The 48860-nt window shown below is 61.9% G+C and carries 43 protein-coding genes and 2 tRNA genes (1 of these 45 running past the window's edge); 28 read left to right on the forward strand and 17 right to left on the reverse strand.

The window, feature by feature from the left end:
* From tpiA to SB756_RS23450, 12 genes are all read left to right on the forward strand, one after another.
* On the forward strand, positions 1–449 hold the 3' portion of the coding sequence (tpiA, locus tag SB756_RS23395; protein ID WP_341796822.1) for a triose-phosphate isomerase. Its footprint begins 307 nt before the window's first position; the window shows 449 of its 756 coding nt (coding positions 308–756); its start codon lies off the left edge, out of view; the stop codon is at positions 447–449.
* Between the two features lie 4 nt (positions 450–453).
* On the forward strand, positions 454–852 hold the full coding sequence (gene secG / locus SB756_RS23400; protein ID WP_341796821.1) for a preprotein translocase subunit SecG: 399 nt from the start codon (positions 454–456) through the stop codon (positions 850–852).
* 21 nt (positions 853–873) lie between these two features.
* Positions 874–959 (forward strand) — tRNA-Leu (locus SB756_RS23405).
* A 101-nt stretch (positions 960–1060) separates the two neighbouring features.
* Positions 1061–1137, forward strand: a tRNA-Met gene (locus SB756_RS23410).
* A gap of 130 nt (positions 1138–1267) precedes the next feature.
* Positions 1268–1726, forward strand: a complete 459-nt coding sequence (gene rimP / locus SB756_RS23415) for a ribosome maturation factor RimP (RefSeq protein ID WP_033702568.1) — start codon at positions 1268–1270, stop codon at positions 1724–1726.
* A gap of 59 nt (positions 1727–1785) precedes the next feature.
* Positions 1786–3267 (forward strand): transcription termination factor NusA, encoded by a 1482-nt coding sequence (nusA, locus tag SB756_RS23420; RefSeq protein WP_016489167.1) that lies wholly within the window; start codon positions 1786–1788, stop codon positions 3265–3267.
* A 27-nt stretch (positions 3268–3294) separates the two neighbouring features.
* Entirely contained in the window at positions 3295–5823 is a 2529-nt protein-coding gene (gene infB / locus SB756_RS23425) for a translation initiation factor IF-2 (RefSeq protein ID WP_016501636.1), read from the forward strand.
* Positions 5824–5939: 116 nt separating this feature from the next.
* Positions 5940–6338 (forward strand): 30S ribosome-binding factor RbfA, encoded by a 399-nt coding sequence (gene rbfA / locus SB756_RS23430; RefSeq protein ID WP_016489165.1) that lies wholly within the window; start codon positions 5940–5942, stop codon positions 6336–6338.
* Positions 6339–6341: 3 nt separating this feature from the next.
* The gene (truB, locus tag SB756_RS23435; protein ID WP_016501634.1) at positions 6342–7259 is read left to right on the forward strand and encodes a tRNA pseudouridine(55) synthase TruB; all 918 of its coding nucleotides are present in this window, start codon (positions 6342–6344) and stop codon (positions 7257–7259) included.
* Positions 7260–7406: 147 nt separating this feature from the next.
* Positions 7407–7676 carry a 30S ribosomal protein S15 gene (gene rpsO / locus SB756_RS23440; RefSeq protein WP_012274241.1) on the forward strand — a complete coding sequence of 90 codons (270 nt, stop codon included), beginning with the start codon at positions 7407–7409 and terminating at the stop codon, positions 7674–7676.
* A gap of 249 nt (positions 7677–7925) precedes the next feature.
* Complete coding sequence (gene pnp / locus SB756_RS23445) at positions 7926–10031, forward strand: polyribonucleotide nucleotidyltransferase (RefSeq protein WP_341796820.1); 2106 nt, start codon at positions 7926–7928, stop codon at positions 10029–10031.
* Positions 10032–10293: 262 nt separating this feature from the next.
* Complete coding sequence (locus tag SB756_RS23450; protein WP_063422843.1) at positions 10294–10644, forward strand: BON domain-containing protein; 351 nt, start codon at positions 10294–10296, stop codon at positions 10642–10644.
* Between the two features lie 78 nt (positions 10645–10722).
* On the opposite strand, the gene SB756_RS23455 is transcribed toward SB756_RS23450, so the two are convergent.
* Complete coding sequence (locus SB756_RS23455) at positions 10723–11025, reverse strand: putative quinol monooxygenase (protein ID WP_049277401.1); 303 nt, start codon at positions 11023–11025, stop codon at positions 10723–10725.
* Positions 11026–11085: 60 nt separating this feature from the next.
* Here SB756_RS23455 and SB756_RS23460 point away from each other — a divergent pair, with 60 nt between their 5' ends.
* Positions 11086–11499: a VOC family protein gene (locus tag SB756_RS23460; RefSeq protein WP_010955354.1), complete on the forward strand. Its 414-nt coding sequence runs from the start codon at positions 11086–11088 to the stop codon at positions 11497–11499.
* A 137-nt stretch (positions 11500–11636) separates the two neighbouring features.
* Here the strand turns inward: SB756_RS23460 and SB756_RS23465 are convergent, their stop codons facing one another.
* From SB756_RS23465 to dksA, 13 genes are all read right to left on the reverse strand, one after another.
* Positions 11637–14573, reverse strand: a complete 2937-nt coding sequence (locus SB756_RS23465) for a DUF748 domain-containing protein (protein WP_410912041.1) — start codon at positions 14571–14573, stop codon at positions 11637–11639.
* 78 nt (positions 14574–14651) lie between these two features.
* A complete protein-coding gene (locus SB756_RS23470; RefSeq protein ID WP_410912043.1) occupies positions 14652–15521 on the reverse strand; it encodes an oxygenase MpaB family protein in 870 nt (289 codons plus the stop codon).
* Between the two features lie 42 nt (positions 15522–15563).
* Positions 15564–17498, reverse strand: a complete 1935-nt coding sequence (gene acs / locus SB756_RS23475; protein WP_341796817.1) for an acetate--CoA ligase — start codon at positions 17496–17498, stop codon at positions 15564–15566.
* Positions 17499–17634: 136 nt separating this feature from the next.
* On the reverse strand, positions 17635–19299 hold the full coding sequence (gene pgi, locus SB756_RS23480) for a glucose-6-phosphate isomerase (RefSeq protein WP_410912045.1): 1665 nt from the start codon (positions 19297–19299) through the stop codon (positions 17635–17637).
* Positions 19300–19476: 177 nt separating this feature from the next.
* Positions 19477–20340 carry a pantoate--beta-alanine ligase gene (panC, locus tag SB756_RS23485; protein ID WP_410912047.1) on the reverse strand — a complete coding sequence of 288 codons (864 nt, stop codon included), beginning with the start codon at positions 20338–20340 and terminating at the stop codon, positions 19477–19479.
* Positions 20337–21137 (reverse strand): 3-methyl-2-oxobutanoate hydroxymethyltransferase, encoded by an 801-nt coding sequence (panB, locus tag SB756_RS23490; protein WP_019470466.1) that lies wholly within the window; start codon positions 21135–21137, stop codon positions 20337–20339. Before panB ends, panC begins: the two co-directional genes overlap by 4 nt.
* 262 nt (positions 21138–21399) lie before the next feature.
* Positions 21400–21879, reverse strand: coding sequence for a 2-amino-4-hydroxy-6-hydroxymethyldihydropteridine diphosphokinase (gene folK / locus SB756_RS23495; protein ID WP_341796816.1), 480 nt, complete (start codon positions 21877–21879; stop codon positions 21400–21402).
* Positions 21876–23264 (reverse strand): polynucleotide adenylyltransferase PcnB, encoded by a 1389-nt coding sequence (locus SB756_RS23500; RefSeq protein ID WP_016501622.1) that lies wholly within the window; start codon positions 23262–23264, stop codon positions 21876–21878. Before SB756_RS23500 ends, folK begins: the two co-directional genes overlap by 4 nt.
* Before the next feature lie 799 nt (positions 23265–24063).
* Entirely contained in the window at positions 24064–25506 is a 1443-nt protein-coding gene (locus SB756_RS23505; RefSeq protein ID WP_341796815.1) for a sigma-54-dependent transcriptional regulator, read from the reverse strand.
* A gap of 4 nt (positions 25507–25510) precedes the next feature.
* Positions 25511–28486 carry a sensor histidine kinase gene (locus SB756_RS23510; protein ID WP_169725163.1) on the reverse strand — a complete coding sequence of 992 codons (2976 nt, stop codon included), beginning with the start codon at positions 28484–28486 and terminating at the stop codon, positions 25511–25513.
* Positions 28470–28646: a hypothetical protein gene (locus tag SB756_RS23515; RefSeq protein WP_003250005.1), complete on the reverse strand. Its 177-nt coding sequence runs from the start codon at positions 28644–28646 to the stop codon at positions 28470–28472. Before SB756_RS23515 ends, SB756_RS23510 begins: the two co-directional genes overlap by 17 nt.
* Positions 28647–28889: 243 nt before the next feature.
* Positions 28890–29777, reverse strand: a complete 888-nt coding sequence (gene gluQRS, locus SB756_RS23520; protein ID WP_410912073.1) for a tRNA glutamyl-Q(34) synthetase GluQRS — start codon at positions 29775–29777, stop codon at positions 28890–28892.
* Between the two features lie 63 nt (positions 29778–29840).
* Positions 29841–30287 (reverse strand): RNA polymerase-binding protein DksA, encoded by a 447-nt coding sequence (gene dksA / locus SB756_RS23525; protein ID WP_016501618.1) that lies wholly within the window; start codon positions 30285–30287, stop codon positions 29841–29843.
* A gap of 210 nt (positions 30288–30497) precedes the next feature.
* Here dksA and SB756_RS23530 point away from each other — a divergent pair, with 210 nt between their 5' ends.
* Both SB756_RS23530 and sfsA read left to right on the forward strand, forming a co-directional pair.
* Positions 30498–31670 carry a pyridoxal phosphate-dependent aminotransferase gene (locus tag SB756_RS23530; protein ID WP_410912051.1) on the forward strand — a complete coding sequence of 391 codons (1173 nt, stop codon included), beginning with the start codon at positions 30498–30500 and terminating at the stop codon, positions 31668–31670.
* Positions 31670–32383: a DNA/RNA nuclease SfsA gene (sfsA, locus tag SB756_RS23535; protein WP_410912053.1), complete on the forward strand. Its 714-nt coding sequence runs from the start codon at positions 31670–31672 to the stop codon at positions 32381–32383. The genes SB756_RS23530 and sfsA overlap by 1 nt, the downstream gene beginning before the upstream one ends.
* Here the strand turns inward: sfsA and SB756_RS23540 are convergent.
* Positions 32373–32690, reverse strand: a complete 318-nt coding sequence (locus tag SB756_RS23540; RefSeq protein WP_410912055.1) for a Rieske (2Fe-2S) protein — start codon at positions 32688–32690, stop codon at positions 32373–32375. The genes sfsA and SB756_RS23540 overlap by 11 nt on opposite strands.
* A 148-nt stretch (positions 32691–32838) precedes the next feature.
* Between SB756_RS23540 and SB756_RS23545 the strand changes: the two genes are divergently transcribed.
* The 4 genes from SB756_RS23545 to SB756_RS23560 are packed head-to-tail and all read left to right on the forward strand — an operon-like array spanning position 32839 to position 36421.
* Entirely contained in the window at positions 32839–33723 is an 885-nt protein-coding gene (locus SB756_RS23545; protein ID WP_410912057.1) for a hemin ABC transporter substrate-binding protein, read from the forward strand.
* Positions 33724–33773: 50 nt separating this feature from the next.
* On the forward strand, positions 33774–34757 hold the full coding sequence (locus SB756_RS23550; RefSeq protein WP_162471788.1) for a FecCD family ABC transporter permease: 984 nt from the start codon (positions 33774–33776) through the stop codon (positions 34755–34757).
* Complete coding sequence (locus tag SB756_RS23555; RefSeq protein WP_410912059.1) at positions 34757–35524, forward strand: heme ABC transporter ATP-binding protein; 768 nt, start codon at positions 34757–34759, stop codon at positions 35522–35524. Before SB756_RS23550 ends, SB756_RS23555 begins: the two co-directional genes overlap by 1 nt.
* A 12-nt stretch (positions 35525–35536) precedes the next feature.
* Complete coding sequence (locus SB756_RS23560; protein WP_410912060.1) at positions 35537–36421, forward strand: ChaN family lipoprotein; 885 nt, start codon at positions 35537–35539, stop codon at positions 36419–36421.
* A gap of 208 nt (positions 36422–36629) precedes the next feature.
* On the opposite strand, the gene SB756_RS23565 is transcribed toward SB756_RS23560, so the two are convergent.
* Both SB756_RS23565 and SB756_RS23570 read right to left on the reverse strand, forming a co-directional pair.
* Positions 36630–36908 (reverse strand): TfoX/Sxy family protein, encoded by a 279-nt coding sequence (locus tag SB756_RS23565; protein ID WP_016489141.1) that lies wholly within the window; start codon positions 36906–36908, stop codon positions 36630–36632.
* Positions 36909–37152: 244 nt separating this feature from the next.
* On the reverse strand, positions 37153–38715 hold the full coding sequence (locus SB756_RS23570; RefSeq protein ID WP_410912062.1) for an AAA family ATPase: 1563 nt from the start codon (positions 38713–38715) through the stop codon (positions 37153–37155).
* Positions 38716–38830: 115 nt separating this feature from the next.
* On the opposite strand from SB756_RS23570, the gene mrcB reads away from it, so the two are divergent.
* The 9 genes from mrcB (at position 38831) to msrQ (ending at position 48708) form a co-directional block, all read left to right on the forward strand.
* Positions 38831–41152, forward strand: coding sequence for a penicillin-binding protein 1B (gene mrcB, locus SB756_RS23575; protein WP_016501609.1), 2322 nt, complete (start codon positions 38831–38833; stop codon positions 41150–41152).
* 15 nt (positions 41153–41167) lie between these two features.
* The gene (locus SB756_RS23580) at positions 41168–41971 is read left to right on the forward strand and encodes a tetratricopeptide repeat protein (RefSeq protein ID WP_341796807.1); all 804 of its coding nucleotides are present in this window, start codon (positions 41168–41170) and stop codon (positions 41969–41971) included.
* Positions 41971–42303 carry a YqcC family protein gene (locus SB756_RS23585; protein ID WP_341796806.1) on the forward strand — a complete coding sequence of 111 codons (333 nt, stop codon included), beginning with the start codon at positions 41971–41973 and terminating at the stop codon, positions 42301–42303. The genes SB756_RS23580 and SB756_RS23585 overlap by 1 nt, the downstream gene beginning before the upstream one ends.
* Before the next feature lie 410 nt (positions 42304–42713).
* The gene (locus tag SB756_RS23590) at positions 42714–44438 is read left to right on the forward strand and encodes an acetolactate synthase 3 large subunit (protein WP_341796805.1); all 1725 of its coding nucleotides are present in this window, start codon (positions 42714–42716) and stop codon (positions 44436–44438) included.
* 1 nt (position 44439) lies between these two features.
* On the forward strand, positions 44440–44931 hold the full coding sequence (ilvN, locus tag SB756_RS23595) for an acetolactate synthase small subunit (RefSeq protein ID WP_225790222.1): 492 nt from the start codon (positions 44440–44442) through the stop codon (positions 44929–44931).
* A gap of 54 nt (positions 44932–44985) precedes the next feature.
* Positions 44986–46002 carry a ketol-acid reductoisomerase gene (gene ilvC, locus SB756_RS23600; protein ID WP_410912065.1) on the forward strand — a complete coding sequence of 339 codons (1017 nt, stop codon included), beginning with the start codon at positions 44986–44988 and terminating at the stop codon, positions 46000–46002.
* A 150-nt stretch (positions 46003–46152) separates the two neighbouring features.
* Positions 46153–47004, forward strand: coding sequence for a CDP-diacylglycerol--serine O-phosphatidyltransferase (gene pssA, locus SB756_RS23605; RefSeq protein WP_016501605.1), 852 nt, complete (start codon positions 46153–46155; stop codon positions 47002–47004).
* Between the two features lie 79 nt (positions 47005–47083).
* Positions 47084–48097, forward strand: coding sequence for a protein-methionine-sulfoxide reductase catalytic subunit MsrP (gene msrP, locus SB756_RS23610; RefSeq protein ID WP_410912068.1), 1014 nt, complete (start codon positions 47084–47086; stop codon positions 48095–48097).
* Complete coding sequence (msrQ, locus tag SB756_RS23615) at positions 48097–48708, forward strand: protein-methionine-sulfoxide reductase heme-binding subunit MsrQ (protein WP_410912070.1); 612 nt, start codon at positions 48097–48099, stop codon at positions 48706–48708. Before msrP ends, msrQ begins: the two co-directional genes overlap by 1 nt.
* The last annotated feature ends 152 nt before the right edge of the window (positions 48709–48860 follow it).

The following is a 48860-nucleotide window of genomic DNA, read 5'->3' on the forward strand; positions in this document are numbered from 1 at the left end:
GTGAAACCGACGAAGTGCTCAATCGCAAGTTTGCAGCGGCCCAGGCCAAAGGTTTGAAGCCAGTGCTTTGCATCGGGGAAACCCTTGAAGAGCGCGAGGCAGGCAAAACGCTTGAAGTTGTCGGGCGTCAACTAAGCAGTATCATCGAAGCATTCGGTGTTCAGGCTTTTGCCAATGCAGTAATTGCCTATGAGCCTGTATGGGCCATCGGCACCGGCCTGACGGCCACGCCACAGCAGGCCCAGGATGTGCACGCCGCCATCCGCGGCCAGCTGGCGGCAGAAGATGCTGAAGTAGCTGCGAAGGTGCAGCTGCTCTACGGCGGCAGCGTGAAGGCGGCCAATGCGGCCGAACTGTTCGGCATGCCGGATATCGATGGGGGGCTCATTGGTGGGGCTTCCCTGAACGCAGACGAATTCGGTGCAATTTGTCGCGCCGCAGGAAACTGAACAAATGCTGGAAACAGTCATCGTTGTTTTTCATCTGTTGGCAGCGCTGTCGCTTGTAGTGCTGGTACTGTTGCAACAGGGTAAGGGTGCTGAAGCAGGTGCATCTTTCGGCGCGGGTGCTTCAAATACCGTGTTCGGGAGCCAGGGCTCTGCAACGTTCCTAAGTAAATTCACTGCTATACTCGCTGCCACTTTCTTTTTGACAGCACTTGGGTTAGGATACTTCGCGAAGCAACAAGCTCACCAGCTTAGCCAAGCAGGTCTTCCAGATCCAGCAGTGCTAGAAGTGAAAGAGCAGCAGAAGCCGGCAGTTAATGATGATGTACCGGTGCTCCAACAGCAGAAGAGCGAAACCCCCAATAATACGGGTGATGTACCTCCTCCCGCTCAAGAGCAGAAGTAACGGGTTTCAAGTAGTAGTATTGCCGAGGTGGTGGAATTGGTAGACACGCAACCTTGAGGTGGTTGTGCCCATAGGGTGTAGGGGTTCGAGTCCCCTTCTCGGTACCATATTGAAGCTTGAGAGCCCGCTTTAGCGGGCTTTCTTGTAGGTGAAGGTTTGGATTTGACCCTCAATGGGGTTCGGTCTTATACTTTCGCCCCAGCTTTGTCGCGGGGTGGAGCAGCTTGGTAGCTCGTCGGGCTCATAACCCGAAGGTCGTTGGTTCAAATCCAGCCCCCGCAACCAGCTTCAGCGGAGCCCCTTTTCAGGGGCTTTTTGCTAACCGAACAGTTTTCGGCGTCGTTGTCCAACGGCGCTTTCAGGGATGGGCGCTTCGCCCATTTTTCATTTGCACAGCATGCACGAGGGGGTTCAGGTGTCGAGCAAGCTAGAACAGTTGCAGGCCTTGTTGGCCCCGGTGGTCACGGGGCTGGGCTTCGAATGCTGGGGGATTGAATTCGTCTCCCAAGGCAAGCATTCGGTACTACGTGTCTACATCGACAAGGAAGGCGGGATTCTGGTGGACGACTGCGCAGAAGTCAGCCGTCAGGTCAGCAGCGTTCTCGATGTGGAAGATCCGATCAGCTCTGAATATACCCTAGAGGTTTCTTCTCCTGGCATGGAACGCCCGCTGTTCACGCTTGAACAGTTTGCCTCGCATGCCGGCGAACAAGTGAAGATCAAGCTGCGCTCACCCTTCGAGGGTCGTCGTAACTTCCAGGGCCTTCTCCGCGGTGTGGAGGAGCAGGATGTGGTGGTCCAGGTGGACGATCAAGAGTTCCTGTTGCCGATCGACTCGATCGACAAGGCCAATATTATTCCCAGTTTTGACTGAGACGTGCCGGGCCCGGCGGACTATCCGGGCCCAATGGCTTGCGCAAGGCGAGGCGTACGATGAGCAAAGAAGTACTGCTGGTTGTTGAATCGGTATCCAACGAAAAAGGTGTACCGCCCGGCGTCATTTTCGAAGCGCTGGAAGTGGCCCTGGCCACTGCGACCAAAAAACGTTTTGAAGATGAAGTCGATCTGCGTGTGGAAATCAATCGTCACACCGGTAGCTACGAGACCTTCCGTCGCTGGACCGTGGTCGATGAAGCCGATCTTGATGATCCGGCGATCGAAACCTGGCTGGACAAGATCAAGGACACTCATCCGGAAGCCAAGATTGGTGACGTGATCGAGGAGAAGATCGAGTCCATCGAGTTCGGTCGTATCGCCGCCCAGACCGCCAAGCAGGTCATCGTACAGAAGGTCCGTGAGGCCGAGCGTGCCCAGGTGGTCGATGCTTACCGCGAACGCGTAGGCGAGATCATTTCCGGTACCGTTAAAAAGGTTACCCGCGACAACGTCATCGTTGACCTGGGTAACAACGCCGAGGCCTTGCTGGCCCGCGAAGATATTATTCCGCGCGAAACCTTCCGTGTGGGTGTGCGCCTGCGTGCACTGCTCAAGGAAATTCGCACTGAAAACCGTGGTCCTCAGCTGATCCTGTCGCGCACTGCGCCACAGATGCTGATCGAGCTTTTCCGCATTGAAGTGCCGGAAATTGCCGAGGGCCTCATTGAAGTCATGGCTGCCTCCCGTGATCCGGGTTCGCGAGCCAAGATCGCCGTCCGCTCCAAGGACAAGCGCATCGACCCGCAAGGCGCCTGTATCGGCATGCGTGGTTCGCGCGTCCAAGCTGTATCCGGGGAGTTGGGTGGTGAGCGTGTGGATATCGTCCTGTGGGACGATAACCCGGCGCAGTTCGTCATCAACGCCATGTCGCCGGCTGAAGTCGCGGCGATCATCGTTGATGAAGATGCCCATGCCATGGACATCGCCGTCGCCGAGGATAACCTGGCCCAGGCCATTGGCCGTGGCGGTCAGAACGTTCGTCTTGCCAGTCAGTTGACCGGCTGGACCCTGAACGTGATGACCGAGAAGGACATTCAGGCCAAGCAGCAGGCCGAAACAGGTGACATCCTGCGCAATTTCATCGATGAACTGGAAGTCGACGAGGAGCTGGCCCAAGTGCTGGTCGACGAAGGCTTCACCAGCCTCGAAGAAATTGCCTACGTACCGTTGGAAGAAATGCTCAACATCGATGGCTTTGACGAAGATATCGTCAATGAGCTCCGCGCTCGAGCCAAGGACCGTTTGTTGACCAAGGCCATCGCTACCGAAGAAAAACTGGCAGACGCCCACCCGGCCGAAGACCTGCTCTCTCTTGAGGGTATGGACAAGGACCTGGCGGCTGAACTGGCGGTGCGCGGCGTGGTTAACCGCGAAGACCTGGCCGAGCAGTCGATCGACGATCTGCTCGACATCGACGGCATCGACGAAGAGCGTGCCGGCAAGTTGATCATGGCCGCCCGAGCCCATTGGTTCGAGTAATTAGGCGCGGCCTGAGGAGAGAAGTGCATGACGCAAGTCACGGTGAAAGAACTGGCCCAAGAGGTCGAGGCACCGGTAGAGCGCCTGCTGCAGCAGATGCGTGAGGCAGGTCTGCCGCACACCGACGCCGGTCAGGTAGTGACCGACAATGAGAAGCAGACCCTGCTGACTCATTTGAAAAGCAGCCACAAGAGCAAGGCGGAAGAGCCGCGCAAGATTACCTTGCAGCGCAAAACCACCAGCACCCTGCGTGTCGCCGGTAGCAAAAGCATTAGCGTAGAAGTACGCAAGAAGAAAGTATTCGTGCAGCGCAGCCCGGAAGAAGTCCAGGCTGAGCAGAAGCGTGAAGTGGAAGAGCGCCGCGCGGCTGAAAACGCCGTTCGTGACAAGGTTGATGCCGAAGTCCGCCAGCGCAACGAAGATCAGGCTCGCCGTCAGGCAGCCGACTCTGCTGTAGCCGCTCCTGCGCCTGCCGCCAAGCCAGAGCCGGCACCTGCCGCTGCCCCGGCTCCGGTAGTCGCCGACGCCCCGGCCTCCGAAGACGCTGCAGCCCGTGCTGCCGAGCGCAAGAAGGACGAGACCCGTCGCAACGAAAGCCGTACTCGCGATGACGATCGTCGTCGTGGCGAGGCGCCTCGTGTGTCGATCAAGGTCAAGGTCAAGGAAAAGGAAAAGGCGCCGACTCCGCGTGCTGCTCCGCGTACCACCGACGAAGAGAGCGATGGCGCTCGTCGCGGTCGTGGTGGCAAGGGCAAGCTGAAGAAGCGTAACCAGCATGGCTTCCAGAACCCGACCGGCCCCGTCATCCGTGACGTGACCATCGGCGAGACCATCACGGTCTCCGAACTGGCCAACCAGATGTCCGTCAAGGGCGCTGAAGTTGTCAAGTTCATGTTCAAGATGGGCACCCCGGTTACCATCAACCAGGTACTCGACCAGGAAACCGCTCAGCTGATCGCAGAAGAGCTGGGCCACAAGGTCACCCTGGTCAGCGACAGCGCCCTGGAAGACTCCCTGGCCGAATCGCTGAAATTCGAAGGCCAGTCCGAGTCGCGTGCGCCGGTGGTAACTGTCATGGGCCACGTTGACCATGGTAAGACCTCGCTGCTCGACTACATCCGTCGTGCCAAGGTTGCTGCTGGCGAAGCCGGTGGTATCACCCAGCACATCGGTGCCTACCACGTCGAAACCGACCGCGGCATGGTCACCTTCCTCGACACCCCGGGCCACGCAGCTTTCACTCAGATGCGTGCACGTGGTGCCAAGGCGACCGACATCGTCATCCTGGTGGTGGCGGCGGACGACGGCGTGATGCCGCAAACCCGCGAGGCCGTTCAGCATGCCAAGGCAGCTGGCGTTCCGCTGGTGGTCGCGGTGAACAAGATCGACAAGCCAGGTGCTGACCTCGATCGCATCCGTAACGAACTGTCCGTCGAAGGCGTGACCTCCGAGGAATGGGGTGGTGACACGCCGTTCGTCAAGGTTTCGGCGAAGATGGGTACCGGTGTCGACGAACTGCTCGAAGCCGTCCTGCTGCAGGCCGAGGTTCTCGAACTGACCGCTACGCCGACCGCCCCAGGCCGTGGTGTCGTGGTTGAATCGCGCCTCGACAAGGGCCGTGGTCCGGTTGCTACCATCCTGGTCCAGGACGGTACACTGCGTCAGGGCGACATGGTCCTGTGTGGCTCCAACTATGGCCGTGTTCGCGCCATGCTCGACGAGAACGGCAAGCCTGTGAAGGAAGCTGGCCCGTCGATCCCGGTCGAGATCCTCGGCCTGGATGGCACGCCGGAAGCCGGTGACGAGCTGTCGGTAGTGGCCGACGAGAAGAAAGCCCGCGAAGTTGCCCTGTTCCGTCAAGGCAAGTACCGCGAGGTCAAGCTGGCCCGTGCTCACGCCGGCAAGCTGGAAAACATCTTCGAGAACATGGGCCAGGCCGAGAAGAAAACCCTCAACATCGTTCTCAAGACCGATGTTCGCGGTTCGCTCGAGGCGCTCAACGGTTCGCTCGGCGCTCTGGGCAACGACGAAGTACAGGTCCGTGTGATCGGTGGCGGCGTCGGTGGTATCACCGAGAGCGACGCCAACCTGGCGCTGGCTTCGAATGCAGTACTGTTCGGCTTCAACGTGCGTGCCGATGCCGGCGCGCGCAAGATCGTCGAGCAGGAAGGTCTGGATATGCGTTACTACAACGTGATCTACGACATCATCGAAGACGTCAAAAAGGCCCTGACCGGCATGCTCGGCAGCGATGTTCGCGAGAACATCCTGGGTGTCGCCGAAGTACGTGACGTGTTCCGTTCGCCGAAGTTCGGCGCCATCGCTGGCTGTATGGTCATCGAGGGTACCGTGTACCGTAACCGTCCGATCCGCGTACTGCGCGAAGACGTGGTTATCTTCGAAGGCGAGCTGGAATCGCTGCGTCGCTTCAAGGACGACGCCGCCGAAGTGCGTAACGGCATGGAGTGCGGTATTGGCGTCAAGAGCTACAACGACGTCAAGGTCGGTGACAAGATCGAAGTGTTCGAGAAAGTCCAGGTGGCTCGTACCCTCTAAGGGCGAGCTAGCCGAAAACGCCCGCTACAGGGCGGTTTGCGGCACCTCTTCAGGTAGCGCCCGGTCAGGCATTCGTCTGACCGGGCGTTTGCCGCTTTAAGTTACAGGTAGCAAGAATGGCCAAAGAATACAGCCGTACCCAACGTATCGGCGATCAGATGCAGCGCGAGCTGGCCGAGCTGATCCGTCGCGAAGTCAAGGATCCACGTGTCGGTCTGGTCACCATCACCGCCGTGGACGTCAGCCGTGACCTGGGCCATGCCAAGGTGTTCATCACCGTCATGGGCGAGGAAACGCCAGACGCCGTGAAGCAGTCGTTGAAGGCACTGAACAGTGCTGCCAGCTTCCTGCGTCTGCACCTGGGCCGCTCGATGCAGCTGCGCAGCGTGCCGCAGTTGCACTTCCACTTCGATGAAAGCGTCAGCCGTGGTGTGCACCTGTCGGCGCTGATCGAGCGTGCAGTGGCCGAAGACCGCCTGCACAAGGATACCGACGAGCTGGACACCAAGGAGTAAGCGGTGGCCCAGGTCAAACGTATCCGCCGCAATGTCAGCGGCATCATCCTGCTCGACAAGCCTCTGGGCTTCACGTCCAACGCCGCCCTGCAAAAGGTGCGCTGGCTGCTCAACGCGGAAAAGGCCGGTCACACCGGTAGCCTCGACCCGTTGGCAACCGGCGTGCTGCCGCTGTGCTTCGGCGAGGCGACCAAGTTTTCGCAGTACCTGCTCGATTCCGACAAGGGCTACGAAACCGTCATGCAGATGGGGCAGACTACCAACACCGGCGATGCTGAAGGTGAGGTGCTGCAGACCCGCGAAGTGACCGTTGGTCGTGCCGACATCGAAGCGGTGCTGCCACGTTTTCGTGGCCCGATCAGCCAGATACCGCCGATGTACTCGGCGCTCAAGCGTGACGGCCAGCCGTTGTACAAGCTGGCACGTGCAGGAGAGGTAGTGGAGCGCGAGGCGCGTTCTGTTACTATTAACCGCTTGGAGTTGCTGGAGTGCGAAGGCACTCGTGCACGGTTGACCGTAGGATGCAGCAAAGGCACCTATATCCGCACCCTGGTGGAGGATATCGGCGAGGCCCTTGGTTGCGGTGCCTATGTCGCCGAGCTGCGCAGGACCCAGGCCGGGCCCTTCGCGCTGGCTCAAACGGTCACGCTCGAAGCGCTTGAACAGGCCCATGCCGAAGGCGGTAACGAAGCGCTCGATCGCTTCCTGATGCCCTCGGACAGCGGCCTGCAGGACTGGCCCATGGTGAGCCTGTCCGAGCACAGCGCGTTCTACTGGCTGCATGGTCAGGCGGTACGCGCGCCGGACGCGCCACAATTTGGCATGGTCCGGGTACAGGATCACAATGCGCGTTTCATCGGTATCGGTGAAGTGAGCGAAGACGGGCGTATTGCGCCGCGTCGGCTGATTCGGTCGGAATGACCGAAACCGCGGGGTAAGGCTTTGGCCGAACCCTACGGAATCAAGGGTGGCTGTCAGTAGGCACGGTCACACCTTTTTTATTAATACAGGGATTTGTCCCTGGCCTATTGGACCCCGCTTGCGGGATCCGTTATCAGGAGAAGCCAAATGGCCCTCAGCGTTGAAGAAAAAGCTCAAATCGTTACCGACTTCCAGCAAGCCGCTGGCGACACTGGTAGCCCGGAAGTTCAGGTTGCTCTGCTGACCGCGAACATCAACAAGCTGCAAGGCCACTTCAAGGCCAACGGTAAAGACCACCACTCGCGTCGTGGCCTGATCCGTATGGTAAACCAGCGTCGTAAGCTGCTGGACTACCTGAAGGGTAAAGACACCACTCGTTACAGCGCCCTGATCGGTCGCCTGGGCCTGCGTCGCTAATAGCGGCCTGGTCAGTGGTGTGCATGGCGTGTCTCATGCAGTGGCAGCGCTGCCTGGCAGCGTTGTCTATGGGCACGCCATGCGTATCTCCGAGGTTGGCAGCCTGGTGAAGTGGAGCGGTTTTCCGCTCTTCAACCAGGCTCCCAGCCTCGTGTTGTATCTGGACGGTCAATGGGGCCGATTCCCCGTTCTGCCCACAAATTCGCAAGAAACCAGTTCCCCCAGAGCCACTGAAAAAGGTAGGAAACCGTGAACCCGGTAATCAAGACATTCCAGTTCGGTCAGTCGACCGTTACTCTCGAAACGGGCCGTATTGCCCGTCAGGCAACCGGCGCCGTGCTGGTTACCGTCGACAACGACGTCACCGTGCTGGTGACTGTGGTAGGCGCCAAACAGGCTGATCCAGGCAAGGGTTTCTTCCCGCTGTCGGTTCACTACCAGGAAAAGACCTACGCCGCCGGCAAGATCCCAGGTGGTTTCTTCAAGCGTGAAGGCCGTCCTTCCGAGAAAGAGACCCTGACCTCGCGCCTGATCGACCGTCCGATCCGTCCGCTGTTCCCGGAAGGCTTCATGAACGAAGTGCAGGTCGTCTGCACCGTGGTTTCCACCAGCAAGAAGACCGACCCGGACATCGCTGCGATGATCGGTACCTCGGCTGCCCTGGCCATCTCGGGTATTCCGTTCGAAGGCCCGATCGGCGCCGCCCGCGTTGCCTTCCACGAAAGCACCGGCTACCTGCTGAACCCTACCTACGAGCAACTGGCTGCCTCGAGCCTGGACATGGTCGTTGCCGGTACCTCCGACGCCGTGCTGATGGTTGAATCGGAAGCTCAAGAGCTGACCGAAGACCAGATGCTGGGTGCCGTACTGTTCGCCCACGACGAGTTCCAGGCTGTTATCCAGGCTGTCAAAGAGCTGGCTGCCGAAGCTGGCAAGCCGACCTGGGACTGGAAACCTGCGGTTGCCAACACCGAGCTGTTCAACGCCATCCGCGCCGAGTTCGGCGAAGCGGTTTCGCAGGGTTACACCATCACCGTCAAGGCTGACCGCTATGCGCGCCTGGGCGAGCTGCGTGACCAGGCCATCGCCAAGTTCTCCGGTGAAGAAGGCCAGCCTTCGGCTTCCGAAGTCAAAGAAATCTTCGGCGAAATCGAATACCGCACCGTTCGCGAAAACATCGTCAACGGCAAGCCTCGTATCGACGGCCGCGACACCAAGACCGTTCGTCCGCTGAACATCGAAGTAGGTGTTCTGCCGAAGACCCACGGTTCGGCGCTGTTCACCCGTGGTGAAACCCAGGCTCTGGTCGTTGCGACCCTGGGTACTGCCCGTGACGCCCAGCTGCTGGACACCCTCGAAGGCGAGAAGAAAGACCCCTTCATGCTGCACTACAACTTCCCGCCGTTCTCGGTGGGCGAGTGTGGTCGTATGGGCGGTGCTGGCCGTCGCGAAATCGGCCACGGCCGTCTGGCCCGTCGCTCGGTCCAGGCCATGCTGCCGGCTGCTGACGTGTTCCCGTACACCATCCGCGTGGTTTCGGAAATCACCGAATCCAACGGTTCCAGCTCCATGGCTTCGGTCTGTGGCGCTTCCCTGGCCCTGATGGACGCTGGTGTGCCAATGAAGGCGCCGGTTGCCGGTATCGCCATGGGCCTGGTCAAGGAAGGCGAGAAGTTTGCCGTTCTGACCGACATCCTGGGTGACGAAGACCACTTGGGCGACATGGACTTCAAGGTAGCCGGTACCGCCAAAGGTGTTACCGCGCTGCAGATGGACATCAAGATCAACGGCATCACCGAAGAGATCATGGAAATCGCCCTGGGCCAAGCCCTGGAAGCGCGCCTGAACATCCTCGGCCAGATGAACCAGATCATTGGTCAGTCGCGTACCGAACTGTCGGCCAACGCCCCGACCATGATCGCGATGAAGATCGACACCGACAAGATCCGTGACGTCATCGGTAAAGGCGGCGCCACCATCCGTGCCATCTGTGAAGAGACCAAGGCTTCGATCGATATCGAAGACGACGGCTCGATCAAGATCTTCGGCGAAACCAAGGAAGCGGCAGAGGCTGCCAAGCAGCGCATCCTGGGCATCACCGCAGAGGCCGAAATCGGCAAGATCTACGTGGGTAAGGTTGAGCGTATCGTCGACTTCGGCGCCTTCGTGAACATCCTGCCTGGCAAGGACGGCCTGGTGCACATTTCGATGCTGAGCGATGCTCGCGTCGAAAAAGTCACCGACATCCTGAAAGAAGGCCAGGAAGTTGAAGTGCTGGTACTGGACGTGGACAACCGCGGCCGTATCAAGCTGTCGATCAAAGATGTTGCCGCGGCCAAGGCCTCGGGCGTCTAAGCGACTGCACCGCAACAGAAAAAGGGCCCTTCGGGGCCCTTTTTTCATGGGTGGCGGGAACCTTTTGCGTACTTGCATCTTGCATGCAGGTTTACCGTGCTGATTGCAAAATGCACGATCACGCAAATGATGGCTGTGTGCTAACCAATTGATTTATAAGGGTTAAATAGAAGTCTCAAAGCTGGCACAGCACATGCAACTACCTTCATACCTGCCGCCAGGACACAGGCGCAGACCTTTCGAAAAAACAGGAGTGACCCACATGAAGAAGTTCGCCATTGCTGCCGCTACTGCTACCGCTCTGACCCTGACCATGGCTAACGCGGCATTTGCCCAACAGTCCACCCAGGCCCCCATGACGCTGGCGGCCGGTGAGGTGACCCAAGCCAAGGAAGCTACCTCTGATACCTGGATCACCACTAAGGTCAAAGCTGACCTGATGACCGAGAAAGGCGTGCCAGGCAGCGACATCAAGGTTGAAACCAACAAAGGCGTAGTGTCGCTGTCGTCCGATGTTGCCATTACCGATTCACAGAAAGAGATGGCAGTCGCCATCGCCAAGAAAATCAAAGGCGTTCAGGCCGTGTCGGCTGATGGCCTGAAGTCCGAATAAGGGATGTCCCGTCGGCCATAAGGATTTGGCCACCTCTACCGAAGCCCTGGCCCTGTGCCGGGGCTTTGCTTTTGGCGCTCAGTACACCGGGTTGCGGGCGATTACATCGCTCTCGAAGCATTCCTGCTCCAGGATCAGCGGTTCTACCAGTGGGCGGCTGTCGCGAAAGTGCGCGGTCTGGGTATGGGCTTCATACGCGGCATCGTCGCGGTAGATTTCGTACAGGTAGATCAGCTCCGGGTCGACCCGGTCCTGCGACACATCGAACACCAGGCAGCCGGGCTCGCTGGCAACGGACGCGGCGGCATTGACCTTGATCGCTGCCAGAAACTCCTTCGCACAACCGGGCTTTACACGGGTCTTGATGAACAGGCTATACACAAGTCGCTCCTTTTGTTTTAAATTCGATTATTAATTGTATACAAAAATGGAGCCTCGCCAATGTCTGAATTGCCTGCACGTCCCGGCCGCCTGAATGGCCTGCGCCATATTGCCCTGCTGGTACCCAACCTGGAGGAGTGCGAACGCTTCTACGTCGATGTGCTGGGCATGGAAGTGCTGAACCGCGCCAACGAAGACCTGGTGTACCTCACCTGCGGCAACGACAACCTTTCGCTGGGGCGTGGGGCGGGGGCGGCGAACGGGCTGCAGACACTGGACCACTATGGGTTCATTGTGGACAGCGTGGAGGAGCTGGAGGCCTGGTATCAATACTTCAAGGCCCATGGCGTGACCTTGCTCGACCGGCCGTTCAACCATGGTGACGGGGCGCGCAGCTTCCACTTGCTGGACCCGGCGGGGAACAAGGTGCAGCCGCTGTATCACCCGGCGGTGTCGGGGCAGCGGTTGGTCTAGTAGGCAACCACATCCCCTTGTAGGAGCAGCCTTGTGCTGCGAAGAGGCCGGAACAGGCAGATACCAAATGCTTTGCCAGCTCTGGCCTCTTCGCAGCACAAGGCTGCTCCTACAAGGGTAAGTGTCAGTCTGAACGACTATTCGGCATCCAGGTGCATCGGCGTCACCACCCGGCCATCGCTCTCAGGCTGGCCCAGGCTGGTATCGATGAAATACACCCGGTCATCTTCCAGCTTGCCCTTGTCCACCAGGTAATCCTTGATACTGCTGGCCCGCTCCTGGCCCAGTGTACGCAGCAGGGCGGTGCTTTCGGCCCACGACTTGATCACTGCCTCGCGTAGCTTGGTGGTGCGTTCGTCGCGGGCCAGTTGCTCCCATTCGGCAGGCGGTTGCTGTTTCAGGCGCGTGCGGTAGATGCCTTCCAGCATTGCTGGCTTGTCGCTGTCGTCGACTACCAGCATCGACGCATTGGCCGGCACTTTGTCACCGCGGCGCTGGAGGATCTTGTACCAGGTGGCCTGGTATTCACGCTCCAGGCGCTGCTGGGCGATCAGCGGGCCGTCGCTGGCCTGGGCGCTGGTGCCTTCGATTTCCAGGCGCAGCTCCGGGCGCTCTTTCAGCGCCGACGCCAGCTTGTCCAGTGACGACTGGGCATCGCCGGTGAGTTCGCTGGAGCCCGGGGCGAAGGCCACGTTACCCAAGTCTTCCGAGCCACCGCCGGTAACCAACCCACCAATGAACTTGAACGGCGCCTGTGCCGCGCGCAGCACCAGGTTGCGCAGGGTTTGCCACACAATCGGCATCACGCTGAACTGTGGGTTGTTGAGGTCGCCCGTCACAGGCAGTTCGATCGAGATTTTGCCCTCGGTATCCTTCAGCAGTGCCACCGCCAGGCGGATCGGCAGGTCGACGGCGTCCGGGCTGTCGACTTTTTCGCCCAGCTGCAGCTGCTCCACCACTACCTTGTTCTCGGCCTTGAGCTGGCCGTTGGTAATCAGGTAGTGCAGGTCGAGGTTTAGCCGGCCCTTGCGGATACGGAAACCGGCAAATTTGCCGGAGTAGGGCGTCAACGTGGTCAGCTCGACGCGCTTGAAGCTGGTGGCGATGTCCAAGCTGGCAAGCGGGTTGAACGGGTTGAGGGCACCCTTGATGGTAACCGGTGCGTAGCGGTCGACCTTGCCCTTGATATCGACCTTGGCCGGCAGCGGCTTGCGGTTGTCGATGGTGCCGATCTGGCCGTTTAGCTGCTGGACGGCGGTGGCGAAGTTGGGGGTAAGCGACAGGTCGGCAAAGTTGGCCGAGCCGTCATTGATGTCGATCTGGCCGATGTGGATGCCCAGTGGTTTGTCGCTGCTGGCCGAGGCCGGCTTGGCCTGGCTGCTCGCCGGAGCGCCGGCCGGTTGTGGGATCAGCAGGTCATTGACGTTGGTGGTGCGGTCTTCGTTGATGATGAAACGCGCATAGGGTTGCAGCAGGGTCACCTTGTCGATCGACAGGGCGTCGCCGTGCACGTAGGACAAGCCGTCGACATTCACCTGCTGCCATTTGACGAAGTCGCGGCTCTTGATGGTGTCGAGGGTATGCAACTGGTTGACTTGCGCCTTGCCGGTTACGGTGAAGGCCAGTGGCGCGGTGTTCTTCAGGTCGACCTTGAGGTCGCTGGCGAGCATGCCGCTGCGCAGCTCCAGCAGGATGAACGGGTTGATGTAGGCCTGGGCCACACGCAGGTCAATGTCGCGGGTGCTCACATCCAGCTTGGCCCATATTGGCGCCAGGTTAACCTGGCCGGACGCCTGCAGCTTGCCTTGCCTGCCTACGCCGGTATCGAGCTTGAGCGTGAAGGGCGTCTGGTTGAGGCTGTCGAAACCTTGCAGGTCGGCGTTGAGGGGACCAATGTCCAAGGCTACCGGATCTTTCTGACTGCGATCTGCCAGGTGCACCAGGTAGTTGCGCAGTTGCACATCCTTGAGCAGCACTTGCCAAGGTTTGCCTGGTTCGTTGGCGGCTTTCTCTTCAGCTGTAGGCTCGGCGGCGGCAGGCTCGGCTTTTTCCTTCGGTGTGGCCTTGGCCGGTTGGCTGGCGAACAGCTTCTGCCAGTCGAGCTGGCCGTCTTTTTCCAGCGCCGCCCAGGTTTCCAGTTTTTCGCTGCGGATCTTGCCCACGGTCACCCGTTGCTTGACCAGGTCGATGGAGGTTTCGCTCACTTCCAGGCTGGCCAAGCGCGCCAATGGGCGGCCATCCGGGGCTTTGATGGCGAACGGCGCAATGCGTACGGACACGTTATCCAGCAGCAGTTCGGTCTGTTTGGCGAGGTTGAGCTTGTAATGCGTATCGAGGCTGACCACGCCGTCTTCCAGCACCAGTGGCACGGCATCGCGCACGTAGGGCCAGAACAGCTTCATCTTCGCGTCGGTGACTTTCAGGGTGCCTTCGGAGGCAATCGGCGACAGGCTCAAGGTGCCTTTCCAGTCGACACGGCCACCGTTGGGGCCGTTGGCCACCAGCGTCATGTCGGCATTGTCGTTGGGCAGGGTGCTGAGGTTTTTCAGCTCCAGGTTCATGTTGTCGTAGAGGAACTCGATCGGCTCGCTGGGGCGCAGGTCCTCGAAGTGCAGGTAGCCATCGACTAACTTGATGCTGCCAATGCGCAGTGGGAACGGGTCACTGGGCGGCTCGTCGGGTTTGGCCTCACCGGCGGGCAGCTTGAACAACCGGGTCAGGTTGAGGGTACCGTCCTTGGCGAACAGTACCTCGTTGCGTGGCTTGTCGAGTTCCACCGCTTCCACATGCAGGGCTTTGGTCCACAGGCTGTCGAGCGAGAGGTTGGCGTACAACCGCTCGAAACCGACCTGCTCCTTGCCGGGCTCGCCGATCTGCAGGCCCCACAGCGTCAGTTCGAGGCTGAAGGGGTTGAGTTCGATCCGCTCGAGGTGGGCCGGCACGGTCGCGTACTGGGCCAACTGCTGGTTGGCGATGCGCAGCGCGACACCGGGAAGAACGAGAAAGCCGAGCAGGCTGTAGAGGGCTACGAGGGCCACGATTGCGCCAGCGGCGCGAGTCAATCCTTTGTACATGTGTCGCTTCGTCTGTCTAAGCAGGAGTGCTTGGAGTATGGCACGTTAAATCAGTTCCGCAGGGGCGACCATTTGCCCTCACTCGATGCCCATGCGCCGCTTGGCCCGATGCGCCGAGCCGTCGCGCATTGCCCAGCGCAGCACAGGCGCGGTGCGTTTCAGGCCCAGGCGGATCAGGCGCTGTTGCAAGGGGCTGTGCTGCAGGCCGAGCATGGCCTGGGCCCAGCCGGGCAGCAGGTCGATGCCGGCGTGCAGCATCAGCTTGCCTACTGGTTGTGCCAGGCGGCTGGGGGCAGGGGCGTCGAGCAGGATCTGCATGACTTCATGGCTGCGCGTGTCGCAGTGCAACTGCGGGCGCATGCGTTGCAGGTAGTCTTCGACCTGCCGACACGTACGTGGCACGTCGCGGGCGCCAAGGCGCTCGGCGATCAGGGCGATTTCGTTGTAGTAAGCATCCTGCTCGGCGCGCGGCAGCTGCGGGTTGCGATAACGCAGGTGGGCGGCGAGGAAACTGCTGACCTCCGCCACATGCACCCAGGTCAGCAGGTCCGGGTCGCTGGCGGCATAGGGGCGGCCGTCCGGTGCTGTGCCGGTGACCTGCAGGTGAATGGTGCGCACCTTGTCGATCAGCCACTCGGCATCGCCGGTAGCACCAAAGGTGGTACCGGAAATGAACTGGCTGGTGCGGCGCAGGCGGCCGAGCAGGTCTTCACGGAAATTGGAGTGGTCCCACACGCCGGCCAGGGCCAGCGGGTGCAACAGCTGCAGCATCAGCGCACTGATGCCGCCGACCAGCATGCTCGGGAAGTCGCCATGTACCCGCCAGCTGATGCTGTGCGGGCCGAACAGGCCGGGGTCGCCCTTGGGCGATTCCAGGTCGAGCTGGCCGAGGGCCAGCCCGGTGAGGCTCATGACCTGGGTTTCGATGCGGCGGCGAAGGGCTTCCATGGCGACCTGTGGTTCAGGGCGGCCATGGACAGTGGCCGCCGGTTACTGGTTGAGGCGTTTATCAATCAGGCCCTGTACCACGCTGGGGTCGGCCAGGGTCGAGGTATCGCCCAGGTTCTCCAGCTCGTTGCAGGCGATTTTGCGCAGTATACGCCGCATGATCTTGCCTGAGCGGGTCTTGGGCAATGCCGGCGCCCACTGAATCAGCTCGGGCTTGGCGAAACTGCCGATTTCCTTGCTGACCAGGGCCAGCAGTTCGGCCTTGAGCGCATCGTCCGGGGCCACGCCATTCATGGGCGTGACGAAGGCGTACACGCCCTGGCCCTTCAGGTCGTGCGGGTAGCCGACCACCGCTGCTTCGGCGACGCTGTCATGCAACACCAGCGCGCTTTCCACCTCTGCGGTGCCGATGCGGTGCCCGGACACGTTGATCACATCGTCGATACGCCCGGTGATCCAGTAGTCGCCATCGGCGTCGCGGCGGGCACCGTCGCCGGTGAAGTAGTAGCCGGGCATGGGCTTGAAGTAGGTGTCGACCATGCGCTGGTGGTCGCCATAGACGCTGCGGATCTGACCCGGCCAGCTGGCCTTGATCACCAGCAGGCCGGCGCCGGGGCCTTCGATCAGCTTGCCTTTTTCGTCCAGCAGTACCGGTTGCACGCCGAACATGGGCTGGGTTGCGCAACCGGGCTTGAGTGACTGTGAGCCGGGAAGCGGGGTGAGCATGATGCCGCCGGTTTCGGTCTGCCACCAGGTATCGACGATGGGGCAGCGTTTTTGCCCGACTTCCTCGAAATACCATTCCCAGGCTTCGGGGTTGATCGGCTCGCCGACGCTGCCCAGCAGGCGCAGGCTTTTGCGCGAAGTACCCTGCAATGGCGCCGAGCCCTCGCGCATCAACGCGCGCAGGGCGGTTGGGGCGGTGTAGAAGATGTTCACCTGATGCTTGTCCACCACTTGCCAGAAGCGCGAGGTGTCCGGGTAGTTGGGCACGCCTTCGAACATCAGCGAGATTGCGCCATTGGCCAGCGGGCCATAGACGATGTAGCTGTGGCCGGTGACCCAGCCGACGTCGGCGGTGCACCAGAACACCTCGCCGTCGCGGTAATCGAACACCACCTTGAAGGTCATCGTCGCCTGCAACAGGTACCCGCCGGTGGTGTGCAGCACGCCCTTGGGTTTGCCGGTGCTGCCTGAGGTGTACAGGATGAACAGCGGGTCTTCGGCCTCCATCGGTTCGGGGATGCATTCGTCGCCGGCGTTGTCGGTTGCCTCGTGGTACCAGAGGTCGCGGCCTTCGGCCCAAGTGACATCGCCGCCGGTGCGGCGCACCACGAATACACTGCTGACTGCCGGGCAGCTGGCCAGGGCCTTGTCGACGTTCTGCTTCAGCGGGATGCGCTTGCCCCCCCGCACGCCTTCGTCGGCGGTGATCACCGTGCGGCAGTCGGCGTCGAGTATGCGGTCACGCAGGGCGTCAGGGGAGAAACCGCCGAACACCACCGAGTGGATGGCACCGATGCGGGTGCAGGCGAGCATGGCGAAGGCAGCCTCGGGGATCATCGGCATGTAGATGCATACCCGGTCGCCTTTTTTAACCCCGCGTGCTTTCAGTGCGTTGGCCAGGCGGCAGACCTGACGGTGCAGTTCGCGGTAGGTGATGGTCTTTGCATCTTTCGGGTCGTCGCCTTCCCACAGCAGGGCGGTCTGCTCGCTGCGCTGGGCCAGGTGACGGTCGATGCAGTTGTAGCTGACGTTCAGTTGTGCACCGTCGAACCAGCGGGCTTCGCCGGTGTTCAGGTCGCATTGCTGCACGCTCGACCAGGGCTTGATCCAGTCCAGGCGTTTGGCTTGTTCGGCCCAGAAGGTGTCAGGGTCGTCGACCGACTGGCGGTAGAGGCGGCGGTATTCGTCGGGGGTGAGGGCGGCGGACTTGCTGACGGCCAGGGCCTGGGGGTAATTGTGGATATCGAACATGGCGGGTGGTCCTGCTCTTGTAAGGGGCGATGGACTGCAACGGCTATTCGATAGGACAGTGTAGCTGGGAGCGGTGTTCAACCTGTGCTGACCTCTTCGCGGGTTTACCCGCGAAGAGGCCCGTACAGGCGTTGGATCAACCGCGGTGACGGCCGCGGAAGTAGTTGATCAGGCCTTGGGTAGAGCCGTCTTCGGCGCTGTCTTCCAATGTGCCGACCAGGCGTTGGTAAACACCCTTGCCCAGCTCTTTGCCCAGTTCCACACCCCATTGGTCAAAGGCGTTGATACCCCAGATCACGCTCTGCACGAACACTTTGTGCTCGTACATTGCCACCAGTGCGCCCAAGCGGCGTGGGCTGATGCGCTCCACAACCAAGGTGTTGCTCGGGCGGTTGCCCGGGATCACCTTGTGCGGGGCCAGCTTCGCGATGTCCGCTTCGTTCAGGCCTTTGCTGCGCAATTCGGCCTCGGCTTCTTCACGGGTCTTGCCCTGCATCAGCGCCTGGCTCTGCGACAGGCAGTTGGCGTACAGCCACTGGTGGTGGTCGGCCACCGGGTTGAAGCTCACCACCGGTACGATGAGGTCGGCCGGAATCAGCTGGGTGCCCTGGTGCAATAACTGGTGGTAGGCGTGCTGGCCGTTACAGCCGACCCCGCCCCAGATCACCGGGCCGGTATCGGTTTTCACCGGGGTGCCGTCCTGTAGCACGCTCTTGCCGTTGGACTCCATGTCCAGCTGCTGCAGGTGCTTGGTGATATTGCGCAGGTAGTGGTCGTACGGCAGGATCGCGTGGCTGTTCGCGCCCCAGAAGTTGCCATACCACACGCCCAGCAGGGCCAGCAGCACCGGCATGTTCTTGTCGAACGGCGCGGTCTGGAAGTGCTGGTCCATGGTGTGGGCACCGGACAGCAGTTCCTTGAAGTTGGCTGTGCCGATGGCCAGGGCGATTGGCAGGCCGATGGCCGACCACAGCGAATAGCGCCCACCCACCCAGTCCCACATCGGGAAGATGTTCTCTTCGCGAATACCAAAGGCCACGGCGGCGGCCTTGTTGCTGGAAACCGCGATGAAGTGGCGGTACAGCTCGGCTTCCGAGCCGCCCTGGGCCAGGTACCAGGTGCGCGCGGCCATGGCGTTTTTCAGGGTCTCGAGGGTGTTGAACGACTTCGACGAGACGATGAACAGGGTGGTTTCGGCGCGCAGGTTGGCCGACAGCTCGTGGAACTCGCTGCCGTCGATGTTGGCCAGGTAATGGCAGCGTACGCCACGCTGGGCGTAGGGCAGCAGCGCCTCGGAAACCAGCTCAGGGCCAAGGAACGAGCCACCGATGCCGATGTTGACCACGTCGGTGATGGGCTTTTCGCTGTAGCCGCGCCACAGGCCGTCGTGGATGCGCCCGACCAGTTCGGTGATCTGGTTGAGTACCTTGTGTACTTCCGGCATGACGTTCACGCCGTTGACGCTGAGCTTGTCGCCCACGGGCCGGCGCAGGGCAGTGTGCAGCACCGGGCGGCCTTCAGAGGCGTTGATGATTTCGCCGCTGAACATCGACTTGATGGCGTCCTGCAGGCCCACTTCGTTGGCCAGGTTCACCAGCAGGTCGCGGCTTTGTTCGGTGATCAGGTTTTTCGAGTAGTCGAGGAACAGGCCGCAGCAGCTCAGGGAGAACTGGTCGAAGCGTTGGGCATCGGCGGCGAAGGCTTCGCGCATGCTGAAGCCTTGCATGGCGTCGCGGTGTTGCTGAAGCGCCTGCCAGGCGGGCAGGGCCGTCACATCGTGGGGAGTACGGTAATACGCCATTGCGCGGGGTTCCCTTGGTGCGTGGTGATGCCTTGGACACGGCAGTCATTGCCGGGTTCAGGCTGGCATCATTATAGGCAAAGGCCACGCGCTGGGAATGGGTATGGCAGGGTGATTTTGGGGGCGCCTGTGGGAGCGGGCTTGCCCGCGAATGGGCTGCAAAGCAGCCCCAGGCCGTTACGCGGTCTTCTCTTCCACATGCAGGTAAAGGTTGTCGATCAACCGCGTGTTACCCAAGTACGCCGCCGCAATCACCACCAGGTCCCGATCATCGATCACGGCCGGGCGCAGGCTCACGGCATGGCGCACTTCCAGGTAATCCGGGCGCAACCCCGCAGCACTCAGCTTGGCCTGGCCGTCAGCGACCAGCGCGGCAAAGTCGCGCTGGCCATGGCCAATTGCAGCCGCAATGTGCTGCAACGTACGGTACAGCACCGGCGCGATCGCACGCTGCTCCGGCGTGAGGTAGCCATTGCGCGACGACAGCGCCAGGCCATCTTCGGCGCGCACAGTGGGCTCGCCTATGATCTGAATCGGCATGTTCAGGTCGCGCACCATGGCGCGGATCACCGCCAGCTGCTGGAAGTCCTTTTCACCGAAGACGGCAAGGTCAGGCTGGACCATGTTGAACAGCTTGCTGACTACGGTGGCCACACCTTCGAAATGCCCGGGCCGGCTGGCGCCACACAGGCCTTCGGAAAGGTGGGGCACACTGACGCGGGTTTGCACGCTCATGCCGTCGGGGTACATCTCTTCGGCGCTGGGCGCGAACAGCAGGTTGCAGCCCGCCTGCAGCAGGCGCTCCTGGTCGGCGGCCAGGGTCCGCGGGTACTTGTCGAGGTCTTCGTTGGCGCCGAACTGCAGCGGGTTGACGAAGATGCTGGCCACCACGAAATCGGCGCGCTGCGCAGCCTTGGTCACCAGGGCCGCGTGGCCGCTGTGCAGGTTGCCCATGGTCGGCACGAAGCCGATGCGCTTGCCTTCACCACGAGCGCGGGCGACGGCGGCGCGCAATTCGCGGACGGTCTTGACTGTATTCATGCACTGAACCCGTGTTCGCTACCTGGGAAGCTGACCTGCTTGACCGCCTCGACGTAAGCGACGAGGGCGCTGTGGATATCAGGCTGGCCTTGCATGAAGTTCTTCACGAACTTCGGCACCCGGCCGGTCAGCGACAGGCCGAGCATGTCGTGCAGTACCAGCACCTGGCCATCGGTGGCGCTGCCGGCGCCAATGCCGATCACCGGAATGCCCACGGCATTGGTAATCTCTGCCGCCAGTTCGCTGGGCACGCATTCGAGCAGCAGCATGGCCGCGCCGGCCTGTTCCAGGGCGATGGCGTCGGCGCGCATCTGGCGGGCCTGGGCTTCCTGGCGGCCTTGCACCTTGTAGCCGCCCAGCACGTTGACGGTCTGCGGGGTCAGGCCCATGTGCGCACACACCGGCACGCCGCGCTCAGCCAGCAGACGGATGGTTTCGGCCAGCCATGCGGCGCCTTCGATCTTGACCATGTGGGCGCCAGCCTGCATCAGCGTGGCGCTGTTGGCAAAGGCTTGCTCCGGGGTGGCGTGGGCCATGAACGGCAGGTCGGCAAGGATCAGCGCGCCGTCGTTGCCGCGTTTGACGCTGGCGGTGTGGTAGGCCATGTCCGCCGTGGTGACCGGCAAGGTGCTGTCGTGGCCCTGCAGGACCATCCCCAGCGAGTCGCCAACCAGCAACACTTCGATGCCGGCCTGGCTGGCGGCCTTGGCGAAGGTCGCGTCATAGCAGGTCAGCATTGTGATTTTTTCACCCTTGGCCTTGAGGCCATTGAGGGTGGTAAGGGTTACTTCAGGCATGTCGGAAAATCCTCGTTCAGGCGCTGTAAAAAACGACTGCATTCAACGCGTGTAGTCATCTTCCGGAGCGGCACATCATCGCGCGTGATGTTCGGGCACAGGTCCGTCCGGGCCTAAATACGGGTATGCGGCACTTTGGTGCCACACGGGACGCCTATAGTCGTGAGCGAGGTGTGGGAAGTCAATCACCCTGTTACCGCATTGTTACGATCAGGGTGTTACTGGCGTTACCGCGCCAGTGGGCAAGGCTGGAACGCCCGGTTTACAGGCGCTCAAGGCCGACGAACGGGCAGTCGTCGAGTAATTGCGCAAGGGCGCGGCCATCTGCCAAGTGGAAATCGTCCGGCACCAGTTCGGCCAGTGGATACAGCACGAAAGGCCGGGCATGCATGTGGTAATGCGGCACTTTCAGACGTGGCTCGTCGAGCACCTGGTCACCGAACAGCAGGATGTCCAAGTCCAGCGTGCGCGGGCCCCAGCGGTCCTTGCGCACGCGGCCCTGGCCGTTTTCGATGGCTTGCAGTGCATCGAGCAGCGCCAGTGGCGGCAATGCGGTGTCCAGGGCGGCGACAGCGTTGGTGTAACGCGGTTGACCGGGCAGCAGCGAATCGCTGGTGTACAGGGCCGAAGCCGCCACCAGGCGGGTCTGCTCGACCTGGTCCAGCGCCTGCAAGGCACTGCGCAGTTGCTCGGCAGGCGCGTCCAGGTTGCTGCCCAGGCCGACGTAGGCGCGAGTCTTCACTCGGGCGCCTCGTCGCCACCGCGCTTGCGTTTGCTGGCACTGCGTTTGCGTTTACGCGGGCCGGCACCGGTGCCTTCGTCACGGCTGCCCAGCTCGCGGATCATCTCGCGGCGCTCGCTGTCGTTGGCATCCTGGTAGTCGGTCCACCACTGGCCAAGATCGTCGGTCTCTTCCCCGGCGCTTTCACGCAGCAGCAGGAAGTCGTAACCGGCGCGGAAGCGTGGGTTGTCCAGCAGCAGGTCGGCGCGTTTGCCGCTGCGCCGTGGCAGACGCTCCTGCATGTCCCAGATCTCGCGGATCGGCAGGGTGAAGCGCTTGGGAATGGCGATGCGCGCGCATTGCTCGGCGATCAGGTCGTGTGCCGCGCCGTTCATGGCCGGGATCGGCGGCACGCCCTGGTTCTGCAGGTGCAGTACACGGGCCGGCAGGGCTGGCCACAGCAGCGCAGCGAACAGGAACGCCGGGGTTACCGGTTTGCCCTGCTTCACGCGCAGGTCGGTGTTTTGCAACGCCTGGCTGATCAGTGTGTGGGCGTAGGTCGGGCGCTCGTCCAGGGCGTGCGCACTGGCCGGGAACAATGGCTCGAACAGCTGCAGGTCGACCAGCATTTCGAAGGCGATGGCGCCTTGGCCGGAGAGGAACAGCTTGAGGCATTCCTCGAACAGCCGTGCCGGCGGGATCTCGCGCAGCAGCGGGGCCAGTTCGCGGATCGGCTGAACCGTGTGCTTCTCGATACCGAAGTCCAGCTTGGCGGCGAAACGCACCGCGCGCAGCATGCGCACCGGGTCTTCCTGGTAGCGGTGGGTCGGGTCGCCGATCAGCCGCAGCAGGCGGTTGCGTACATCGTGCACGCCATTGGCGTAATCGAGAATGCGCTCGCTGACCGGATCGTAGTACAGGGCATTGATGGTGAAGTCGCGACGTTGCGCGTCTTCTTCCAGAGTGCCGTACACGTTGTCACGCAGGATGCGGCCACTGGAATTGTGCGACGAACGGTGGCTGTCGCCCTGATCGTCTTCCGAGTGGGGAGCACGGAAGGTGGCAACTTCGATGATCTCACGGCCGAAATGCACGTGAACCAGCTTGAAGCGGCGACCAATGATGCGCGCGTTACGGAACTCGGCACGGACCTGTTCGGGGGTGGCGCTGGTGGCGACGTCGAAGTCCTTCGGCGTGATGCCCAGCATCAGGTCGCGGACACAGCCACCGACCAGGTAAGCCTGGTAGCCGGCGCTCTGCAGGCGTTCCACGATGTTCACCGCGTGACGGCTGAACTGGTGGCGCTGCAGCGAGTGCTGGCTCTTGTTGATCACCTCTGGCGTGGTGCGCCTGTGGTGCGGGCCCGGTACGGGCGGGCGGAAAGACTGGAACAGCTTCTTCAGCATGGGATGCACTGTGTGAAGGAATGTTCGGCCAACAATAGGAGAATGGCCGCATGATGGGCGGGGATTCTAGCATTTACTCGGGGAATGGTGTAGGCGGGTAGCAGGATGGCTGCCAGAAGGGTAGAAACGACAAGGGGAGCCTAAGCTCCCCAAGAAGTCGTTGCGTGCTCTTATTGTTTTTTTTACTGGGCTTTTTGTTTTTGTTGAGTGCCCTGTCCACAAATCTCGAAGCTTGTGGACGACCCCCAATCCAGGGGTTAAGAGCAAACGGATTGCTTTGGCCGCTGATGTCACGTTGATCTATCGATCCAACCAGTTCAGGCGCTGCTTTTTAGTGCAGTTTTTGTTGTTCTCTGCCTGGTCGTGGGGCAAGCCCCAAACACGCATCCTCTCCAAAAGAATCAGTTAGCTGCGCCTCCGCCGTCTTGTTTTTATTGTGCGTGAGCCGTTTCGTCTTGTTCTTATTTTAGGTTGCAGTGCTTGTTATTGTTTTTGTACTAAGCATATAGCAGGTGCCGTGCCAACTTTTCAAAACCCAGTAAAATCAAGGGTTTGAGGGGTTTCGGCGAAATTTTGCGGGCTGAAATCGGGGCGATTTCGTTACCGTACACCTCGGGAACTGTTACGGCGGAAAGGTTGGGTAACAGATTTTTGTGGGAACTGATGTGTTACCTGGGGTGTTTCCGGGCCAGATGTGTTCGCCACACCCCGTTTAGCGCCTGGGAGATCGAGCGCCGCCCGCGCGGTGCTCGATCTCCCAGGCGCCGCACTTGCTGCGGCGAACACTGGGCAGGTTGAGTTACTCGCTGGTAGCGTTGCTCTTGCGCCGTGGAATGCCCAGGCGTTGACGCCGTTCCCACAGGCACTTGCGGCTGACGCCTAGCTTGCGTGCCAGTTCTGTTTCGGTCATGTGGTCCTGGTGCTCGAGCACGAAGTGCTGGAAGTAGTCTTCCAGCGAAAGGTCTTCGGTCGGCTCGTGGCTGGCATTGGCAGCACTGGCCACTACCAGCGCGTTGTTGAGGATCTCGTCCTCCTCCAGGTCGCTCAGCTCGATGTCGATGCCCAGCAGCTCGGCAGAAATTTCTGCGCTCTCGCTGAGGATCACCGCGCGCTCCACGGCGTTTTCCAGCTCACGTACGTTACCCGGCCAGCTGTAATGACGAATGGCCTGCTCGGCTTCGGCCGAGAAATGCAGGTCGTCGCGGCCGATGCGCGCACTCTGGCGGGCGAGGAAGGCGCTGGCGATCTCGTTGACGTCGCTGCCGCGCTCGCGCAGGGCAGGCAGTTTCAGGGCGATCACGTGCAGGCGGTAGTAAAGGTCTTCGCGGAACTGGCCGGCCTTGGCCAGGTTCTTCAGGTCGCGGTGGGTCGCGGCGATCAGGCGCACATCGACCTTTTGCGATTGCACCGAACCCACCCGGCGAATCTCGCCTTCCTGCAGCACGCGCAGCAGGCGGGCCTGGGCTTCCAGCGGCAATTCGCCGATTTCGTCGAGGAACAGTGTGCCGCCGTCGGCGGCTTCTACCAGGCCCGCACGCCCGGCGCTGGCGCCAGTGAAGGCGCCTTTTTCGTGACCGAACAGTTCGGACTCGATCAGTGTCTCGGGGATGGCGGCGCAGTTCACCGAGATCATCGGTGCCTTGGCCCGGCGCGACAGGTTGTGCAGGGCGCGGGCCACCAGCTCTTTACCGGTACCCGACTCGCCCTGGATCAGTACGTTGGAGTCGGTAGGCGCCACCTTGCGGATCTTGCTGTACATGTCCTGCATCGGCGGGCACGAGCCGATGATGCCGATTTCGCCATTGGCCGCAGCCGCGCTGCCTTTGTCGGCCAGTGCGGCCTTGCCATTGGTGGCGCGTGGCTCGGCAGCCGGTGCGGCAGCCGGGGCGTTCTGCCGGTCGCGCAGGATACGCGCCACGGCCTGCAGCATCTCGTCGTGGTCGAAGGGCTTGGCGATGTAGTCCACCGCGCCCATTTTCATCGAGTCCACCGCCGAGCGCAGGCTGGCGTAGCTGGTCATGATCAGCACCGGGGTGCCCTGACCGAGCTTGATCAGCTCGGTGCCGGGTGCGCCTGGCAGGCGCAGGTCGCTGACGATCAGGTCGAAGGTGGCAATGCTGAAGCGTTCCTGGGCTTCCTGCACCGAGCCGGCTTCGCTGACCTGGTACTGGTTCCGCTCGAGCAGGCGACGCAAGGCCGAGCGGATGATGGTTTCGTCTTCGACGATCAGAATGTGCGGCATTGATTCAATTCTCTCGACGGTCTCGAATTTCAGGGGACGTCGCTACGACATGCCGGGGCAGGGTCACGCGGATCCGGGTGCCACGTTGCCGTTCGATATCGGCCGGGCTGTCGATGGTGATTTGCCCATAATGCTCTTCCACGATGGAATAGACCAGAGCGAGCCCTAGTCCGGTTCCCTCGCCCGGGTCCTTGGTGGTGAAGAAGGGTTCAAACAGGCGGTCCATGATGTTCTTCGGTATCCCGCTGCCCTCATCCTCGACGATCAGGTCGACGGTATGTTCGCTGACCTCGCTGCGCACGCGTACGGCGCTGCCGGGCTTTGATGCGTCGCGGGCGTTGGAGAGCAGGTTGATCAGCACCTGGGCCAGGCGCTGCGGGTCCCCTTCGGCCCAGTGATCCGGGTTGCAGAGGTTGAAGAACTGTACTTCGAAATTGCGCCGGTTCAAGGCCAGCAGACCGATGGCGTCCTGCGCGACTTCGGCCAGGCACACCGGTTCTTCGCTGTTCTGGTGGCTGCCGCCGGCATGGGCGAAGCTCATCAACGACTGGACGATGCGCGACACGCGCTTGGTCTGGTCGAGGATCTGGCTGGACAGCTCGATGATTTCGCCATCGCCTTCGCGTTCCTCGCGCAGGTTCTGCGCCAGGCAGGCGATGCCGGTAATCGGGTTGCCGATTTCGTGGGCCACGCCGGCGGCCAGGCGGCCGATGCTGGCCAGGCGCTCGGAGTGCACCAGCTTGTCTTCCAGGGCCTGTGTTTCGGTAAGGTCTTCCACCAGCAGCACAAGGCCGCTGTTACCGGGGGCCAACGGCTCGTCGATGGCGGCCTTGTGCAGGTTCAGCCAGCGCGGCTGCCCGTCCAGTGCCAGGCGCTGCTTGTGCAGGTGCTCGTCGGGCAGGTTGATGAAACCTTGCAGTAGGCCCCGCCACGGTTCGTCGATGGTGAGCAGGCGCGAGCCGACCACGTGCTTGGCGGCGATACCGGTCAGCTCTTCCATGGCCTTGTTCCACATCAGGATTTCCTGGTCCTTGGCCAGCGAGCAGACGCCCATGGGCAGCTCCTGCAGGGTCTGGCGGTGGTAACGGCGCAGGGCATCGAGCTCGGCGGCCAGGCCGGTCAGGCGCGAGTGATAGTCTTCCAGGCGGCTTTCGATGAAGTGGATGTCTTCGGTCACGTAGTTTTCGTTACCGGACTTGTACGGCAGGAATGTTTCGACCATGTCCTGCGCCACGCTCGGCCCCATCAGGCCTGACAGGTTGGCCTCGATGCGGTCGCGCAGGCGGCGCAAGGCGTAGGGGCGACGCTCGTCGAACGGCAGGTAGAGGTCACGCAGGGCCTGTTCCACTTCCTTTTGTGCGGCCTTGGCGCCCAGCGGCTTGGCCAGTTGGGTGGCGAACTCCTGTGGCGAGGCGGCGTGCAGCTCGCGGCGCTGCGGGCGGCGTACGTTGTCCACGGCGCAGGCTTCGGCCGCGCTGACTTCTTCTGTGCTGGCGTTGGTGAACAGCGAGATCAGGGTGAACAGCAAAACGTTGGCCGCCAGCGAGGCAATGGCCGCCATGTGCCAGCTGGTATCGTCCAGCACATAGATCATGTCCAGCAGCGGGATGTAGAAGCCCTGCAGATTGCCCAGCAGCGGCAGCAGCATGGTCACCATCCACACCAGGGTGCCGGCCAGCAGCCCGGCGATGAAGCCGCGGCGGTTGGCGGTGGGCCAGTACAGCACCGACAGCACGCCCGGCAGGAACTGCAGGGTGGCGACGAAGGCGACGATGCCCAGGTTGGCCAGGCTCTGGTGGTTGTTCTGGGTCAGGTAGAACATGAAACCGGCGGTGATGATGGCGACGATCAGCGCGCGGCGGGTCCACTTCAGCCAACGGTAGATATTGCCTTCGGCCGGGGGCTGGTACAGCGGCAGCACCAGGTGGTTGAGGGCCATGCCCGACAGCGCCAGGGTGGTGACGATGATCAGGCCGCTGGCGGCCGACAAACCGCCGACGTAGGCCAGCAGTGCCAATGCTTCGTTGTTGGCGGCAATCCCCAGGCCCAGGGTGAAGTACTCGGGGTTGGTAGTGGCGCCCAGGCGCAGGCCAGCCCACAGCACCAGCGGCACGGCCAGGCTCATCAGCAGCAGGAACAGCGGCAGGCCCCAGCTGGCACTGACCAGCGAGCGCGGGTTGAGGTTTTCGGTGAAGGCCATGTGGTACATGTGCGGCATGACGATGGCCGAGGCGAAGAACACCAGCAGCAGGGTGCGCCATGGGCCTTCCTGCAGCGGGGTGTGCAGCGCGGCCAGGGCGGTCTGGTTCTGCAGTAGCCACACTTCCAGCTCGTGCGGGCCGCCGAATACGCCGTACAGGGCGTAAAGCCCGATACCGCCCAGGGCCAGCAACTTGATCACCGACTCGAAGGCGATGGCAAACACCAGGCCTTCGTGTTTTTCGCGCGTGGCGATGTGCCGCGAGCCGAAGAAGATGGTGAACAGGATGATCAGCGTACAGAAGGCGAAGGCCACCCTGGCCTTGACCGGCTCACCGGTGAGGATGCTGATCGAGTCGGCCACCGCCTGGATCTGCAACGCCAGCAACGGCAGCACGCCGATCAGCATGATGATGGTGGTGAGTGCCCCGGCCCAGGTGCTGCGGAAGCGGAACGCCAGCAGGTCGGCCAGCGATGACAGCTGGTAGGTGCGGGTGATCTTGAGGATCGGGTAGAGCAGCACCGGTGCCAGCAGGAACGCGCCGGACACCCCCAGGTAACAGGCAAGGAAGCCGTAGCCATATTGGTAGGCCAGGCCCACCGAGCCATAGAAGGCCCAGGCACTGGCGTACACGCCCAGCGACAGGGTGTAGGTGAGCGGGTGGCGAATGATCGAACGCGGGATCAACCCCCGCTCACTGATCCAGGCCACGCCAAACAGCACCATGAGGTACCCGGCGCTGATCAGGATCATCTGGGTCAGGCTAAAGCTCATCGGCATCTCGTTGGCTCTGCAGGATGAAGGTGACGACGATCAGGATCAGCCAGAGCAGGTAGGGGCGGTACCAGGCTCCGGTCGGTTCGATCCACCAGTCCATGATGGCCGGGGAGAACAGGTAGATCCCCACGACCAGAAGCAGGACCAAACGATAGATGTACATGCTGGCCTCGATGGTTGGGCGCTGCGGGCTTGGACTTATTATTGGCGCAAATGGCTGGGGGGATGCTAGCGGGAATCCATTGCGTTAGCCAAGGTTTTGAAATTATTGGGCTTTTGTTTTTGAGGGTTGGTTTGCCTGTGCTGGCCCTTTCGCGGGTAAACCCGCTCCCACAGAACGGCACCGCCTTCGAAACCTGTGAGGAACTGTGGGAGCGGGTTTACCCGCGAAAGGGCCGGGCCTGCCTCAGCGCAAATCAGCCTCTGGCACCGTGGTCCGCTGCGCGATTGCCTCCGTCCGCCACTGCTTGCGGGCTATCGCCAACACTTCAGCCGGCGTAGCCAGTAGTAAATCGGGGTCTGTCTCTTGCCCCAGCGCCCGCAATGCCCGTAACAGCAGCGGTGTGGCATGCTCCGCCTGCAAGGGCGGCGAACGGTACGATTTGCCCAGCTTGTGCCCATCTGGCTGCACGATCAGCGGAATATGCAGGTAGCGCGGCTGTGAGAAGCCCAGCAATTCCTGCAGGTACAGCTGGCGGGGGGTGTTGTCCAGCAGGTCGGCGCCACGCACGATGTCGGTCACACGTTGCCAGGCATCGTCCAGCACCACCGCCAGCTGATACGCATACAGCCCGTCGCGGCGCTGGATGACGAAGTCGCCCACCTCACGCCCCAGGTGCTGCTGGTACTCGCCCTGGACCCGGTCGGTAAAGCGGTAGATCAGCTCTGGCACGCGCAAGCGGATCGCCGCACCTTCCCGGGCATGGCCAGCGTTACGGCAAAGGCCTGGGTAGATGCCGTTGTAACCCTCCAGCTGTTTGCGCGAGCAGGTACAGGCATAGGCCAGGCCCATGTTGAACAGGCGGTCGACTACTGCGGCATAGGCATCGTGCCGCTGGCTCTGGAACACCACCTCGCCATCCCATTCCAGCCCGTAACGCTCCAGGGTCTGCAGGATCGCATCACGGGCCCCGGGCATTTCCCGAGGTGGGTCGGTGTCTTCCATGCGCAGCAGCCAGCGGCCGTTGACGGCACGGGCATCGAGCCAGGAGGCGAGGGCGGCGACCAGCGAGCCGAAGTGCAGGAAGCCGCTGGGGGTCGGGGCGAAGCGCCCGATGTAACTGGAGTCGGTCATGGTCAGGCTGGGCATATAAATGAAACGGGGCGCATCAAGCGCCCCGTTCAGGTGGAAGAAAGATCAGCCTTTGCCGACCGTTTTTTCCTTTTTCTCGGCGATTTCCTTGCAGTCGAAGCACAGGTCGGCGGTCGGACGTGCTTCCAGGCGGCGCAGGCCGATTTCGATGCCGCACGATTCGCACCAACCGTAATCTTCGTCCTGGATCTTCTGCAGGGTCTTGTCGATTTTCTTGATCAGCTTGCGCTCGCGATCACGGTTGCGCAGCTCAAGAGCAAATTCTTCTTCCTGGCTGGCACGGTCGGCCGGGTCCGGGAAGTTCGCAGCTTCATCCTTCATGTGGTCTACGGTGCGATCCACACTCTGCATGAGCTCGCCTTTCCAGGCATTGAGAAGCTTGGTGAAGTGCTTCTTCATGGGCTCACCCATGTACTCTTCGCCCTTGGTCTCTTTATAGGGCTCGACACCGTACATGGTTTGACCGGTTTTTTGCTTTTCTACGGTGGACATGAATAGACCGCCTCTCACTCATCTGATCCAATGCGCAGGATGCTCCATCCCCGGCGACCGCCGGCCCTGCGACTGCGAGCCGCCGAACTTACCAGATAGATCGGGGGTGCGCTACCCCGCCCGATCCTGCTTATTGACATCGGCGCGAGCCGTACGTTCGTTGGCGTGCAGAGGTAGAATCTCCAGTTTAGACGCAATTGAGAGAAGGTCATGGCCCACCCCTACAGTGCGCGCAGCCGCGCCATCGAACCCTTCCACGTCATGGCGCTGCTGGCCCGGGCCAACGAGCTGCAGGCGGCCGGGCACGACGTGATCCACCTGGAAATCGGCGAGCCGGACTTCACTACGGCTGCGCCGATCGTGGCTGCCGGCCAGGCGGCACTGGCCGCCGGGCACACCCGCTACACCGCCGCACGCGGCCTGCCGGCACTGCGCGAAGCGATCGCCGGCTTCTATGGTCAGCGTTATGGCTTGAATATCGACCCGCAGCGCATCCTCATTACCCCAGGTGGTTCTGGCGCGCTGCTGCTGGCCAGTAGCCTGCTGGTCGACCCGGGCAAGCACTGGTTGCTGGCCGACCCGGGTTACCCGTGCAATCGCCACTTCCTGCGGCTGGTCGAGGGCGGGGCGCAGCTGGTGCCAGTGGGCCCGGAGGTGAATTACCAGCTGACCGCCGACCTGGTCGGGCGTTACTGGGACAAGGACACCGTCGGTGCACTGGTCGCGTCGCCGGCTAACCCGACCGGTACCGTGCTGGGGCGCGAAGAGTTGGCCAGCCTTGCCGAGGCCACCCATGAGCGACACGGCCACCTGGTGGTGGACGAGATCTACCATGGCCTCACTTATGGCATGGACGCGCCAAGCGTGCTGGAAGTCGACGACTCGGCGTTCGTCCTGAATAGTTTTTCCAAGTATTACGGCATGACCGGTTGGCGCCTTGGCTGGCTGGTAGCCCCACCCGGCGCGGTGGGCGACCTGGAGAAGCTGGCGCAGAACCTTTACATCAGTGCACCGAGCATGGCCCAGCATGCCGCGCTGGCCTGCTTCCAGCCCGAGAGCCTGGCCATTTTCGAAGAACGCCGGGCCGAGTTCGCCCGCCGTCGCGACTATCTGTTGCCCGCCCTGCGCGAATTGGGCTTCCGCATTGCCGTCGAGCCGCAGGGGGCGTTTTACCTGTATGCCGACATCAGCGCCTTTGGCGGTGATGCGTTTGCCTTCTGCCGGCATTTCCTGGAAACCGAGCACGTGGCCTTTACGCCGGGCCTGGACTTCGGCCGCCACCTGGCCGGGCACCATGTGCGCTTTGCCTACACCCAGAGCCTGCCGCGCCTGGAAGAGGCGGTGCAGCGCATTGCCCGTGGCCTGCAGAGCTGGCAAGGCTGATGCAGTTCTATCCCCCACTCGAACAGGGCCGCCTGCTGCGCCGTTACAAGCGCTTTCTGGCGGACATCGAACTGGCCAGCGGCGAACAGCTGACCATTCACTGCCCGAACACCGGCTCGATGCTCAACTGCATGCGTGAAGGCGGGCAGGTGTGGTTCAGCCGCTCCAACGACCCCACGCGCAAACTGCCGGGCACTTGGGAAATCAGCGAAACCCCGCAGGGGCGGCTGGCCTGCGTGAATACCGGGCGTGCCAACGCGCTGGTCGAAGAGGCACTGCGGGCCGGCGTCATCACGGAACTTGCCGGGTTCACCGCGCTCAAGCGCGAAGTGGCGTACGGTGAGGAAAGCAGCCGCATCGACTTTCGCCTGGAGTTCGACGGTGCCCCCGCGTACGTCGAGGTCAAGAGCGTGACCTTGGGCTACCCCGACAGCACAGTTGCAGCCTTCCCCGATGCGGTGACACAGCGCGGTGCCAAGCACCTGCGCGAGCTGGCGAAATTGGCCCGCCAGGGTGTACGGGCGGTGCAGTTGTATTGCGTGAACCTGACGGGCATCGACGCCATACGCCCAGCTGAGGAAATCGACGCAGCCTATGCCCAGGCCCTGCGTGCGGCGGTGGCGGACGGCGTGGAGGTGCTGGCCTACGGCACCCGTCTGGACGCCGAAGGCATTGTTGTTGATCGCCGCCTGCCGGTGCTGGTTACGCCATAAGCCAGATGCCCTGGCTGTCCTCGTGACAGCCCAGGGCCAGCAATTGCTCACCTTCGCAGGGCCCGGCTACGCACTCGCCGCTTTCAATCAAAAATAGCGCGCCATGGTGGGCGCAGTGGATGAGGCTGGCGCTGTCATCAAGAAAGGCATCTTGCGCCCAGTTCAGCGGGATGCCGCGGTGTGGGCAAAGGTTGCGGTAGAGGTACACCTGGCCCTGGCGGCGTACGCCGAACAGTTCGAGGCCGTCTACGCTGAAGGCGCGGCTTTGGCCTTCGGCCAGGGCGTGGGAGGTACAGAGCAAGTGCATGGCGAGGACGACTCATGAAACAGATGATGACTTGACGCGTCAATGCGAATAATTATCAAATTTCCCGCATTCGCTGCGCCTGGCTACCTATGGTGCGCAGTTCTGCCGTCCGCCACAAGGCGCGCGGCTCGCCCTCAGAAGGAACCCGATGATGCGCCGTCCAGTCGCCTTGCTCGCCCTGTGCGCAAGCCTTGTGCTCTCCACCCAGGCCCTGGCGGCCGAGTTGCCGCAACGCTGGGTCAGCGCGGGTGGCGCCCTGAGCGAGTGGATAACGGCACTGGGCGGTGAAGCACGGCTTGTCGGTGTGGACGCCACCAGCCAGCATCCGGCATCGCTGAAATCACTGCCCAGCGTGGGCTACCAGCGGCAGTTGTCGGCTGAAGGCATTCTCAGCCTGCGCCCGGATGTACTGGTGGGCACCGAGGAAATGGGCCCGCCGCCGGTCCTGGCGCAAATCCGCAAGGCCGGTGTGCAGGTGGAGTTGTTCTCCAGCAAGGCCGAACTGGCGGCGGTGGATGCAAACCTCAAGCATCTGGGGCAGTTGCTTGGCGCAGAGCAGCAAGCTTTGGCGTTGGCGGCGGGTTACCACCAGCAAATCGAGGCTGTGCAGGCCAAGGTCAAGCAGGCTCAGGCCGGGCAAAAGGCACCTGGGGTGCTACTGCTGGTCGGCCACGCCGGGGCCAAGCCCCTGATCGCCGGGCAGGGCACTGCGGGTGACTGGCTGCTGGGCCAGGCAGGTGGGCACAACCTGGCAGAACATCAGGGCTACAAGAACTTCTCCAACGAAGCCTTGGCGGCGTTGGACCCGGACGTGATCGTGTTTTCCGACCGGGCGCTGGCCGATGAGCAGGCCTTGCAGGCGCTGTTGAAGGAAAACCCCGCGCTGTCTGCCTCGCGGGCTGTGCGTGAGAAACGCCTGGTGTCACTGGACCCGACGCTGCTGGTGGGCGGGCTTGGCCCACGCCTGCCATCGACCTTGCAGTCGTTGGCAGCCACCTTCTACCCGGCAGCCCAGGCCAGCTTCGCGCAATGAAACAGCGGGTCCAGCCACGTACGTTGTTCATATGTCTGAGCCTGCTGTGCCTGTTGGCGGTCTGGCTGTCGCTGGCCCTGGGGCCGGTCAGCCTGCCGTTGTTCGACACCCTGCGCGCCGGCCTGCGCCTGCTGGGGCTGCCGATTGCGGCTGACGGCCTGCAGCAGGCCGAGATGATCCTGGGCCAGATCCGTCTGCCGCGGACTTTGCTGGGGCTGGCGGTGGGTGCGGTGCTGGCTCTGTCCGGCGTGGCCATGCAGGGGCTGTTCCGCAACCCGCTGGCCGATCCAGGGCTTGTGGGGGTTGCCGCTGGGGCGGCGATGGGGGCCGCGGTCGCCATAGTCGGTGGTGCCTGGTTTGGCGGCATGCCGGAGGCTTTCGCGCCGTATCTGCTGTCGTTCTGCGCTTTTGTCGGGGGGCTTGGCGTAACCGCGTTGGTCTACCGTCTGGGCCGGCGCGATGGCCAGACCAACGTCGCAACCATGCTGCTGGCGGGCGTGGCCATGACTGCGCTGGGCGGCGCGGCCGTTGGGCTGTTCTCTTACCTGGCCGACGACGCCACCCTGCGCACGCTGACGTTCTGGAACCTTGGCAGCCTGAACGGTGCCAGCTACGAACGGCTGTGGCCGTTGCTGCTGGTGGCGGCGGGGGTAGCGGTATGGCTGCCACGCCGGGCCAAGGCGCTGAATGCCCTGTTACTGGGTGAGTCGGAGGCGCGCCACCTGGGCGTTGACGTTGAGCGGCTCAAGCGCGAGCTGGTGTTCTGCACGGCGTTGGGCGTAGGTGCGGCAGTGGCTGCAGCAGGGCTGATCGGTTTCATCGGCCTGGTGGTGCCGCACCTGGTGCGCTTGCTGGCCGGGCCTGATCACCGTGTGGTGCTCCCGGCCTCGTTGCTGGCGGGGGGCGTGCTGATGCTGTTCGCCGACCTGGCGGCGCGGCTACTGCTGGCACCTGCCGAGTTGCCGATTGGTATTGTCACGGCTTTCATCGGTGCGCCGTTCTTTCTGGTCCTGCTGATACGAGGGCGCAGCTGATGTTGCAAGTCGAAGGCCTGCACCTGCGGCGGGGAAGCAATGAGGTGCTGCACGATATCAATCTGCAACTGAGCCCGGGACAGGTGGTGGGCGTGCTAGGCCCCAACGGTGCCGGCAAGAGCAGCCTGCTGGGTGTGCTGTGTGGCGAGCTGGCGCCCGACCGGGGGCGGGTGACGCTGCAGGGCCGGCCCCTCACCGATTGGCCTGGGCAGGAGCGGGCCAGGCGCCTGGCCGTATTGCCACAGGTGTCCAGCCTGGGTTTCTCGTTCCGGGTCGAGGAAGTGGTGGGCATGGGGCGCATGCCCCATGGCACCGGGCAGCGGCGCGATGCGGAAATTGTCGAAGCGGCGTTGCAGGCGGCGGATGCCTGGCACTTGGTGGAGCGCAGTTACCTGGCGTTGTCCGGTGGCGAACGCCAGCGGGTGCACCTGGCCCGCGTGCTGGCGCAGCTGTGGCCAGGCGAGGAGGGGACCACGCTGCTGCTCGACGAGCCGACCTCGATGCTCGACCCACTGCACCAGCACACTACCCTGGAGTCCGTGCGCCGCTTTGCCGACCGCGGCGCCGCGGTGCTGGTGATCCTGCATGACCTGAACCTGGCAGCGCGCTACTGTGACCGTATCCTGTTGCTGGAACAGGGGCGCAGTCATGCCTTGGCCTCGCCTGAAGAGGTGCTGACGCCAGCGGCGTTGAGGGCGGTTTACGGAATCGATGTGCTAGTGCAGGCGCACCCGGAGCGTGGGCATCCACTGATCATCACCCGCTAGGAGGCATTGCCGATGCGTCATCCGCTGCTGTCCGGTTTCTCGCTTTGCCTGATGTTGGCACTGGGTGGCTGCCAGGCCAGCCTGCCGCCGTTGCCCGCTTGGCAGAGCAGTGAGGGGCTTACGCATGCCGAGTTGGGGCACATTATCAACCTTGCCAGCGGCCAGGCGATCAGCCCAGAGCAACTGGTGCAGCGCTTGGCGGGCACCCCTCGGGTGCTGGTGGGCGAAAAACACGACAACCCGGACCACCACGCGCTGCAACTTTGGCTGCTGCGCGCGTTGCAGGGGCAGCGCGTGCAAGGCAGCCTCTTGCTGGAAATGCTGCAGCCCGAGCAGCAAGCGCTGGTCGACAAGGTTCAGGGGCAGCCCCTGCCGGCAGACTTGCCCAAGGCGCTGGCCTGGCAGGAGGGTTGGGACTGGCCACTGTACGGGCCGATAGTGCGTGAGGCCTTGCAGCAGAGAGTGCCACTGCTGGCGGCCAACCTGTCGCCTGGCGAGATGCGCCAAGCCTATCGACAACCCGCCTCGCTGACCGGCGAAAGGTCCAATGCGCCAGCGGTGAAGGCTGCCTTGCTGGAGCAGGTACGCGCCGGGCATTGCGGTATGCTGCCGGAAAACCAGTTGCCAGCGATGCTGGCCGTGCAGCAGCAGCGCGACCGGCGCATGGCCGAGCGTTTACTGTCGGCGCCGCAGCCGGCGCTGCTGTTTGCCGGGGCATATCACGTGCGCAAGGACTTGGGCATACCCTTGCACCTGGCTGATCTGGGGGCGTCGGGGGAGAGCAAGGTATTGCTGCTGGCCGAGGTGGGCGAGCAGGTTGAGCCAGGCGAGGCTGATTACGTGTGGTACACGGCGGCGACGCCGGAGCAGGATTACTGCGCGCAGTTTCGCCAGTAGTGTGCACGGTGGTAAAGCCAAGCCAGGCGGCACAAAAACCACAGGCAAAAAAAGACCCGGCAAAGAGCCGGGTCAATAACCGTGATTAGCCTGATGAGGAGATAATCTGAGAGTCCGAACCAGGGGCTCTTAGGTTATCCAACCAGTCTCGCGACCAGTTGTGATAATCATAACGATTCTCATTTCGTAGTCAATCCCCTTCCCACGATTATTTTGGATTTTTTTGCGTAGGGTTTTTCGCGTCCAGTTGTTGATTGAGCGCTTCTTTGCGTTCAAGTGGCAGATCGTTCCAGTGCATGTCCAGCAGGGCGCCTTCGATGGCGTACAACAGCACCTTGGAAGCGCGGAACCCTCGTGTCTTTACGGCCTGGTATGCACCCACCGCACCCAGGCGACGCAGGTCCGATGCACTGTGGATGCCGGCGGCATGCAGCCACTGCGCAGAGGTCTTGCCAAGGTTCTTCAGGTGCTGCAATTCATCGTTCATCGAGCCTCCTTGCGATGGCTGAACGTGGATTGGAGGATAAATCGCGAGCAGGTCAGAGAGGAGTGTAGCGGGGGTTAAGAAATGCGCGGCCTTTTGCCATCGGGGCGATGAGCTGTCGGGACCTGTGCCGGCCTCTTCGCGGGTGAACCCGCTCCCACAAGGTGCTCTACAACCCTCAAGGTTGGCGTAGTACCTGTGGGAGCGGGTTTACCCGCGAAGGGGCCGGTACAGGAAAGCGGCGAACTTACAGGCCAGGCAAACGCTGGCGAATCTGCTCGATCACCTGGTCCATGCTGCCAGCATCCTGGGTATCGACCCGGGTGCTCTGGACCAGCTCCTGCGCATCCAGGGCTTCACGGCTGGCCTGCTGGGCCATGACCACGTCCAGGGTGGCATCCGAAGGGTCGGCGTTTTCGGCTAGACGCTGCTTCAGCCAGCTGGCGATGACTGCCTCGGGTGCGTGGCAGTCGAGGATCAGGAACGGTACACCGGTCTGGCTGGCAACGTCTGCCGCAGCTTGCCGCTGTTCATGCTTGAGGTAGGTGGCATCCAGCACCACCGGGAAGCCGGCGCGCAAAACGGTTGCTGCAACTTCGTGCAGACGTTGGTATGTGGCAGCACTGGCATCCTGGTCATAAATGCCGGAGGTGAGCTGACCGGCGTTTTCTTGCGGCTGTTCGCCGAACAGGCGCTTGCGCTCGACATCGGAGCGCACACGAATGGCGCCCAAGGCCTCGACCAGACGCATTGCCACGTGGCTCTTGCCCACTGCCGAGACGCCATGGGTAACGGCCAGCAGCCGCGAAGGGATGGCGCTGTAGCTTTCGGCCAGGTTGGCGTAGTTGCGATAGGTGCGCAGGGTGGTGGCCCGCTGCACGCCGTCGGCATTGGCCGGCATGCTGAAGAGCGCGACTTTGGCCCGTACCAGGGCGCGATAGGCTTTGTAGAAGTTGAGCACTTCCAGGCCTTCATAATCGCCGGTCAGCTCCAGATACTGGCTGATGAAGCGTCGTGCCAGGCACTTGAGGCCGCGATCTTCCAGGTCCATGGCCAGGAAGCCGGTGTCGGCCCACACATCGGTCATGCGGAACGGCTCGTTGAACTCGATGCAGTCGAAGATCACCACCTGGCCGTTGATCAGGGTAGCGTTGCCCAAGTGGATGTCACCATGGCACTCGCGGGTGAAGCCATTGGCCTTGCGCGAGGCGAACAGGCCTTGCAGCCGCTCGAAACTGCTGCGGGCCCAAGCCTGCAGGTTGTCCAGTTGCAGCAGATCGGCCTTGTCGCTGAGGAATGGGCGGATCTGCTCGAAGTTCTGCTCGACCGGCGCCATGACGCTTTCAGGCGAGCCGTAGGGCTGCTCGGCCGATACCTTGGGGGTCTGCAGGTGGAACTCGGCGATTTGCCGGGCCATCTGGTCGATGTGCGCGGCATTCAGCTCGCCATTGGCCTGCAGGGTGCTGAGCATCTGCCCCTGGGGGAACTGGCGCATCTTCAGCGCGTATTCGATGGCTTCGCCGTCGCCACCGATCTGCGGCGCTTCGACGCTGCCGGTAACCGGCAATACCTCCAGGTACAGGCCGTCGGTCAGGCGTTGGTTCAGGCGCAACTCTTCATTACAGAAATGCTGGCGCTGGCCCAGTTCGGTGAAGTCGAGAAAGCCGAAGTTCATCGGTTTCTTGATCTTGTAGGCGTACTCGCCGGTGAGTAGCACCCAGGAGATATGTGTCTCGATGAGCTGGAACCCATCCACGGGGTGAGGGTACAGGGCAGGGTTCTGCAGCGCAGTGATAAGGGCTTGGCTCACGGGAAATCCTTCCGGGGGCAGGGAATTCGAATGCGCCATTATGGTCAATGGTGCCGTCCCTGCCTACCGCTGGGCCGTCTGCCCAGCCTTTATAAAGTGCGTATAATCCGCCGCCATGACCCGAACCCGAAATCCCCGTACCCCTCAGAAACGCCCGACCGGCCGCTCTCGCGCCTGGCTGGGCTGGGCTTTGAAGCTCAGCCTGGTAGGCCTGGTGATCGTTGCCGGCTTCGCGGTTTACCTTGACGCTGTTGTGCAGGAGAAGTTCTCCGGCAAGCGCTGGACCATCCCGGCCAAGGTGTATGCCCGGCCGCTGGAGCTCTTTACTGGTCAGAAACTGAGCAAGAACGACTTCCTTACCGAACTCGACGCGCTCGGCTACCGGCGTGAAAGCGCGGCCAATGGCCCGGGTGCAGCGGCCGTCAACGGCAACACCGTCGACCTCAATACCCGTGGCTTCCAGTTCTACGAGGGCATGGAGCCGGCGCAGTTCGTGCGCGTGCGCTTCTCCGGCGATTACGTGGCGGGCCTTTCTGCCGCCAACGGCAAGGCGCTCGACGTGGTGCGGCTGGAGCCGCTGATGATCGGTGGCATCTACCCGAAGAACCTCGAAGACCGCATCCTGATCAAGATCGACCAGGTGCCCAAATACCTGCTCGAAACCCTGGTGGCGACTGAAGACCGCGACTTCTACAGCCACTATGGCGTGTCGCCCAAGTCCATCGCCCGGGCCATGTGGGTCAACACCTCGTCCGGCTCGATGCGCCAGGGCGGCAGTACCCTGACCCAGCAGCTGGTGAAGAACTTCTACCTCAGCAGCGAACGCAGCCTTAGCCGCAAGCTGACCGAGGCGATGATGGCCATGCTGCTTGAGTTGCACTACGACAAGCGCGAGATTCTCGAGGCCTACCTCAACGAGGTGTTTGTCGGTCAGGATGGCCAGCGTGCCGTTCACGGCTTCGGCCTGGCCAGCCAGTTCTTCTTCAGCCAGCCGCTTTCGGAGCTGAAGCTGCATCAGATCGCCTTGCTGGTGGGCATGGTCAAGGGACCGTCCTACTACAACCCGCGGCGATACCCTGACCGCGCTCTGGCCCGCCGCAACCTTGTGCTCGACCTGGTGGCCGAACAGGGCGTCGCCAGCCAGGCGGAAGTCGATGCTGCGAAGAAGATGCCGTTGGGCGTGACCAAGCGCGGCAGCCTGGCCGACAGCTCGTTCCCGGCCTTCCTCGACCTGGTCAAGCGTCAGCTGCGCCAGGACTACCGCGACGAAGACTTGACCGAAGAAGGCCTGCGTATTTTCACCAGCTTCGACCCGATCCTGCAGATGAAGGCCGAAACCTCGATGAGCGAGACCTTCAAGCGCCTGTCGGGGCGCAAAGGTGCTGACGAGGTGGAATCGGCCATGGTCGTGACCAACCCGGAAACCGGTGAGGTACAGGCGCTGATCGGTAGCCGCCAGGCAGGCTTCGCCGGTTTCAACCGGGCCATCGATGCTGTGCGGCCGATCGGCTCGCTGGTCAAGCCGTCGGTGTACCTGACTGCGCTGGAGCAGCCGAGCAAGTACACCCTGACCAGCTGGGTGCAGGACGAGCCATTTTCGGTCAAGGGTGCCGATGGTCAGGTCTGGCGCCCACAAAACTATGACCGTCGACCGCATGGCACCATCTACCTGTACCAGGGGCTTGCCAACTCGTACAACCTGTCGACCGCCAAGCTCGGCCTGGAAGTGGGCGTGCCCAATGTGATCAAGACCATTGGCCGGCTGGGGGTAAATGTCGACTGGCCAGCCTTCCCGGCCATGTTGCTGGGTGCCGGCGGCATGTCACCGATGCAGGTTGCGACCATGTACCAGACCATCGCCAACGGCGGTTTCAACACCCCGATGCGTGGTATCCGCAGTGTGCTGACTGCCGAGGGCGAGCCGCTCAAGCGCTACCCGTTCCAGATCCAGCAAACCTTCGACCCGGGGGCCATCTACCTGGTGCAGAACGCCATGCAGCGGGTCATGCGCGAAGGTACCGGGCGCTCGGTGTACAACACCTTGCCGCGCTCGCTGACCCTGGCGGGCAAGACCGGTACCAGTAACGACTCGCGCGACAGCTGGTTCTCCGGCTTCAGCCAGGACCTGCTGGCCGTGGTGTGGATGGGCCGTGACGATAACGGCAAAACCCCCTTTACTGGTGCCACCGGTGCCCTGCAGGTGTGGACCAGCTTCATGAAGAAGGCCGACCCGCTACCGCTGGACATGCCGCAGCCGGACAACGTGGTGCAGGCCTGGATCGACCCGTACACTGGCCATGGGTCTGATGGCAGCTGTCCGGGAGCGGTGCAGATGCCGTATATTCGCGGGAGTGAACCGCCCGCCGGCGCGACCTGTGGCGGCGAGCAGAATCCTGCAGAATCAGTCATGGACTGGGTCAAAGGCTGGATGAATTAAGCGCAGGCTGCATTGATGAGGTGTGACGTGAACAAGTGGCTGTTTCCTGCCGTGACGGCGTTGGCTGTGCTCCAAGGGTGCTCTAGCGTCCCGCGCGGTAATATTCCGGTGGTCGATTCGAGCACTCGCGTGTCCAACAGCGAGCGCGTGACGGCCAACCGCTCGGCGGGTGGCTATAACACGGGCACCGCGCAAGCGCAGACGTTGCCCGAAGACTCCGGCGTGACCGTGATGATCCCGCAGGGCGCTGGCGCTTCTGGCATCCAGACGTTCCCGGCTGCCAATGGCGCGGCGCCGATCAGCACCTCGCCAATCACGCCGGGCCCGATTACCCCTGGCCCGGTCAGTTCGGCGCCGATGACCACCAACCCCAACCCGATCGCCGACGAGCCGTTCGACATCGCGGCAATGAACAGCACCCCGGCAAGCACCAGCGCGCCAACCGGCATTCCGCGCAGCAGCACCGCTGCCGGTGGTCTGTCGGCCGACGAGCAACTGGACGGCCCGGTGCTGGCACTGCTGACCACCGCGCAGACTCAGCAGGGCAGTGGTGACTTCAACGGCGCTGCTTCGAGCCTGGAGCGTGCACAGCGCATTGCCCCGCGCGAGCCGCAGGTGCTGTATCGCCTGGCTCAGGTGCGCCTGTCGCAAGGTGATGCAGCGCAGGCCGAGCAGTTGGCGCGTCGCGCCCTGACTTACGCCAACGGCCGCCCAAGCCTGCAGGCCGAGCTGTGGAACACCATCGCCCAGGCCCGTGAAAAGCAAGGTGACAGCGCTGGCGCGGCACTGGCCCGGCAGAAGGCGCGGGTCAATTCGTGATGATCGAGCGACGTATTCTGGACATTGCCGACCACCTGCTGCTGATCGAGCGTGAACTGGTGGTGCAAGGGTGGTGGGATGACGAGCCACCCAGCGACGAGGCTCTGGCCAGTACCGTGCCGTTCGCGGTCGATACCCTCAGTTTCGAGCAGTGGCTGCAATGGATCTTCCTGCCGCGGATGAAGATCATCATCGAGCTCGGGCAGCCGTTGCCCAACGCCTCCAGCATCCTGGTCATGGCCGAGACCGTGTTTACCGACCGGCCGGAGCAAAGTCGTGAGCTGCGCCGCCTGTTGGCAGCATTTGACCAATTGATCGCTCCTTCCGCCTGATTTCTTCAGTTTTTCCTTCAAGGGCCGCAGATTGTGGCCCTTTTTTATGGAAATGTTATTTATTCTGCTGCTGAAGCGATTTTTAGTGGTGGCAGGAATTCATCTTGGGGAAAAATTGGCAATAATTTTTCTTGACATGTTGGCGCCGAATCACAAGAATCCAACTTCCGCTGTAGAGGGACTGCCAGAAGCAGACCCGCTAAGCAGATCATGAGGTGCACACCCGCGCCGACCTGTTACACCCCGCAACGCGTTACCTCGCGCTGGGTGGGAAAGCCCCGCAACACTCAGGGGTGCTCCCAATACTTGCTCAGTCAGTGCTGACGTTTTCGCTCATGCTCTGCTTGGCAGTAAACCTATTAAGACCCGTCCACTAGGGACGGTATTCTGGCGTTTTAGAGGTGAACAACGTGGAGCTTTTATCTGGCGCTGAGATGGTCGTCCGCTTTTTGCGTGACGAAGGCGTTAAGCACATCTACGGGTACCCTGGTGGTGCTCTCCTGCATGTTTACGACGCACTGTTCAAAGAACCGGAAGTGGAACACATCCTGGTTCGTCACGAGCAGGCGGCAACCCATATGGCGGACGGCTACGCCCGCGCCACCGGCAAGGCCGGTGTGGTGCTGGTAACCTCCGGCCCGGGCGCGACCAATGCCATCACCGGCATTGCCACCGCATATATGGATTCGATTCCGATGGTCATCCTGTCCGGCCAGGTGCCTAGCACCATGGTGGGTACCGATGCCTTCCAGGAAACCGACATGATTGGTATCTCGCGGCCGATCGTGAAGCACAGCTTCATGATCAAGAACCCGACCGAGATCCCGGAAGTCCTGAAAAAAGCGTTCTACCTGGCGCAATCCGGTCGCCCAGGTCCGGTCGTGGTCGACATTCCAAAAGATATGACCAACCCGGCCGAAAAGTTCGAATACGTTTACCCGAAAAAGGTCAAGCTGCGCTCCTACAGCCCGGCGGTCCGTGGCCATTCCGGCCAGATCCGCAAGGCCGCCGAGATGCTCCTGGCTGCCAAGCGCCCGATCGTCTACTCCGGTGGTGGCGTGATTCTCGGCGGTGGCTCCGAAGCCCTGACCGAAATCGCCAAGTCGCTGAACCTGCCGGTCACCAATACCCTGATGGGCCTGGGTGGCTTCCCGGGTACCGACCGCCAGTTCCTCGGCATGCTCGGCATGCACGGCAGCTATACCGCCAACATGGCCATGCACAACGCCGACGTGATCCTCGCTGTGGGCGCACGCTTCGACGACCGCGTGGTCAACGGCCCGGCCAAGTTCTGCCCGAACGCCAAGATCATCCACATCGACATCGACCCGGCGTCGATCTCCAAGATGATCAAGGCCGACGTGCCAATTGTCGGCCCGGTCGACAGCGTGCTCAGCGAAATGCTCGGTATCCTCAAGGAAATCGGCGAGCAGCCTGACAAGGCGTGGCTGGATGCCTGGTGGAAGCAGATCGACGAATGGCGTGGCAATGGCGAGATGTTCCCTTACGACAAGGGCGACGGCACTGTCATCAAACCGCAGAAAGTCATCGAAACCCTGTGCGAAGTGACCCATGGCGATGCCTTCGTCACCTCCGACGTAGGCCAGCACCAGATGTTCGCGGCGCAGTACTACCGCTTCAACAAGCCGAACCGCTGGATCAACTCCGGTGGTCTGGGCACTATGGGCTTCGGCTTCCCGGCGGCGATGGGCGTCAAGCTCAACTTCCCGGATCAGGACGTTGCCTGCGTGACTGGCGAGGGCAGCATCCAGATGAACATCCAGGAGCTGTCCACCTGCATGCAGTACGGCCTGCCGGTGAAAATCGTCAACCTGAACAACGGTGTGCTGGGCATGGTCCGCCAGTGGCAGGACATGGCCTACAACGGTCGTCACTCGCACTCGTACGTCGAGTCGCTGCCTGATTTCATCAAGCTGGCCGAGGCCTATGGCCATGTGGGTATCCGCATCACCAGCCTGAAGGACCTCAAGCCGAAGCTGGAAGAAGCGTTTGCGATGAAGGACCGTCTGGTGTTCATCGACATCGCGGTTGACCGCAGCGAGCACGTCTATCCGATGCAGATCAAGGATGGCTCGATGCGTGACATGTGGCTGAGCAAGACGGAGCGTACCTGATATGCGGCACATCATTTCCCTGCTGCTGGAAAACGAACCAGGTGCGTTGTCCCGTGTGGTCGGCCTGTTCTCCCAGCGCAACTACAACATTGAAAGCCTGACCGTGGCCCCGACCGAAGACCCGACCCTGTCGCGTCTGACGCTGACCACCGTTGGCCATGACGAAGTGATCGAACAGATCACCAAGAACCTGAACAAGCTGGTCGAAGTGGTCAAACTTGTCGACCTGTCGGAAAGCGCTCACATCGAGCGTGAACTGATGCTGGTCAAGGTCAAGGCCACCGGTGCCCAGCGCGCCGAGATCAAGCGCACCACGGATATCTTCCGTGGCCAGATCGTCGACGTGACCTCCAGCGTGTACACCGTGCAGCTGAGCGGCACCAGCGACAAACTGGACAGCTTCATCCAGGCGATCGGCACTGCATCGATTCTCGAAACCGTGCGCAGCGGCGTTACCGGCATTGCCCGTGGCGACAAAGTGCTCAGCATCTAAATTCAAAAATTAGCGATGGCTCCGCAGGGGCCGAGATATAACCAGGGGTATTTCATGAAAGTTTTCTACGATAAAGACTGCGACCTTTCCATCATCCAGGGCAAGAAAGTCGCCATCATCGGTTACGGCTCCCAGGGCCACGCTCAAGCGTGTAACCTGAAGGACTCCGGTGTAGACGTTACCGTCGGTCTGCGTAAAGGTTCGGCTACCGTTGCCAAGGCTGAAGCCCACGGCCTGAAAGTTGCCGACGTTGCTACCGCTGTCGCTGCGGCTGACCTGGTCATGATCCTGACCCCGGACGAGTTCCAGGGCGCTCTGTACAAGAACGAGATCGAGCCGAACATCAAGAAGGGCACTACCCTGGCCTTCTCCCACGGCTTCTCGATCCACTACAACCAGGTTGTTCCGCGTGCCGACCTCGACGTGATCATGATCGCGCCGAAGGCCCCGGGCCACACCGTTCGCTCCGAGTTCGTCAAAGGCGGCGGCATTCCTGACCTGATCGCTATCTACCAGGATGCTTCGGGCAATGCCAAGAACGTTGCCCTGTCCTACGCTTCGGGCGTTGGTGGCGGCCGTACCGGCATCATCGAAACCACCTTCAAGGACGAAACCGAAACCGACCTGTTCGGTGAGCAGGCTGTTCTGTGCGGCGGTACCGTTGAACTGGTCAAGGCCGGTTTCGAAACCTTGGTCGAAGCTGGCTACGCGCCGGAAATGGCCTACTTCGAGTGCCTGCACGAACTGAAGCTGATCGTTGACCTCATGTACGAAGGCGGCATCGCCAACATGAACTACTCGATCTCCAACAACGCCGAATATGGTGAGTACGTTACCGGCCCGGAAGTCATCAACGAAGAATCCCGCAAGGCCATGCGCAACGCCCTGAAGCGCATCCAGGACGGCGAGTACGCGAAGATGTTCATTTCCGAAGGTGCTACCAACTACCCATCGATGACCGCCAAGCGCCGCAACAACGCCGCTCACGGTATCGAAATCATCGGCGAGCAACTGCGCTCGATGATGCCGTGGATCTCGGCTAACAAAATCGTCGACAAGACCAAGAACTAAGTCTTATCGAAAGATGAAAAACGCGGCTTCGGCCGCGTTTTTTCGTTCTGGCAGTCCGCTTCTGGTATAAAGCAGACCAGTGGCCTGCTGTCAGAACCTGTTTCGCGGGCCCGTGTCGAACATTTTCCATCCTGTTGCAAGGTACCCTTTATGAGCGAACGTCCCGAAGAGCCGAACAAGCCCTCCGACGCCGAAAGCCTGCTACCTATCGATGAGCACATTGAAGAAGGGCATGACGCCGAAGGCCGCAAGGTGCGCCACCGCGGCATCTACCTGCTGCCCAACCTGTTCACCACCGCCAACCTGTTTGCCGGCTTCTATTCCATCATCAGCTCGATGAGCGCACAGAGCGCCCTGAGTGCCGGTGACCCGCGCGAGGCGAGCAAATACTTCGCCTTCGCCGCCATCGCCATCTTCGTGGCCATGGTGCTCGACGGCCTGGACGGCCGCGTTGCGCGCATGACCAATACCCAGAGCGCCTTCGGTGCCGAGTATGACTCGCTGTCGGACATGGTCGCCTTCGGTGTGGCCCCTGCGTTGCTGGCCTTTGGCTGGGCGCTGGGTGACATGGGCAAAGTCGGCTGGATGGTCGCCTTCATCTATGTGGCCGGTGCCGCGCTGCGCCTGGCGCGCTTCAACACCCAGGTCGGTACCGCTGACAAGCGCTACTTCATCGGCCTGGCCAGCCCGGCTGCCGCAGGTGTGGTAGCGGGTACCGTGTGGGCGTTCAGCGATTACGGTATCCAGGGCTCCAAGCTGTCGTTCCTGGTGGCGCTGCTGGTGGCAGCTGCCGGCATGCTGATGGTCAGCAATATCAAGTACAACAGCTTCAAGGAGCTGGACCTCAAGGGGCGCGTACCATTCGTGGCCATCCTTGCCGTGGTGCTAGTGTTTGCCGTCGTGTTCAGCGACCCGCCGCGCATCCTGCTGCTGATCTTCCTCGCCTATGCAGCGTCGGGGCCGATCCAGTTCCTGTTGAAGGCGCGCCGGCGCAAAGCGTGAAAATTGCTTAACGCTGGAATAACCCTCCGGCTCCATAGTCTTACTGGTACATCCGTTATCCAGTGCTATGGAGCCGCCCATGCTCATCAAGCTTCCCAGGTCTTCCGAGTGCAAGGCGTCGGAGATCACGCCCGAAGGCATCTACCTTTCCCGTCGCACCCTGCTGGGTGGCTCATTGGCCGGCCTGGCGCTGGGCGCATTGCCGGGCAGGGCGGGCGCTGCTGAAGTTTCCCGTTATGCCGATGTGCAGGCGGGTGCCGCACCGGCCTGGTTCACTGACAAGCTCGCTACCACGCGCTGGCAGGCGGTGACGGTGAAGGGCGAGGCAATCACGCCGTTCAAAGATGCTACCCATTACAACAACTTCTATGAATTCGGGCCTGACAAGGGCGACCCGGCCGCCAATGGCGACAGCCTGAAGACCGAACCGTGGTCGATCGTGGTGGATGGTGAGGTGGGCAAGCCCGGGCGCTATGCGCTGGAAGACTTCGTCAAACCTTATCAGCTCGAAGAGCGGATCTATCGGTTGCGTTGTGTAGAGGCGTGGTCGATGGTCATCCCGTGGCTGGGGTTCCCGCTGGCGCAGGTACTCAAGCAGGTCGAGCCGACTTCCAGGGCGCGCTATGTGCGCTTCGAGACGTTGAAAGATCCACAGCATATGCCTGGGCAGCGTTCAGGGTTCGCCTTGATCGACTGGCCTTATCGAGAAGGGTTGCGCCTGGACGAGGCGATGCATCCGCTGGCGATCCTGGCGGTCGGCATGTATGGCCGCGAACTGCCCAATCAGAATGGCGCGCCGTTGCGCCTGGTGGTGCCGTGGAAATATGGCTTCAAGAGCATCAAGTCGATCGTGCGCATCAGCCTGGTGGCTGAGCAGCCGGGCACGACCTGGGAAGGGCTGGCGCCGGATGAATATGGTTTTTATGCCAACGTGAACCCGACGGTCGATCACCCACGCTGGAGCCAGGGGCGCGAACGCCGGTTGCCCAGCGGGTTGTTCAGCCCCAATGTGCGAGAGACGCAGATGTTCAATGGTTACGCTGATGAAGTGGCGTCGCTGTATACAGGGCTTGATCTGCGGAAGAACTATTGATGCGTTACCCCTGGTTTCGCCTGGCGATCTTCATCGTGGGATGCCTGTTCCCGGGGTGGTGGCTATATGAGGCGGCGATGAACCTGCTGGGGCCTGACCCCGGGAAGATCATGATGGATCGCCTTGGGCTTGGGGCGCTTACCTTCCTGCTGGTGACCTTGAGCATGACCCCACTGCAGAAGCTGACGGGCTGGTCGGTGTGGATCGTGGTGCGCCGGCAGCTGGGGTTGTGGGTGTTTGCTTATATAGTGCTGCACATCCTCTGTTACCTCTTCTTTATTCTTGGGCTGGATTGGGGGCAGTTGGCGGTGGAGCTGAGCAAGCGGCCCTACATTATTGTCGGTGCGCTGGGGTTCCTGTGCTTGCTGGCCTTGGCGGTTACCTCGAATCGGTATAGCCAGCGGCGGCTGGGGGCGCGGTGGAAGAAGCTGCACAGGTTGGTGTATCTGGTTCTTGAGCTGGGGTTGCTGCACTTTTTGTGGATTGTGCGCTCGGATCTGCGGGAGTGGGCTGTGTATGCGGTTATCGGTACTTTGCTGATGGTGCTGCGGATTCCTGCTGTTGGGCGGGGGCTTTCCAGGATCGGCAGGAAGCAGGGTAGGGCGGTTTGAGAGTGAGGTGGGGCTGCCAGGGGCCAGTCTTGAGATAGTAGTGGCTGTGAAAGGTGCTTGCCTTTGATCTTGTGCCGCCTGTGAGATCGAGCGCCGCCCGCGCGGCGCTTCGCAGCACAAGGCTGCTCCTACATCTGTTTCGGGCCAATTAT

Origin of the sequence: Pseudomonas sp. SIMBA_068 (assembly GCF_046534705.1) — a bacterium.
Lineage (GTDB): Bacteria > Pseudomonadota > Gammaproteobacteria > Pseudomonadales > Pseudomonadaceae > Aquipseudomonas > Aquipseudomonas putida.

What these genes read in the sequence shown, in the direction of transcription:
- msrP (WP_410912068.1), top strand. Translation starts at nt 47,084, where the DNA reads ATGCTCATCAAGCTTCCCAGGTCTTCCGAGTGCAAGGCGTCGGAGATC.
- rpsO (WP_012274241.1), top strand. Translation starts at nt 7,407, where the DNA reads ATGGCCCTCAGCGTTGAAGAAAAAGCTCAAATCGTTACCGACTTCCAG.
- SB756_RS23530 (WP_410912051.1), top strand. Translation starts at nt 30,498, where the DNA reads ATGGCCCACCCCTACAGTGCGCGCAGCCGCGCCATCGAACCCTTCCAC.
- ilvN (WP_225790222.1), top strand. Translation starts at nt 44,440, where the DNA reads ATGCGGCACATCATTTCCCTGCTGCTGGAAAACGAACCAGGTGCGTTG.
- panB (WP_019470466.1), bottom strand. Translation starts at nt 21,137, where the DNA reads ATGCCTGAAGTAACCCTTACCACCCTCAATGGCCTCAAGGCCAAGGGT.
- pssA (WP_016501605.1), top strand. Translation starts at nt 46,153, where the DNA reads ATGAGCGAACGTCCCGAAGAGCCGAACAAGCCCTCCGACGCCGAAAGC.
- SB756_RS23560 (WP_410912060.1), top strand. Translation starts at nt 35,537, where the DNA reads ATGCGTCATCCGCTGCTGTCCGGTTTCTCGCTTTGCCTGATGTTGGCA.
- SB756_RS23555 (WP_410912059.1), top strand. Translation starts at nt 34,757, where the DNA reads ATGTTGCAAGTCGAAGGCCTGCACCTGCGGCGGGGAAGCAATGAGGTG.
- ilvC (WP_410912065.1), top strand. Translation starts at nt 44,986, where the DNA reads ATGAAAGTTTTCTACGATAAAGACTGCGACCTTTCCATCATCCAGGGC.
- sfsA (WP_410912053.1), top strand. Translation starts at nt 31,670, where the DNA reads ATGCAGTTCTATCCCCCACTCGAACAGGGCCGCCTGCTGCGCCGTTAC.
- SB756_RS23470 (WP_410912043.1), bottom strand. Translation starts at nt 15,521, where the DNA reads ATGGAAGCCCTTCGCCGCCGCATCGAAACCCAGGTCATGAGCCTCACC.
- rbfA (WP_016489165.1), top strand. Translation starts at nt 5,940, where the DNA reads ATGGCCAAAGAATACAGCCGTACCCAACGTATCGGCGATCAGATGCAG.
- nusA (WP_016489167.1), top strand. Translation starts at nt 1,786, where the DNA reads ATGAGCAAAGAAGTACTGCTGGTTGTTGAATCGGTATCCAACGAAAAA.
- dksA (WP_016501618.1), bottom strand. Translation starts at nt 30,287, where the DNA reads ATGTCCACCGTAGAAAAGCAAAAAACCGGTCAAACCATGTACGGTGTC.
- secG (WP_341796821.1), top strand. Translation starts at nt 454, where the DNA reads ATGCTGGAAACAGTCATCGTTGTTTTTCATCTGTTGGCAGCGCTGTCG.
- SB756_RS23500 (WP_016501622.1), bottom strand. Translation starts at nt 23,264, where the DNA reads ATGCTGAAGAAGCTGTTCCAGTCTTTCCGCCCGCCCGTACCGGGCCCG.
- msrQ (WP_410912070.1), top strand. Translation starts at nt 48,097, where the DNA reads ATGCGTTACCCCTGGTTTCGCCTGGCGATCTTCATCGTGGGATGCCTG.
- infB (WP_016501636.1), top strand. Translation starts at nt 3,295, where the DNA reads ATGACGCAAGTCACGGTGAAAGAACTGGCCCAAGAGGTCGAGGCACCG.
- gluQRS (WP_410912073.1), bottom strand. Translation starts at nt 29,777, where the DNA reads ATGACCGACTCCAGTTACATCGGGCGCTTCGCCCCGACCCCCAGCGGC.
- panC (WP_410912047.1), bottom strand. Translation starts at nt 20,340, where the DNA reads ATGAATACAGTCAAGACCGTCCGCGAATTGCGCGCCGCCGTCGCCCGC.
- SB756_RS23565 (WP_016489141.1), bottom strand. Translation starts at nt 36,908, where the DNA reads ATGAACGATGAATTGCAGCACCTGAAGAACCTTGGCAAGACCTCTGCG.
- pgi (WP_410912045.1), bottom strand. Translation starts at nt 19,299, where the DNA reads ATGGCGTATTACCGTACTCCCCACGATGTGACGGCCCTGCCCGCCTGG.
- SB756_RS23450 (WP_063422843.1), top strand. Translation starts at nt 10,294, where the DNA reads ATGAAGAAGTTCGCCATTGCTGCCGCTACTGCTACCGCTCTGACCCTG.
- SB756_RS23460 (WP_010955354.1), top strand. Translation starts at nt 11,086, where the DNA reads ATGTCTGAATTGCCTGCACGTCCCGGCCGCCTGAATGGCCTGCGCCAT.
- mrcB (WP_016501609.1), top strand. Translation starts at nt 38,831, where the DNA reads ATGACCCGAACCCGAAATCCCCGTACCCCTCAGAAACGCCCGACCGGC.
- SB756_RS23540 (WP_410912055.1), bottom strand. Translation starts at nt 32,690, where the DNA reads ATGCACTTGCTCTGTACCTCCCACGCCCTGGCCGAAGGCCAAAGCCGC.
- SB756_RS23585 (WP_341796806.1), top strand. Translation starts at nt 41,971, where the DNA reads ATGATCGAGCGACGTATTCTGGACATTGCCGACCACCTGCTGCTGATC.
- SB756_RS23510 (WP_169725163.1), bottom strand. Translation starts at nt 28,486, where the DNA reads ATGCCGATGAGCTTTAGCCTGACCCAGATGATCCTGATCAGCGCCGGG.
- SB756_RS23515 (WP_003250005.1), bottom strand. Translation starts at nt 28,646, where the DNA reads ATGTACATCTATCGTTTGGTCCTGCTTCTGGTCGTGGGGATCTACCTG.
- acs (WP_341796817.1), bottom strand. Translation starts at nt 17,498, where the DNA reads ATGTTCGATATCCACAATTACCCCCAGGCCCTGGCCGTCAGCAAGTCC.
- SB756_RS23580 (WP_341796807.1), top strand. Translation starts at nt 41,168, where the DNA reads ATGAGGTGTGACGTGAACAAGTGGCTGTTTCCTGCCGTGACGGCGTTG.
- SB756_RS23505 (WP_341796815.1), bottom strand. Translation starts at nt 25,506, where the DNA reads ATGCCGCACATTCTGATCGTCGAAGACGAAACCATCATCCGCTCGGCC.
- SB756_RS23465 (WP_410912041.1), bottom strand. Translation starts at nt 14,573, where the DNA reads ATGTACAAAGGATTGACTCGCGCCGCTGGCGCAATCGTGGCCCTCGTA.
- SB756_RS23545 (WP_410912057.1), top strand. Translation starts at nt 32,839, where the DNA reads ATGATGCGCCGTCCAGTCGCCTTGCTCGCCCTGTGCGCAAGCCTTGTG.